Here is a 57,671-nt window from a genome sequence, read left to right as displayed (position 1 = left end):
CGTATATCAAGGGTTGGGTTTGAGGCTATGATATCATACAAATGCCCCCTTCCACAAGGTGATCGGCCCTCCTCGACGGCGCGCGACCGCGCGTCGTACACTTGGCACCATGACCGAACGCATGGACTGCATCGTCGCGGGACTCGGCGCGGCCGGAAGCGCGGCGCTGTTCCATCTGGCCGCGCGCGGCGCACGTGTGGCGGGCTTCGACGCGCACACCCCGCCCCACACGCACGGCTCCTCGCACGGCGAGACGCGCATGATCCGCGAGGCGTACTTCGAGGACCCATGCTACGTCCCGCTGGTGCGCCGCGCGTACGATCTCTGGCACCGGCTTGCCGCCGAGTCCGGCAAGACGCTCATCGAGGAAACGGGTGGTGTCTTTGCGGGCCGCGCCAACGGCGAACTGCTCCCCGGCATGCGCAAGGCGGGTGCTGAACATGGCATCGCCATCCGCGAGTACTCGCCCGCGGAACAGGAGCACGCGTTTCCATGGCTGACGCCCGACGCGGACATGCAGACCGTCACCGAGGCCCGCGCGGGCCTGCTGAACCCGGCGCGCTGCATCCGGGCCCACCTCGACGGGGCGATCGCGCGCGGCGCGGAGGTGAACACGGACCAGCCCGTGGTGTCCTGGAAGGCCAATGGCGATGGCGTGGAGATCGAAACCGCGCGGGGGCGTTTCGCCGTGGGGCGGCTCGTGCTGGCCACCGGCGCGTGGATGACCGAACCACTCGCGCGGGCGGGCGTGACTGCAGCGGTGGCGCGGCAGCCGCTGTTCTGGTTCTGCGCCGCGGATTCCACCGCGGCCCGCGCGATGCCGGTTTGGGCGGTGGAGTTCGAAACCGGCCGCCTGCTCTACGGCTTCCCCGACCGCGGAAGCGGCCTCAAGGTGGCCATCCACGACCCGGGAACACCGGCCACGCCGGAAACCATTGACCGCAGCGTCCACCAGCGCGAGATCGACACCATTCGTGCGCTCACGGACCGCTATCTGCCGGGAGTCTTTGGCGAACTGATCGTAACCGCGACGTGCATGTACACCCACACGCCCGACGGGCACTTCGTGATCGACACCCACCCGCAGCACCCCAACGTGCTGCTGGTGAGCGCGTGCTCGGGGCACGGCTTCAAGTTCGCGAGTGCCGTGGGCGAGGCGGCCGCCCAGTGGACGCTCGACGGCGCACCCGCGCTTGATCTCTCGCCGTTTTCTCTCGCGCGATTCGCGCGCGGCTGACTAGTCCGTGACGCCCGTCCACACCCGCATGCGCCCGCTGGTGAGCAGGCGCGCCGTCTCCGCGACGTCCTCCTTGAACCAGCGCTGCACCGTCCAGCTCACCACCGTGAGCGGCGCGTCACCGCTGGTGATCAGGTCATAGAGCCCGCGGCGCTTCGGATAGTGAACGAAGGCCACTTCCTCGTCGGCGGGGATCCCCGCCTCCTCCTTGGCCACCTCGACGGCGCGCGAGTACCCGCCGACGTCGTCGATCAGGCGGCGTTCCCTGGCCTGGCGTCCCGTCCACACCCGTCCCTCGGTGAGGGGCAGCAGTTCGTCCATGGGAATGCCGCGCGCCTCGCTGATGTTGTTGAGCCAGAACTGGAAGGAGTTGTCGTGATGGCTCTCGATACGCTTCCACTGCTCCGCGTCGAAGTCGGTCACACCCGACCACAGCAGCGCGTTGGGTCCGCGCGTCACCCAGTCAAAGGTGACCCCCATCTTGTTCCACAGCCCGGCCATGTTGATCTTGCCGTAGATGGAACCGATGGAACCGGTGATGGTGAGCGAATCGGCGATGATCTTCGTGCCCCGGAAGGCGATCGCGTAGCCGCCCGAGGCCGCCACGTCACCCATGGACACGATGACCGGCTTGTCCTCCGCGATCTTCCCCACCTCGCGCGAGATCAACTCGCTGGTGAGCGCGTCGCCGCCGCGGCTGTCCACGCGGAAGATGATGGCCGCCACGTTCTTGTCCTCGGCCGCAGCGCGCAGGTCGCGTATCACCGTCTCGTGTCCCATCAACGTACCCAGCGAGGGATCCACCCGGCTCTTGCGCCCGCCGATCATGCCGTAGGCGTGCACCACCGCGATGCGCTGCTTACCCTTGAGTCCGGCCTGCGCACGGGAGACGTCCGCGTAGTCGTCGGAAGAAATGGTCTCCAGCCCGTCCTCGCCGCCCAGGTCCTCTTCCAGTTCGTCCCAGTAGCGCATGCCGTCGATGAAGCCGGCATCCAGCGCCTCCTGCGCGTCAAACAGCGCGTGGTCCATGTGCCCCTGCATCTCGGCCATGGGGATGCCACGATCGCGGGAGATCGCGCCCAGCTCCACGTCCCACACCTCGTCGATCAGCCAGTTGGCCATTTCCCTGGCTTCGGGCGACATGGAGTCGCGCTGCAGCATTTCCGCCGCGGTCTTGTAGTCGCGGATCTTGTGGAGATTCTGGTGCACGTCGAGCTTGTCGAGCGCCCCTTTGGCGAACATGTCCACGTATCCGTAGCCGGTGAAGACCAGGTCGGACACGTCGGGCATGAAGATGGAGTCGCACGCCGATGCCAGGTAGAGCGTGTTGCGGTCGAGGCCGTCGGAGTACGCGATCACCGGCTTGCCCGCCGCGCGCACGCGGCCCACCGCTTCGCGCAGTTCGTCCATGGACGCCAGCCCGAGCGAGTTGGAACTCGACACCTTCATGATCACGCCCTCGATGCGCTTGTCGGCGGCGGCCTTCTCCATGTTGGTAAGCAACCGGGTGAGGGTCTCCTGATCCGTGTCGATGATGGACGACGCAATCGACTCCGGCGGATCGTAGGTGGGAATCTGTCCGTAGATGTCCAGTTCCAGCCACGAGCCATCCGCCACCTTGACACCCTCGTCCGCGGTGAACAGCGCCGTGATCAGCACGAGTCCGAAGAAGAGGGTCACGCCCAGCAGGAGCTGGGCCACGAGCACCGCGATCACTGTCTTGATGAAATTCATATCCGCTTCCTTTCCAGTGAAGCCACCCCGGGTGCGGGGCGCTTCACGCGCTCTCCCTGGACTCCTGGACGAATGCGTTGAAGATGTTCCATGTGGTAACGAACAGGGCGGCCAGCACCGGGCCCAGGATGAAACCCACCGCCCCGAACATCATGAGACCACCCAGCGTTGACAGTAGTACGAGCAGGTCGGGCATCTGGGTTCCCTTGCCCACCAGGCGCGGCCGCAGCAGGTTGTCCACCGACCCCACCACCAGCGCAAAATAGACCGCCAGCCCGATGCTCACACCGGGGCGCCCGGTGGCAAACAGGTAGATGCACACCGGCACCCACACGATGGCGGTTCCCAGCCCGGGGATCATGGAGAGTACCGCCATCAGGGTACCCCAGAACACGGCCCCGGGAACCCCCATGATGCCCAGTGCAATTCCCCCCAACGTGCCCTGGATGACCCCGATGACCACCGTGCTGGTAAGCGCGGCGCGCGTCACCGAAACGAACTGATCCACGATACGCGCGCTTTCGCGGGGCGAAAGTGGCAGCGATCTCGTGATGCCGTCCAGATAGCTCCGGCCATCCATGAGAAAGAAGAACATCGCGTAGAGGAGGATCGCCACGTTGAAGAAGAAGACAATCGTCCCCCGGGTTGCGTCCGAGAGTCGGTCCACCATGAAGGAACCGATGGTCCGCACGGCCTCCGCGAGACGCTGCAGTATCTGGCTCTGGTACGGCACGAGCCTCTCCGCAAAGGGCAGCGCGTGCAGCTTCTGCATGAACTCGTCCGGGCTGTGAAGCTGCTTCTGGATCCACGGCACCGCACTGTTGCTCACCTGCACGGCCTCGGACACCAGGACGCCGGCAAAGAAGGTGAGTGGCACCACCACCAGCAGGAACACGATCAGGATGGTGGTGATGGAGGCGAGCGCCCTGCGCCCGCGAAATGCCCGCTCCAGCCACTTGTACATGGGGTTCACCAGCGCGGCGAAAATGGCCGCGAGCACCAGCGGCACCAGGAAACGCCGCAACATGATGATGAACGCAACGCTCACGACCGTGAGCAGGAGCGACAGGAAGTTTCGTCGATAGATTTCGGCGACGGACATGACGAGCCCCCTCCTCGTGAAGGGCTGGGAAGGTGTCCATTGTTCCATGCGCGCCACTCCCACGAAAGAAAAATCTCTTGCGCCCCGCGAGCGGCACCCACATCCTGTGCCACGGTCGCCCGTTCCGGGCGGCCACCAGGAGGGCATCATGAAGCGTCTTGCACTATTTTTCGTACTCGTCGCGGCCACGGCCACCGTCGTCGCGCCCGCCGCACAGGCGATCGGCGTCTACGCCGCCTACTGGAATCCAAAGGACTCCAGCAAGGACGGCTTCGGGGCCGGCTTGAAGTTCGATTCCTCGTTTACGCCGATCATCAGCATGGACACGCGGGTGAGCTACATAAACTTCAGCGATTCGGACTTCAACATCACGCCCATCGAGGCCACCGCCAAGGTGAAGCTCGGCACGCTGTACGCCGGCCTCGGCCTCGGCTACTACTTCTTCTCGGGCGACGCCGACATAAAGGACGACTGGGGTTGGTACGCGCTGGCGGGGCTCAACGTGCTCCCCGGACCGATCGGCGTATTCGGAGAATTCAAGTGGCAGTTCCTCGAGCCGGACAACGGCGGCAATCTGGAGAGCTACTGCTTTCACGTGGGAGTGACGCTGGGACGCTAGCATCCCCCTCACCCGTCTGGAAAAGCAAAAGGGCCGGTTCACCGAACCGGCCCTTTCTCATTGTGGATTGTCCCGCCAGCGGTGTCAGTCGATCTTGCCGGCGTAGATGTCCATGATGGTGTGCAGGAACTTCACGGCCTCCGCCTTCGGGCGCTGGAATGAGTTGCGTCCGATGATGGAGCCGTTGCCCCCGCCATCGCGGATGGCGCGCGCCTCGTCGAACACGGCACCCTCGCCCTTCTTGCCGCCGCCCGAGAACACCACAATACGCTTGCCCGCAAACGACGCCTGCATGACGTGCTTCACGCGATCGGCCAGCGTTCCAATGGCAACCTTCTCGGCCAGGTACACCTTCTTGGCCGCATCCTGCTCCAGGTGGTCGCTGGGCAGCTTCACCTTGATGACGTGTGCGCCCAGCTGGGCCGCGATCTGGGCCGCATAGGCAACCACGTCGATCCCGGTTTCGCCATCCTTGGACAGCCCCGAGCCGCGCGGGTACGACCACACCACCACGGCGAGCCCGTTGTTCCGCGCTTCCTCGGCCAGCACGCGCAGGTTCTCGTACATGGCCTTCCAGTGGGCCGAACCGGGATAGATGGTAAAGCCGATGGCAGCGCAACCCAGGCGCAGCGCATCGCGAACACTCGCCGTCTGGGCCGGTGCCGGATCGTTTTCGTCGAACAGGACGTCGTGGTTGTTGATCTTCAAAATGAGTGGAATCCTGCCGGCGTACTCGTGCGCGACCTGGCTGATGAAGCCATAGGGCGCCGCGTAGGCATTGCAACCGGCGTCGACCGCGAGCTGCGCGTGGTAGGCGGGATCGTAGCCCGCGGGGTTCACCGCAAAGCTTCGCGCCGGACCGTGCTCGAAGCCCTGATCAACCGGCAGAATGACGAGTTTGCCCGTTCCCGCGAGCCTTCCGGTGGTCAACAGGCGGTAGATGTTCGCCCGGACGCCGGGGTTCTCGGAGCGGTAGTGATCGAGGATCTGATCGACCGCGCCTGACGTGTCGGTCTGAAGAGTCTTCGGCATCGTTCCTCCTGGGGGTATCCATTACTTGAAAGGCCCGGGCACTCCCGGGCGATTGCGGCACGACGATCTTAACACAGGGGACCGCCGGGCGTCAGCGGCCCGGTCGCGCAGCCGCGTCTAGCTGCGGCGCGTGACGACCCCGACCCGCCGTTCCGCCGCGAGCCTGCGCGCCGACGCCTTGCCCCCGTTGGCGCGGGCGGCGTCGATGCGCCGCTGCAGGTAGGGTGAGAAGTAGCCCGCGTAGCGTTCCTGCAGTTCGGGAAGACTCCAGTCCGAGCCGTTCATGCGGCCGCGGCAGGTCCTGGCGCCGCAACGGCACTCGAACTCGTCGTAGGTGGACCCGTCGCTCATGGCATAGTCGAAGGTGATCTCTTCGCCCGCGCGGATGTCCCGCATCGCAACCAGCACCACCTGGCCCTGCATTCCGGCGTTGGGCGCGCACGAGTGGTTGACCCAGTCCGCCGGGCCTTCGTGGGTGGTGAGAAGGTAGAGCCCCTCCTCCACCTGCAGCGCGAGCCGGAATCGATCCACCGACATCGAGCGCAGCGTGTCACCGTCGACCACTTCGCCACCCCACACCACCAGGAGTTCCCCCGCGCGCACCCGTTCGCGCGCAAACACGCCCCGACCACCCTTGCCCGCAATCAGCTTCCCCTCCAGACGCGGAGAAACAAACCCGGTGGGCTGCGCCACGATGATTTTACTGGCCATCGACTACCCTCCCGCGGCCTGGATGCCGCGCCGCTCGAACGTCATGGGCCGATACGCATGCGGCGCGCCAAGTAAGGCGCGCCGTCGACAGCAAGAAGCTGATTTTCGCATACTCATACAACCAGCGAAGCCCGCGTTCAATGGAAAACCGCGACGGTCCACAGAAAACTGCGGCGGCGGGCGGGCGGGGGTGTCAGCGGCGGGACAGGATGGCGGCGGCTCCCAGCGCACCGGGCGCACAGGTCACGCCGCCGCCGGGGTGCGAGCCCGAACCGCACAGGTAGAGGTTCGCAAGCGGCGTGGCGTAGCGCATGGTCTCCATGGTGGGGCGGATGGCCAGTTGATCCAGCGCGTGCTCGGTGTGGTGAATGTGCCCGCCGTCGGCCCCGTACCGCGAGGCGATGTCCACCGGCGTCAGCACCTCGCGCGCCACCACCGTCCCGCCCACCCCGGGCGCAACCCGTTCCAGCGCGGCCACGGCGGCGTCCCCCAGGCGTTCGCGGGCACCGTCGTCCCATCCACCCGCGAGGGCGTGGGGCGCAAAATGAACCAGCAGCGAAACCGAGTCGCGCCCTTCGGGGGCCATTTCCGGATTGGACACCGAGGGAACGCTGATATCGAGCACGGGGTTCTCGGACGCACGGCCGTACTTGACGGCGTCGAAGGCGCGCTCGAGATCGTCCAGCGTCGTCGCGGTCCGGGCGCGCGACACGCGCTCGCCGGGACGGGCGGCGAACTCCAGGCGCCGGTCGAGCGCCAGGTGCACCTTGGCGGTGGTTCCGCGCGCGCGCACCACGCCCACGCGGCGCTCGAAGCGCAACGGCAGCGTCCCCGCGGCCACCAGGCTCAGGAACAGCGTGCGCGGATCGCACGAGGCCGCAACGGCACCCGCTTCCACCGTCTCACCGGAGGCGAGCACCACTCCGGTCGCCGTGGTTCCGGAAACCGCGAGCGACGACACCGCCGTGCCGGTGCGAATCTCCACGCCGTGGTGCCGCGCGGCGCGTTCCAGCGAGAACGCCAGCGCGCCCGCGCCCCCCTTCACCGCCTGTCCGGCCGTGCACGCCTCGAGGAGCAGATTGGCGGCCGTGCCCGGCGACCAGGGACCCGCCCACATGCCGAGGACGGCGCCGTGCGCCATGCCGGCCTTGAGGAGATCGCCCTCGAACCACTCGTTCATCCAGTCGGCCACGCACATGGGCGGGACGCGCAGCAGTTCCGCCATCTCGCGCTTGCCCAGGCGCTGGAAGGACATGGCGCTCTTGAGCAGCGTGCCCAGCGAGCCGCTCTGCAGACTGCCGATGGCGCCGATGTCGGGCGGCGCATCGTTGAGCAGCGGTTCGATGACCCTGCGCGCCCGCACGACGAACGCGCTGAACTCGCGCCAGCGCTCGGCGTCGTGCGCGGAGGCCTTCGCGATGTCCACGGCGGTGGCGTCGGCAGAGGCCTGAATGCTGATGCCGCGCCCGTCAGGACCCGCCAGCAGCATGGCCGGCGGCGGCACCAGATCCAGCCCGTGCTGGTCGAGGCGCAGCGCCTCCACCACACCCGAGCGCACCTGCAGCGTGTCGTGCAGGAGCCCGGGGGTTCGATACCCGGGATGAAATTCCTCGGACGCGCACATGCCGCCGGTGATATCGCGGCGCTCCAGCACGAGCACGCGCCGGCCCGCCCGGGCCAGCAGGCACGCGGTGGTGAGCCCGTTGTGACCCGCACCAATGACAATGACGTCGTAGCGGGCCATGCTCAGACCTCCCTCGATTCCAGCACTGCCTTGGCGCACAGTTCACCCGGCGAACCCATGATGCCGCCCCCGGGGTGCGCGCCGGAACCGCACAGCCACAGGTTCTTGACCGGCGTGCGGTAGCGAGACCAGCCCGCGGCCGGGCGCAGGAACAGCAGCTGCTCGAGCGAAAGTTCTCCCTGGAAGATGTTGCCCTCGGTGAGACCAAGTTCCTGTTCGAGATCCCACGGGGTGAGCACCTGCCGGTAGAGGATGGACTCCTTGAGTCCCGGGCAGTATTCGGCGAGGGTGTCGACCACCGCGTCGCCAAACGCCTCGCGGTGCGCCGGCCACGTTTCTGCACCGCCCTTTCGATTGTAGGGTGCGTACTGCACGAAGCACGACATCACGTGTTTGCCGGGCGGGGCCACGCTGGGATCCACCAGCGACGGAATCACCACGTTGAGATACGGACGCCGCGAGAACTCGCCGTACTTGGCATCGTCGAACGCGCGCTCGAGATACTCGAGCGAGGGCGCGATGGCGATGTCGCCGCGGATGTGCGGTCCGTCGCCGGGCCGGCAGGTGAAATCCGGCAGGCGGTCGAGCGCCAGGTTCACCTTGCCGGAACTGCCGCGGTACTTGTAGCGGCGCAGCTGCGAGAGGAAATCGGTGTCGAAATGCGGTTCGCCCACCATGGAAATGAAGGTGCGCCGCGGGTCCGCGCAGGAGAGAACCACGTCCGCGTTGTACTCGTCGCCATTCTCCAGCACCACACCCTTCGCGCGGCCGTTCTTGACCACGATGCGCGACACCGGCGCGCTCAGCTTGATCTCGGCGCCGAAGGCCTGCGCGGCGCTGGCAATGGCGAGGCTCAGCCCGCCGGTGCCACCCTTGGAGAAACCCCAGGAACGGAAAGCGCCGTCGATCTCGCCCATATAATGGTGGAGCAGCACGTACGCCGTGCCGGGCGAACGCACACCGAGGAAGGTGCCGATGATTCCGCTGCACGACATGGGCGCGAGAAGCGCGTCGGATTCGAACCACATCTGCAGAAAGTCCACCGCGCTCATGGTGAGCAACTGCGCGTGCAGCTCCACCATGTCGGGTCCGAGGTCGCGGAGATGGCCCATGAGCCCCGTGAGTCTGGAGAGTTCGGCGGGATTGAGCGAGCCCACGTCGGGCGGCGGCGAATCGATGATTCTCTTCACGAAGAAGCCCATCTTGGTCATGGCCAGCGAGAACTCGGGGTAGATCTCGGCATCCTTCTGACTGAAGTGCGATACCTCGCGGCGCGTGCGATGCGGGTCGGGCCAGCGCACCAGGCCGGGCCCCTCCAGGTGCGGCGTGAACGAGCACTCCAGCGGAATGAGTTGCATGCCGTGCCGGGTGAGGTTGAGTTCGCGGATGATATGCGGACGGAACAGACTCACCACGTACGAGGCCACCGAGAACTTGAATCCTGGGTAGAGTTCCTCGGTAACCGCCGCACCGCCCACCACGTGGCGCCGCTCCAGCACCAGCACGCGGCGCCCGGCCCTGGCCAGATAGGCGGCGGACACGAGCCCGTTGTGCCCTGCGCCGATGACGATGGCGTCGTAGCGTTTTGCCATGGGATCAGGTCCGCTTCCGTTCCGGGTTGAAGAAAGGCGTCTCAACGACCGTGGCCTTGACCGCGCGCCGTTCGTACTCCACCGTGACCTCGAAACGCACGATGGTACCCGGCGCGGTGAACTCCGACTTCAGCGTGGCCAGGGCGAGGTTCTTCTTGAGCAACGGCGACCACGCGCCGCTGGTCGCCTGACCGATGAACGCGCCGCGCGTGTCATACACGGGTCGCGCATCCCGCCAGCCACCCGGGTGCACTTCCGGCGGGAGGCCGTGGGCGCGGAAGAGCGCCTCGGTCTCGTCCCAGTCCACTTCCAGCCCCACCAGTTTGCGTATCGAACCCGTCTGACTCTCGCGCAGCAGCGCCTCGCGGCCCATGAAACGGTCGCGCTGGAGTTTCACCATCCAGCCCAGTCCGAGTTCGTAGGGTGTCGACTTGCGCGAGGGAATGAGGCAGCGCAGGGACGGGTAGTAGTCCACGCCGTTGAGGATGAATCCCGCCTCCACGCGGGTGACATCCATGGCATCCAACCCCGCCGGCTCCAGTCCGTATGCGCGACCCGCGGCGGTGACGGCGTCATAGACGCGCAGCGCGTCGTCGTTCTTCATCCAGATCTCGTAGCCCAGGTCGCCGGTGTAGCCGGTGCGCGAGACGATCACGTCCGCGCCTTCGATCTTCGTGGTGGTGAGCCGGAAGAACTTCAGCTCACGGATATCCCCGCCGCATGCGGCATCCACCGTATCGCGCGACGTCGGGCCCTGGATGGAAAGCGCCGCGATCTTGTCGCTGACGTCGTTCATGGTGATGCGCATGCCGCGTGCGTTGCGCGCCAGCCAGTGCCAGGCCGGTTCCGACGATGTCACGCGGTAGTGATCGTCGCCCAGCCGCGACACGGTGCCGTCGTCGATCATGTGGCCGTCATCGTCGCACCAGCACACGTACATCACCTGGCGAAGCTTGAGCTTCATGATGTCGCGCACCATCACCCGCGCCAGAAAGCGCGCCGCATCCTCGCCGCGCACGTCGTACTTGTAGAGCGGCGTCACGTCGATGAGACCGCACGCGTGCCGGAAGGCGAAGTACTCGCGGTCGGCTGAGGTGTCGTAGGAGCGGACCGCGTGATACCCCGCCCAGTCCTTGTAGAACAGGCTGGTGCAACGCGCGAGCGTGCGGGGATGAAATGGGGTGGCGATGGGCATGGTGAATAGTGGCCCGAAGGGCCAAGCATACGGGACCGGCGGCTCCCACCGCAACCCGAAACCCGGCCCGCCGGCTCCGATAACATACTTTTCCACAAGACGTTACGGCCCGGGGTGGCGCGCCGTGACTTCGGACTCCGGTGTCTGCTTTGCCTTGACGCCGCCCGTCCGGCAACCTATAGTAGTAGTGGAATTACTGGTCCACTACTCCGGCTGAGGTCGCCATGATCCACTCGCCCACCTGCCAGCACGCACTGCGTGCGCTGATTTACCTCGCGGAGAAGGACGCGCCCGGGCCGGTACTGGTCCGCGAAATAGCGGACGCGGCCGGCGTTCCGCGCCAGTCCCTGGCCAAGATCCTGCACGGACTGCGCAACAAGGGGCTCGTGCGATCCACCAAGGGCCCCGGCGGCGGCTACCAGCTCGCGCGGCCCAGCAGTGAGTTGTACGTGATGGACGTCATCGAGGCCATCGACGGTCGCGTGGAACTGGACAGGGCCTGTATCCTCGGTCTCGACGTGTGCACCGACCACGCGCGTTGCGCCCTGCACGACGTCTGGAAACTGTTCCGCGAGAACTATGTGACAACCATCTCCAGCATGACGCTGCACGACGCCGCCGATGCACTCAAACGCAAGCGGATGGTGCTACCGTTGTGAGGCGAAGTCATGATGAGGGTCAGGCGAATTCTCGTTTACGCGCGCGGTTCCTCCCCTGACGGCCCCGCCATAGCGCGCGCGTCCCGTCTTGCGACCCATTCGGGCGCGGAACTCAAGCTCCTCGACGTATTCAACGAGCTTCCCGAGGAATTCGAACCGCTGCTCTCGTCCCTGACAATCAACGATGCGCGCGAAGAAGCCGAGCGTGAACGCCGCGGTCAGCTCTCGCACATCGCGGAGACGCTGCACGAACGCGGCGTGCGGGTGGGCTTTTCGGTCCGCTGGGGACGCCCGGCCATCGAGATCGTGCAGGAGGCGATCCGCGGCAAACACGACATGCTCGTGATGGAGGACGGGCGGCCACGGGGCGTCTGCGCGCTCACCCAGTCGATCGTACGCCACTGTCCGGTGCCGGTGTGGATCGTGAAGAACGCCCCGCACGCGCCACCCCCCCGCGTGCTCGCCGCCATCGACCCCATCGGCCCGATACCGGGGTCGTTCGACGGCCAGGTGCTCGACGTTGCGGCTGCCGCGGCCAAGGCCCTGCCCGGCGAGTTGTACGTCGTGCACGCGTGGCAGCCGCTTCACGACGAATACGAATGGCTCTCGAGCGGGCTTCGCCACCTCAGCGAGAAGAAGGATGTCATTGCGCAGACGCGCGAACGCCACGCACACGCCGTCGAGATCATGCTAAGATCGATCCTGCCCCATGTGGAGGCGGATCGTATCCGTTTGATAGAAGGGCCTGCCGCCCGCGCAGTTCTCGAAGCGGTCGAGGAAACCGGGGCGGACCTCCTGGTCATCGGCACCGCGCGCAGCGCGACGTACGCGCCGCTGCTGCTCGGCAAGACCGCGGAGACCATTCTCGAGCACGTGCCGGTGTCAGTTCTTGCGGTGAAGCCGAGTGGCTTCGTTTCGCCGATGTCCCACTGACTTCGGCAGGCCCGGACCGCGCGGGCAGAAGAAGAGAGGGAACGCCATGTTGAACTTCAACCTGATCCTGGTGACGACTGATCTGTCGGACTATTCGCTCCGGGCACTTCCATATGCGGTGGGCCTGGCGGAACGGTTCGACGCGGACCTACGGGTGATCTCCGTCAACGAACCCGCGCTGCCGGTTTCGGACGTGGCCTGGGTGTCGCCGATGATCGCCGCGACGGATGACGAGCGGGCCACCGAGATCAAGCAGACGCTCGACAAGCTGATCGCCGACCAGGTGCCCAGGGGCGTGCGCGCCGAAGCGAAGGTGCTGTTCGGCAATCCGGTGGATGCCATCGTGGAGTACGCGCGCGAGACCAACGCCGACCTCATCGTGTCCTGCACGCACGGTCGCGGCGGTTTGTCGCACGTGCTGATGGGAAGCACGGCCGAGGCGCTGGTGCGGCATTCGCCCTGTCCAGTGCTCACGCTCAAGCAGCCCATGACGGTCGCCGCGGTCAGGAAGGGCGCCTGACGGTTGACGCCACGGCGCCGGCCAGAATCGTCCCTGACGGCGGCGCGTCTGGCGGGTGCCTGGCTGTGCCTCGCGCTGCTGGTGCTGTTTGCGCCTCGCGCCGGCGGAGCGTCGCAGGCGGACTCCACGGGGGCGGATTCCATGCGGGCGGTTTCGCCGCCCGCCACATCACCGCAACAGCGTCTGGCGGATCGCACCTCGGTGGTGGGTAGCGTCGGTCACGCGCGCGCCGTTCCCGGTTCGGCCCACTTCCTCGGCCCGAACATTCTTCCCTACCCGGATCAATCCTTCGACGACATCCACCGGTTGATGCTGCGCATCCCCGGCGTCTACGCCATCGGCGAGGACGGCTACGGGCTGCGCCCCAACCTGGGCATGCGCGGCGCCGCCCCCTACCGCAGCGCCGGCCTCACCGTGCTGGAAGACGGCGTGCTGGTCTCGCCCGCACCGTACGCCGCGCCGGGGCTGCCGGTGTTTGCGGGCATGGGACGCATGGAAGCCGTCGAAACGCTCAAGGGACCCGCCGGGATCCGTTACGGACCGGGCACGACCGGCGGCGTGGTGAACTTCAAGACACTCGGCATCCCCGACGACCTGGTGGCGCAGGCGCGCCTGTCGCTCGGTTCGTACGGCGCGCACACCTTGAATCTGGACTACGGCGACGCGTGGCAGGGCATCTCGTGGATGCTGGGCACGCACCAGACCCGCACCTACGGGTACAAGGCGCTCGACACCGGCGCCGACACGGGTTTCGAACAGGACGATTACCTGGTCAAGCTGGGACTCAAATCCGAATCGAGCGCCGACCACTACCAGGACGTGATGTTCAAGTTCGGGTACTTCAAGACCGATGCGGACGATTCCTACCTGGGCCTCACCGACGGCGACTTCGCCGCCACACCCTTCCGGCGCTACGCGGCATCACAGAAGGACAACATGAGTCACGAGGCAACGCAGCTCCTGCTGCGTCATTTCATCGTCGTCAGTGATGCGATCGACGTGACCACCAGCCTGTATCGCAACGACCTCGAACTCGACTGGTACCTGCTGGACGGCGTCAACAACCAGGCGTTGTCCGCGGTACTGGACGACCCGGGCGCTTTCCCCGACGAGTACGGCATCCTCGCCGGCGACTCCACCAGCGCCGACGACGCGTTATCGGTGAAGGCCAACAACCGTTCGTATTTCTCCACCGGTATTCAGTCCGAACTGGGGGCCGCGTTTGCGACCGGCGGCGCGCGGCACGAACTGGAAGCGGGGCTGCGCTACCACGAGGACGAAGAGGACCGCCTGAACCACATCGACGGCTACCGCATGGTGAGCGGGGGTGCCATGGTGCTCACCTCCAGCGGCACGGACGGTGGCAACGGCGGCAGCGACAACCGCATCAACAATGCACACGCGCTGGCGGGTTTCGTGCGCGACCGCATCAGCGTTGGAAAGTGGAGCATCATTCCCGGGCTGCGCGTCGAGTGGGTGGAAACAAAGCGGTCGTCCTACGCCGCCGGCAACGGTAGCCGTTCCTCGGCTCCCACGGTGGTGGAAAACTCGACCACGGCGCTGCTCCCCGGCATCGGTGCCGCCTATCGGCCCGCAAAGGGATTCCTGCTGCTGGGCGGCATCCACACCGGCTTCGAGGCCCCGCCGGCAGGGGTGGAAAACAAGGGCTACCAGGCGGTGCACGCCGAGGCGGGCGGACGCATGAAGCGCGGCCGGTGGGAGGCGGCGCTGGTCGGCTTTCTGTCCGACCACGCCTTCGCCGGCAACGACATGACGCGCCGGGCATCGGGGCTCGAGGCTTCGGCGGACTATTCGATCGTGGACCCGGTGTACGGCGTCGACCTGTCGGCCGCGTATACCTTCACCAGCAGCGAGTACCTGGCGGGAGGCAGCATGGTCGACGCGTCCGGGATTTCCTACGACAGCGCGATCGGCGACGAGATCCCGTATATTCCGGAGCATTCGTTGAGCGCATCGGCGGCGCTCACCACGAAGAAGTCGTTCCTGGGTGTGTTCGCCAACTACACCAGTGAGATGCGCACCCAGCCCGGCAGCGGCGCGCTCATCGACTCGGCAAGCGCGGACAGCCGCTTCCTGCTGGACATCGTCACCGAGTACGAATTGATCCGCCACGTGCGCATCTTTGCCTCGGTCTACAATACGCTGGACGAGATCTACGTGGCGTCCCGCTTCCCCTACGGCGCGCACCCCGGCGCGCCGCGCACCTTCACCGCGGGGCTCAAGCTGGCATTGTAGTCTTCGGCAATCCGGGGGCTCAATAAGGCGGGGCGTCGGGATCGCGCTTGACGGTGCGCAAGTCGTGCTGGCGGTGGGTGACACCGCCGAACCCCTCGATGACGTCGGGGGCCACCCCGTACTTCTCCAGCACCACCGAGAAGATCTTGATGGATGCCTCCACCTCTTCCGAAACGATGTCGTTGGCGCCCAGCGCGTACAGGCGCGCCATGTCGCGCACGTAGCGCGTGCGGGTGACGATCTCGACCGCAGGATTGAGGCGCCGCGCCAGCGCCACCACCCGCCGCGTGCCGTTGGGGTCGGGAATCGCCACCACCACCACGCGCGCCTCGCGCACGTTGGCCTTGAGCAACGACGCTTCCTGGGTGGCGTCGCCGTAAAAAATAGGCACGCCGCGCACGCTCTGTTCGCGCACCATGTCGTAGTTGAGTTCGATGGCCTCGTAGGGGATGTTGCACAGCCGTGCCGAGTGCCCCACCATGGCGCCGATCACACCGTAGCCGACGATGACGATGTGATCGCGCAGCCGCTCGTCGGCATCGGCCGCCACGAAGTAGCGTCCCTCGCGAAAGCGCACCGGCATGGGCGAACGCACCGCCAGGTCCGTGATGCTGTGCGCGCCGGCCACCAGAAACGGCGCCGCCACCATGGAGAACAGGCACGCCGCCAGCACGAACTGGTACTGCCCGTCGTTGAGAAGTCCCGCCGCCAACCCCGTGCTGAGCAGGATCAACGAAAACTCACCGGTCTGCGCGAGTCCGATACCGGCCTGCAGGGAGACGCGGTACGGGAGACCAAGCCACTGCATCACGCCGGTGCTCACCACCGCCTTGATCAAGATGACCGCGCCCGTTGCGAGCAGGAGCGCGGGGGCGTGATCCGCCACATAGCGCGCATCCAGCAGCATGCCCATGGAGACGAAGAAGAAGCTCGAAAACACGTCGCGAAAGGGGAGGATATTCTCGAGCGTGCGGTGACTGTGCTCCGAATCCGAAAGGATCAGCCCGGCCAGAAACGCGCCCAGCGCCAGCGAAAGCCCCATCAGCGAGGTCAGCCAGGCAACCGCGAAGCACATCACGCCGGTGGTCAGCAGGAACAGTTCGTTGCTCTGAGTGCGCGCGATGTGCGTCATCAGGCGCGGCACCAGCCGCGGCGCCGCAAACGCCACCACCAGCCAGATGGCCAGCACCTTGACCACCAGTCCGCCGATCTCCGCCCACATGTTGTCGCTGCCCTGCCCGGCCAGAAAGGGAATCAACAGCATCATGGGCACGAACACGATGTCCTGGAAGATGAGGATGGCCATGGTGCCCTTGCCGTGCGCGCTGGTGAGCTCGGCGCGGTCCTGCAGGAGCTTGAGAATGATGGCGGTGCTGCTGAGCGAGGCGGTCAGCCCGATGAGAACCGCGAGGGGAATCTCCGCGCCGCTGGCCCAGGCCAGCAGGAACACGATGCCGGCGGTGATGAACACCTGCAGCGGGCCGCCCACAAAGAAGAGCCGTTTCACCAGACGGATGGAATCGATGGAGAACTCGAGGCCGATGGTGAAGAGCAGGAATATCACGCCGATCTCGGCCAGCTGCGCCACCGCCTCCGCCTCGGTGGTGAGCCGCAGTCCGTGCGGTCCCGCGATGACGCCGGTAATGATGAGACCCACCACCGGCGGAATCTTGAAGCGGTGACAGACCAGCGCCACCCCGACCGCGAGGCCGAAGATGACGAATATATCCTTGAGCAGCGGAAGTTCCACGCGGGGATTCTAGCCGTTCCGGGCGGGTTGCGCGATAAGAGATCGTGCGGCGGCGGACGTCAGGCGCCGGGCTTGTAGTCGATGAGCCGCCCGGGCGCCACCGCGACGCGCAGCGCGTTGACCACCGCGAAGACGTCGATGATCTCCTGGGTAATCGCGCCGGCCACCGGTGGCAGGTAACCCGCCGCCGCCACCAGCATGGCGAGCACGCTCAATGCCATTCCGCCCACCGCACTCTGCAGCGCGATGCTGCGCATGCGGCGACCGATGTGCATCAGTTCGTCCACGCGCTGCAACGAGCTGTCCAGGATGACCGCGCCGGCAGCTTCGGTGGCGATGTCACCCTCGCCAAAGGCAATGCCCACCGTGGCCGCCGTGAGCGCGGGCGCGTCGTTGATGCCATCGCCCAGAAACACCGTGGGTGCCAGGCGCGTCTCCGCGCGCACCAGTTCCAGCTTCTGCTCCGGGCTCTGGTTGGCGTGGATCTCGTGGATGCCCACCTTCTCCGCCAGGTAACGGACTTCCGACTCGCGGTCGCCTGACACGAGCATGACCTTGTCGAACCGGTGCCGGCCCTTGAGGTGGCTGATGAAGGGAACACCGTCCGCGCGCGGCTCGTCGCGGAAGCGGAACGTGGCCGCATAGCGGCCATCGATCAGCACGACGCACTCCATGCCACCGGTGTGCTCCGGCAGAAGGGACACCACCTCGGGCCGTTCCACGGCCACCTTGGCGCGGCTGGTCACCCGGATGGCGTGTCCGCGCACCATGCCGCGCAGCCCCTCGCCCGGCCGCTCGCTCACCTCGCCCGCCTCCGAGAGCGCGAGCCCGCCCCGGCGTGCGTCCTCCACGATGGCCGACGCCAGGGGATGTCGCGAGTAGCGCTCGACACTCGCCACCAGCCCCAGCACGTCGCCGCGTTCGAAGGGCTCTCCGGTGACCACCTCGGTCAGACGTGGCTGGCCGTAGGTGAGGGTGCCGGTCTTGTCGAACATGGCGGTGCGGCAGGTCTCGATTCTCTCCAGCACCGCGGGATCCTTGATGATGATGCCCCGGCGCGCGGCCAGCGAGACCGATCCGATCACCGCCACCGGGATGGCGATGAGCAACGGGCACGGTGTCGCCACCACCAGCACACTCAGGAAGCGCACCGCCTCCCCACTCACCAGCCAGGCGATGATGGCAATGACAACCGCGACGGGTGTATACACGGCGCCGATCTGATCGCCGAGACGGCGCAGTTTCGGGCGGCGCTGCTCGGATTCGCGCATGACCTCCATGATCTTGGCGTAGCGCGAGTCGACGGCCTTCTGCTCGGCGCGGATGGTGAGCGCGGTTTCACCGTTTACCGCGCCGGAAAGCACCGCGGTGCCGGGTGCCTTGGACATGATGTAGGGCTCCCCGGTGAGGTACGACTCGTCCATGGCGCCGTGTCCGTCGACGACGGTTCCGTCCACGGGGCAGACCTCGTGCGGAAAGACCACCAGCAGGTCTCCCACCACGACATCGTCCAGTGAAACATCGGTCATGGTGCCGTCGGACTTGCGATGCGCGGCGGACGGCATGCGCCGCGCGAGCGCCTGCAACACCGACGACGCGCTGCGCACCGCGTATGTTTCCAGTGCCTGCCCACCCGACAGCATCAACACCACCAGTGTCCCCGCCAGGTACTCCTGCAGGATGATGGCGGTGACGATGGAGATGCCGGCCAGCAGGTCGGAACTGAACTGCCCGCGCACCAGTCCGCGCGCAAGGGCTATCACCAGGGGAATGCCGCCAAACGCGAGCGCAACGATCAACGGCACATTGTAGACCGCGGCGCCGAACACCGAAGCCGTCGCGTGCGTGGCATAGCGGAGGACGAGATGAAGCGCGATGGCGGCAATCGCGAGAAGGGCGATGAACCCCTCGGTGGTAGCGAGGACCGAAATGAGACCCCGGGAGCGGGTGGCTGCCTTCACGCGGCAAGCATATCCGAGCCCGGGCCCGACCGCGAGCACGGAGATGGGGCGCATTGCGGAAGGCGCCGCCATGCGATATCGTCATGCCCATATGAGGCTGCTCTTCGTGTGTGTGGAGAACTCGTGCCGGAGCCAGATGGCGCAGGCCTTCGCGCGCATGCAGGGCGGCGCGGAGGTGGAGGCGTTCAGCGCCGGTTCGCGCCCGTCGGGAACCGTCAACGCGAAGGCCATCGTGTCCATGGCGGAGCTGGGTTACGACCTCTCGGCGCACGCGTCGACAGGATTGAACGCGATTCCCGCGGGCGAGTTCGACGCGGTGGTCACTATGGGGTGCGGTGACGCGTGCCCGTGGGTGCCGGCGAAGAAGCACATCGAGTGGGAGATCCCGGATCCGAAGGACATGGACCCGGACGCGTTCCGCGCGGTGCGCGACCAGATCGAGAAGCAGGTGCGCGAACTGCTCGCCGCCGGCTAACGCGCCTTGCGATACACCAGCAGCACGTTCATCCCCAGGGTTGTGATCTCTCGCGCGCGCCGCTCCAGCACGCCCTTCGTCACGTACGTATCCCGCAGGTGATCTTCCATGGTGCGGTAGTCGAAACCCAGGTGGGGGCCGTAGCCGCCGCGCCCGGACTTGCGAAACCCGTCGATACGCCGGTTGAGCAGCAGCCGCGACACGTAGCGCGCGCGTCCGCCGTCCGCGAAGAAGTCATCGTATGGATTCCTGCGCACGGCCGCGCGTCCGGCCAGCTTCACCAGGCCGGGCAGACCGGTTTCGTTGGGAACCGAGAGCAGCAGCAGACCGCCGGCCTCGACACGGTCGACGAGGTTGGCGATGGCGTTCTCGATGTTGCCCACGTGCTCCAGCGTTTCCAGGCAGGTGACAAGAGCGAAGCGTTCGGTTGCGGGTTGCACCGTGTTGAGATCGAACACCGCGAAGGCCGCGTTGGGTATTCCCTTGGCGCGGGCACGCTCGATCAGTCCGGGTGTGTTGTCGAAGCCCGCGATGCGCTGGAACTGCGCCAGCCTGTGCGCCACCATCGCTTCCACGATGAAGCCGTTGGAGCAGCCGGCGTCCAGCCACGAAGTCACGGATTGCGTGAGATAGCGGTCGAAGGCGGCCGCGACCGCGCGCAGGCGGTTGCGGTGCACCCAGCCCACCGGGTTGCGCTTGCGGTACGTGGTCTCGTGGACGAGCGTTTCGGGTGATGTCGGCATGCTCGGATCGTTCCGCATCGTCTCACAGCCCTGCGCGCGGTGTCACGCCTTGATGAACGTCCCCTCTCGCAGCTCGGCGTAGGCCTGGCGCAGTTCCTCGGGCGTGTTCATGACGATGGGCCCCTGCCACGCCACCGGCTCCTCCAGCGGCTTCCCCGACACCAGCAGAAAACGGACCCCTTCCGGTCCGGCCTGCACGGTCACCTCGTCGCCGCGGTCGAACAGCACCAGCGAGCGGTTGCCGGTGAGGTCGCGGATCTCAGCGCCGTCGGGCTGCACGCGGTCGGTTTGCACCACCTGCGGCGCGGACGCATCACGAAACGACCCCGCGCCTTCGAACACGTATGCAAACGCGTGCCGGTTGATCTCCACCTTGAGCGTCTTGCGCCGCCCGGCGGGGACGAACACGTCGAGGTAGCGCGGGTCCGCGGCGATGCCCTCCACAGGACCGCGCCGTCCGGCGTAGTCACCCACCACCACGCGCACGCGGGTGCCGTTGTCATCGACGACCTCGGGGATCTCACCCGACTTCACATCCTGGTAGCGCGGCGTCGTCATCTTGAGCGAGCGTGGCAGGTTCGCCCACAGTTGAAAGCCGTGCATGCGGCCGCGCGGATCGCCGGTGGGCATCTCCTGGTGGAGAATGCCGCTGCCCGCCGTCATCCACTGCACGTCGCCCGCGCCCAGCGTACCGCTGTTGCCGAGGCTGTCGCCGTGGCTCACCTCGCCCGCGAGCACGTAGGTGATGGTCTCGATGCCACGGTGCGGGTGCCACGGAAACCCCGCGATGTAGTCTTCGGGGCGCTCGCCGCGAAAGTCATCGAACAACAGGAACGGATCGAACACGTCGGTCTTTCCAAAACCGAACGCGCGGCGCAGCTTCACGCCCGCGCCCTCGAGGGTGGGCTGGGACGGGGTGATTTCCTTTACGGCCCTGATCGACATGATTTCCTCCCGTGGGGTAAATAAACGGCCCGCCTGCCGACGGGCGGTACCCGGGTAAGCTAACGAATGAAGACGCGCGGCGCCAGAGGCGGGCGCGGTCTACGCGGGCCGCAGAGCCAACAGCTTCTGGAATCGGGGGTTGGCGCGCAGGGAGTCCAGATCCGGGTCGTTGGTGGCCCATTCCGCCACCGCCCCCAGCTTGAAGGCGATTTCGAGGCAGTCGAGGGCTTCGTCAACGCGGCCCAGCCTGACGTATACGCACGCCGCGTTGTACACGATGATCGGCTCGTCGGGGTCCACCGACATGGCGTTGGCGAGCCAGCGGGCCGCCGTGTCGGGCTCGCCCATCTCCGCCAGCACCGCGGCCCCCATGGTCCATGCGCGCGTGTCCTCGGGGTGCGCGCGCAGGTGGCGCTTGGCGGCCTCGATACACTCGAGGTCCGCGCTGCGCCCGCGCGCGTCCTCGCCCAGGCGCCGGTAGCACATGCCGAGCAGGTACCAGGCGTCGTACGCCTCCGGCACGATGGCGCACGCCTCACGGAAGTGCTCCATGGCTTCTTTCATCCGTCCCTGCGTGAAACACAGGCGTCCCGAGATGTAGTGCGGGTCGTACAGGTGCGGATCCAGCTCGATGGCGCGCTGCAGGTGAACCTCCGCTTCTTCGAACTTGTTCTGCAGAAACAGCGCGAATCCGCGCGACGCGTGTGCGTCGGAGAGTTCCGGCTCCAGTGCGAGCGCTTTGCGGCTGGCGTCGTCGGCGGCCGCCACGGATTCCTCTCCCCGGCCCGAGTACAGGCGCAGGAAGGAGTGGCAATCGGCGATGCCGGCATACGCGCGCCCGAAATCGGGATTGATATCGATGGCGCGGGCGAAGAGCTGCAGGGCGATCTCCATGGTCTTGCGGCGGTGCTGGTGGATGAACTGGCGTCCCTGCAGATACAGTTCGTAGGCATCCGAGTACGGGGTGTCGCGCCGCGTCCGGCCGCGCCCCTTCTCCGTGTCCAGATTGATCTCGAGGGCGGCCGCGATCTGCTCCGCGATCTCGTCCTCGATGGCAAAGATATCCCGGATCTCGCGGTCGAAACGCTCGTACCACAGGCGGTAGCCATCCCGCACGTTGATCAACTGCGCCGAGATGCGAACGCGGTCGGCGACGCGCCGCACGCTTCCTTCCAGAACAGCGTCGACACCCAGCTGCGCCCCGATCTCACGGATGTCCGCCGAACGATTCTTGAACTGGAACGCCGAAGTTCGCGAAGCAACGTGAAGGTCCGGAATGTGGCTCAGGGCGCGCAGGATCTCTTCCGCGATGCCGTCGCACAGGAACTCCTGGTCCTTCGCTTCCGACATGTCCTCGAACGGCAGCACCGCCAGCGAGGTACGCGCCGATGCCACCGGGAAACTGCGCGTGATGGCTCCCGGATCCAGCGCCGCCTGCGCGTCGGCCATGTCCTGCACCATCTCCACCATGCGCTCGTAGCGGCGGCGAGTATCGCGCTCCAGCGCCCGCTCGATGATCTTCTCCACCGTCTGCGGCACCGCCGGGTTCACCCGCGACGCGCGCACCGGTTCTTCGTTGAGCACGGCGGTGATCACCTGCGCAATACTCTCTCCCGGAAACGGCGACTTCCCCGTGACCATCTCGTAGAGCACCGCACCCAGCGACCAGATGTCGCCACGCTGGTCCGCGGGGCGTCCACTCAGTTGTTCCGGAGACATGTACGCGGGCGTCCCGATGACCGAGCCGGGATCGGTGATGCGCGCGTCCTTCATGAGCTTGGCCAGGCCGAAGTCGAGGATCTTGATGGTGTCGTCGCGCACGAGCATCAGGTTGGCGGGCTTGATGTCGCGGTGCACGATGAGTTCCTCGTGCGCCGCCGCCAGGCCGCGGCCGGACTGGAGCGCGAGTGCGAGCGCGCGGCCCGCGGGGAGCGGGCCACGGGACAGAACGCGGTCCAGCGTTTCGCCGTCGTAGTAGGCCATGGCGATGAAGATCTCGCCGGCTTCGGTCTCGTCGACTTCGAAGATGGTGCAGATGTTGGGGTGGTCGAGCCGGGACGCTGCCTGTGCTTCCTGCATGAGGCGCTGGCGCAGCGAGGGGTCCGCGAGGGGACGTACGAACTTGAGCGCGATGCGGCGCCCGAGTTTGGTGTCGGTGCCGCGGTACACCTCGCCCATCCCCCCGGAGCCGAGGAGGTCTTCGACCTGGTAGTGGGAGATGATCTGGCCGGTTCGCGTGGTGACTGCCATGGTGCCCCGCTCGTGCAGGTTGCGGGCGGCGGGCCGAACCTGCATTCATAATAATGTACTACGCCGTGCTCCCGATCAAGGTTCCTGCCACCCGCCCGCTCACTCGGCCAGTTGTTGCGGGATGGGATTGTCCGCGTTCGGGAGGTCGTTCACGATGGACGCGATCCACCAGCGGCCGTCCTTCTGGATCAGGTTGACGATGTCGACGCCCACCGTCGGGGGCCGTTCCGAGTCCGTGATGGCGGCCTCGTAAAGCACGTAGATACTGGCGATATCCCGAAATACGGTGGTGTCCATGCGCACGATCTTCTCCGTGAAGCCGCGCTCCGACACGCGCGCCTTCTCGTTGAACGCGACGAAATCGTCAATCCAGCCCTCGAGCGTGAACGTGTCGCTGGCATCCCTGGAAACGCGCAGCACGATCACCGCCTGCGGAATGAACAACGCGCGCACCTGGTCCCAGTCGGTGGTCTGGCCGGGCTCGACGCATACCAGCCGGTACAACTCGCGCACCACCCCTTCGGCCGAGGTGAGGTCCGGCGAAGCGGGCTGCGCGTGGATGGGGGCGGCGATGGACAGGGCAAGGGCAATGGTGGCCAGGGTGGTTTTCATGGCGTAACTATAGCACGCGCAGGCGGGTACCTCCTCCGATCGCCCCTCCGAAATTGGGGTCTTGACGTTACCAATTAGTCACGTTATCATTTAGTCACGTTATCGTGAGACCAACCAACCAACCGACCATGGAGGTCACCGTCATGAATCAGGCCGCAGCAAACGATCTGCACGTCAACATCGAGCAAACCGTCGAGATCAAGGCCGCCCCGGGCGACGTGTTCGAGGGGCTCATCCAGCACATGTGCCGGCTGGAGGGCGAGGAAGGCAACCCGCCGGTGATCCTCAAGCTGGAACGCTGGCCGGGGGGCCGCTGGTTCCGTGACCTCGACGCCGGCAGCGGGCACCTGTGGGGCTTCGTGCAGGCCATCAAGCCGCCCACCCTGCTGGAGATCTTCGGCCCGATGTTCATGTCGAGCCCGGTGGCGGGGCACATCATCGTGCGCCTCTCCCCCATCGCCGGCGGGACGAAGCTCGTGTTCAAGAACGACGTGTTCGGCATGATCCCGTCGGAGTTGAAGGAGGGCCTCAGCGAAGGCTGGGGCGACATGCTCACCCGAATCAAGCGCGATGCCGAGAAGTAGTTCGCAATTATCGGTGCGCCGCTGCGCGGGGCCGGGGTCGTGAGCAACGACCTCGACCCCGTGTGGAAGGCGCTGTCGGACCCGACGCGCCGCGCGATCCTCGACCTGCTGCGCAAGGGGCCGTGCACCACCACCGAAATCGTGGCGCAGTTCCCCGCGTTGTCGCGCTTCGGTGTGATGAAGCACGTGGGCGTGCTGCGCGACGCGGGGCTGGTGCAGACGCGCCAGGAGGGCCGTCGCACGCTCAACAGCCTCAACGCGGTGCCGATCCGCATGATCTACGAACGCTGGGTGAGTGGTTACCAGGACCTGTGGGCGAGCACGCTCACGTCGCTCAAGAAGTCTCTGGAAGGCGATCCCGGCGAGAAACCCTGATCAGCCGGTTCCCTTTTCGCGCGCCGGGTTCTTGTTGTAGTCGGCGGTCTCGCCGGGAGGAATGCTCAGGAACTCCCATTCCGGACCGCGCAACGCGCGCGCGATGAACACGATCTGCCCCACGTGGTAGGCCACGTGCGCGAGCGAACGGTGCAGCGCCTCGGTCACCGGGAGCGGGCTGTCGCGGATGACCACGGAACGGGCGAGGTCGCCGTCGTCCATGCCGGCCAGGGTGGCAAACAGCACCTGCCAGCCTTCCTCCCATTCATCCAGCAACTCGGCGTGGCTCGCATTGCGCGGCAGAAACTCGGCCTCGCGGTTGCGCCACGGCTTTTCGCCGTCGCTGGCGAGAAAATCGGTGAAGCGCGACTTGAGGTTGCCGGAGACGTGCCAGGCCAGGGTGGCCACGGAGTTGACGGTCGCGTTGCCGGGCTGGGCGAGCTGCTCCTCGCTCAGCTGGTGGAACGAGGCCTCCGCCAGGAGCTTGTAGCGGCGGTACTCGGATTCTATCGAGGCGATGACGGGGCGCATGGCACCTCCTGGATGGGGGACGCCTCAATGGTAGCGCGCTGGGGGCGCCGAAACAAGGAGAGAGCATCCCTTGACGCGCCTTCCCCGCCCGTCTATCCTCTGCCCAACATACCAACCGCCGTGCGCCGCGCCTTCGCTTTCGACGCGGCTCAAGGGAAGAGGGTGCAAATCCCTCGCGGTCCCGCCACTGTGATTGGCGAGCCATCCGCCCAGACCACTGGGAGAACCCGGGAAGGGGGCGGAACGGCGTCCGAGCCATCAGCCAGGATACCTGCCGGGGTTGTCACCACCGAACTCCTCTTCGAGGGTTGAGAGGAACGGGATGACACCATCAATCCCACACATCGTTCGCGCGCGCGACCGCTGATACGCGGTCTGGCTGCGTTCATACTTCTCGCTGCCGCGGGGGGCGTTCCTGTTGTCGCCGCCGCGGACGGCGGCGTTCCCGACACCACCTACGTGGTGGCGCCGATTCTCATAGAGGCCGACCGCTCCGACCCGCGCATGCTCACCGACCGCTCGGGGTTCGTGACCACGGTGGATCTCACCGCGCGCCGCGGGCGCGTGGAGGATCTTTCTTCGCTGCTCTCGCAACTGGTGGGCGTGCGCGTGACGCAGTACGGCGGGCTGGGCAGCTTCGCCACCGTTTCCATCCGCGGCTCGTCGGCCATCCAGGTGCGTACGTTCCTGGACGGCATGCCCATGGACGACCCCTACCTCGGCATCACCAACTTCGGCGACCTGCCGCTGGGCGGGGTGGGACGCGTGGAGGTGTACCGCGGCTTCTCGCCGCCGCAGCTGGGCGGCTCGGCCATCGGCGGCGCGGTGCACTTGATTACGCGCGAGGACGGCACGCGCCCGGGGTTCGTCTCCGCCCTGGAGGCCAATCTCTCCGGCGGTTCTTTCGACACGCAGCGCGAGAACGGTTCGCTGTGGCTGAAGCGCGGCGTGTGGCGTTTCTTTGCGCACGCCGCGCACGAGCAGTCCACCGGCGACTACACGTTCTACGACGACAACGACACCCCCTTCAACGCCGACGACAACGAAGAAGCCGTGCGCGTGAACAACGACTTCGACGCGTGGAACGGCATGGCGCGCGTGTCGGCGCAGGTGCCGCGGGTGGCGGAGGTCTCGCTGGCCTACCACGACGCGTCGCGCGAGAACGGCGTGCCGGGGCGGGGCGCGTACCAGTCGACGACTGCGCGTTCGGAGCGACGCCGGCGCATCGGGCAACTGCGCGTGGCCGGTGAACCGGTGGCGGGAAAACAGCTGCACTGGTGGGCCGACGGGTTCTACCAGCAGACCAACGACCAGTTCACCGACCGCGACAGCGACCTGTCGTTGATTGCGACCGACGTCGACAACACGCTGGCGCTATACGGCGGCAGCGCGCGCGCCCGCTGGTACGCGCCGTGGCTGCCGGTGGCGCTGGAGGCGACGTTCAACGGCACCAAGGAGCAGTACCATCCGGTCAACAACCTTCCGCAACCCAGCGAAGGACCCGACCGCTGGCGGCAGTCCACCATTGGTTCGCTGGGTGCGGACGTGTACCTGCTGCAACAGAAGCTGGTTCTCACCGGCGTGTACCGTGCCGAGCGCTATGAGAACGAGTTCTACGACCCGCCGCGCTTTCCCTGGCTGCCGCCCACGCCCCAGGGCCGCGTGTCCTACGACGCCGAGGCGCCCAGCGTGGGGCTGCGCTGGCAGGCGCTGCCATGGTTCGCCATCAAGGGCAACGCGGGACGCTACTATCGCGTGCCCACCTTTCTGGAGCTGTTCGGCACCACCGGCAGTGTCACCGGCAACGCCACGCTGGAACCCGAGCAGGGCGACAACCTCGACGCGGGGGTGGTGATCAGCGCCGGGCGCCTGGGTGCGCTGCGCTCGCTGCTCTTCGAGGCGAGCGTCTTCGACAACACGGCGGAGAACCTCATCCTGTTCTTCCCCAACTCGCAGTACACCAGCAAGCCCGAGAACATCGGTGCGGCGCACATTCAAGGCTTCGAGCTGAGTGCGGCGGCCATGCTTGCGGAACGCGTGGAGGTGTCGGGCTCATACACGCACATGGACACGCGCGACACCGGCAACATCCCCGCCTACCACGGCAAGGAGCTTCCCTCGCGCCCCAACGACGAGGTGACCGCGTCCATTTCCGGCATCCTGGGCACGGCGCGGCTGACCTACGAGTTGCACTACATCGCGTCCAACTGGCTTAACCGCTACAACACGCTGGAGACGCCGGCGCGCACGATACACGGTGCGCTCGCCTCGCTGCGCACGCCGGTGAGCGGGCTGGTCCTCTCGTTGGAGGGGCGCAACCTCACCAACAATCAGATTGTCGACGTGGCGGGCTATCCCCTGCCGGGTCGCTGTTTCTATTCCACCCTGAGCTATCGCTTCGAATAAGGGAGCCATCACCATGCTGAAATATGTCCTCGTCGCACTCGTTTTCGCACCGCTCGCCCTGCACGGTGGCGCCGCGCGGGCCTGCGACTACCTGCTCGTCTCGACCAGCGACTTCTCCACCGGCTCGACATCGTCGCTCAACGTGAACACCAAGGCGGCCACGCTGGACGTGGAGCCGATTCATTCCGATGCGGTGCTGCGCGCCAGCGGCGTCGATGGATTGATCTACGCGGTCAACCGCTCCGGCGGCGACAACATCCAGGTCCTGGACCCATGCAACGCCTTCAACACGCTGCACCAGTACTCCACCGGCAACGGCAGCAACCCGCACGACATCGTGTTCGTTTCGACGACCAAGGCGTACGTCTCGCGCTACGACATGACCAGCGTGCTCATCATGAACCCGCAGACGGGTGCGACACTGGGCACCATCAACCTGGCCACGTTCGCCGACGCCGACGGGCTGCCGGAGATGGACCAGATGTTTCTGGCTGGCAGCTATCTGTGCGTGCTCTTGCAGCGCCTGGACCGCACCAACTTCTACACCCCGGTGGGAACCAGCTACATGGCGGTGATCGACACCGGCACCGACACGGTGGTGGACATGAACCCCGGCATGAACGGCGTGCAGCCGGTGACGCTGCTGCACCCCAACAACTACTCCGAGGTGAATACCCGCACCGTGGGCGCCACCAGCCAGGCGTACTTTTCGTGCGTGGGGTTCTTCGGCGTGCTGGACGGTGCGGTAATCGGCGTGGACATGGCGGATGTGACCTCGCAGTCGGTCATTCTTACCGAGGCGGCGGCGGGCGGCGATATCCTGGACGTGGAGATCATCAACGCCACGCGCGGCTACGCCATCGTCGCCACGCCGTCCTTCACCACCGTGCTGATTGCGTTCAACCCTGCCACGGGCACCAAGACTGGCAACACGCTGTACGCGCCGGGCGGCTACGACCTCAACGACTGCGAACCGGACGACCTGCTCGGCGTGCTGCTGCTGACCGACCGCAAGGTCACCGCGCCGGGAATCCGCTGCTACGACCTCGCCACGGGTGTCGCGCAGGGCGGGTTGATCAACGTGGGCCTGCCGCCCTTCGACATCCTGGTGAGCCACGGGCTTCCGGTTGCGGTGGGTGACTCGCCCGCGCTCACCGCGCTGGGTGCGAACTACCCCAACCCGTTCAACCCGTCCACCACGGTTCCCTTCACGCTGGCGCGCGCGGGGAACGTGACGCTGCGTGTGTACGACGTGTCCGGCCGTGTGGTGGCAACGCTGGTGGACGGTGTGATGCCCGCGGGCGCGCACACCCGCGTGTGGAATGGCCGCAACGACGCGGGCGCCCCGGTGTCGAGCGGGGTGTACTTCTACGAGCTGGTGGCAGGCGACTTCCGGCAGACACGAAAAATGGTTTTGCTGAAGTAGGAACTTTCAGAGTTGCGCATATTTCTGTTGACGAGTTTTGAAAGCAACAATTGCGCGCGCCGTGTCGCGCGACAAACGCGCCGCCACACTCACTCTCGCGCGCGCTGACGCGATGCAATAACAACTGCATCGCTTTTGGTGGCGTGACGCGCGTTCGTGCGGCTGTTCGTGCGTGAGGCCGTCGCAAACACGTCCATTATATTCAGCACAACAGTAACTTCCTCCCGTCATTGACCCGAGCCACATGGAGGTTCTGCTGTGCATACCATTACGGATCATGACCCCGCCGTTCGGCTTCGCACCCTGAGCGACCGCGACCTCAACTCACAGACTATTGCTCTTGCGCGCGACGAGCGTGAGGTCACGGTTCAGTTGCTGCATCACCTGGGCGAGATCGCGCGCCGCAAACTCTACCTCGAACTCGGCTTCAGCTCGCTGCACGACTACTGCACCCGCGGGCTGGAGTACTCGAGCCCGGCTGCCTGCCGGCGCATCCGCGCCGCGCGCTGCATCAAGGAGTTTCCGTCGGTGCTGCCGTTGCTGGAGCGCGGGGAGCTGGATCTGGGCACCATCGCCCTCATCGAGCCGGTGCTGACCGAGGACAACCACGGCGCCGTGGTGGCGCGCGTGCGCGGACGGACCTACCGCCAGGTAAGGCGCGTCGTGGCGGAATACGGGGCGCCGCTGTCGATCCCCGAGGAGCGCATCGAACCGGTGCGGGCGCTGGTGACGCCCTCGGACGTCGACAGGATGCTGTTCGACCGTGAGGTCGATCGCGCCATGCCGCATCCGTCCGGCCGCGCCCATGGCAGCTGGGTCGTATCCGAGCAGAAGATGTTCGTGCAGTTCCTGGCCAGAGAAGAACTCATCGCGAAGTACGAAGAGGCGAAGGCACTGCTCTCGCAAAGCCGCCCCAATGCGTCGTTCGCCGAGGTGCTGGCGGTGTTGCTCGACGAATACATCGAGCGCCGCAGCCCGGCCGCGCGTCAGCGCCGCCGCGAGAAGAAACGTGCCGCGGCCGCAGGTGGCAAATCTTCGACCGTCGGCGCCGACGGTGGACATGAGCGCAGCGACACAACACGCCACATTCCGGTGTGTACCCGCGACGAGATTTTCACGCGCGACGAAGGGCAGTGCACGGCGGGACCAGCGATCCTGCGAACCTGAGACTGCTGTGCGCCGCGCACAACCGGCTCGCCGCCGAGCACACACTCGGCCGGCACGTCATGGCGCGTTACTGGCGACAGGAGTAATTCTCGGGGATCGCGGCGGACCGGCCGCTACTTGCCGCCCAGCGCGAACACCACGCCCACTTCCGGGGCCCAGTCGGTGGCCTTGGAGGTGACGCCGAAGCCGCTGTTGAGCTTTACGATGATGCGGTCGGTGCGGATGTGCCACTGCGCTTCGGGAATGAACGACAACTCGTCCTGGCTTCCCTCGACGCCCAGGTAGATGCGCCACTTCGGCGACAAGCGCTTGAGGTACTCCAGCGCGTACTCGCCCAGGTCCGCCTTGTCCTCTTCCAACGAGTACTCGCCCGCGATACGCAACGTCATCGTCCCGAACGAGAACCCGCGGATCACACCCACACCCAGCTTGAGCTCCCAGTCCGCAGTGCCGATGAGCACCTTGTCCTCCTGCTGCGGCGACACCGCCTCGAAGTAGGCGAACAGCTCGGGGCGGCTCTCCGTCTCGCGCATCAGCCGCGCGCGCAACTGCCCCTCCACGTCGCCGGTGCCGCTCTCCTCGGTCCTTGCGGGTGCGCCGCTGGAATCGTCGGGCGAGGTTTCGAGCGAGGCGTCGATGTACAACGCCGCCTCGAACTCCACCATCAGCCAGTCGCTGATGCCGTAGCCGAAGTAGAGCAGGAACTCGTTGGCGCGGTACTTCCCGCGGAAATCCTCGTCGAGCGGGTACCCGAGTTCGGTGGGTTTGTACTCGAGATCGTCGTCGAGGTAGTACTCGTAGAACGGATAGATCAGCAACTGGTGCTTCGTGATGTAAGTACCGAACATCGACGTCGGCATTCCCGTGCCGCGGTCCTTGAGGTACGCGGGCAGTTCCTCCGCGGGCGCGGCAACCGGCACCATCAATGAGGGGCAAAGAACCAGGATGGAAAGAAAACCAGCAGCTCGGGACATCGCGACACTCCTCCTGAGAAGGACGGTCCGCGGGACGGCGCGTCTCGATGGAGTCATTACGCCCGGCGGCGGGTGTGCGTCAATGAGATTCCTACTGCTCCAGCATGTAGATCTGCCAGAGGTCGCGCGTGCTCTGGTGGAGGAACGGTGCCAGCGCCAGCCGTCCGGTGGGGCCGATGGACTTCTCCAGGTGGCGCAGTTCAGCGAACTGCTCGCGCGTACCCGACGGCGGCGAGGCCTTGAAGCCCGCCTCGCGCATCATCAACAGTCCCTTGGCGCTGATGGCCAGCTCCACATGGATGCGCAGGTAGCACAGCATGTCCACCAGCACCTCCGGTGAGAACTGCTCCTTGATGATCTCCACGTAGTGACCGATGCGGCTCTCGGAGATGCTCCCCGAGGTGATGATCTCCAGCAGTTCCGCATCCACGTCCATCTGCGTGCCCAACCAGCGCTTGGTGGCGCGCTCGCTGCGCCAGAACGCAAACAGCAGGATGGCCGGCAGCGTGGCATACAGCACGATGGTGGTCATCACCGGCGGCAGGATGAAGTGGTTGTACAGCGAGTGCAGCGCGGCCGCCACCAGCAGGCCGGGGATGAACGCGGTCCACTTTCCGCTTACGTCGTACAGGTTCTTGGAGATGATGCCGAAGAGCGCGGTTACGCCACCATGCATGACAGCGGTGCCGAGACCGCGGATAATCCACACGAAGACGCTGCTCGCGTGCAGCGTCTTGATGTAGTAGGTGTTCTCGATGAGCGCGAAGCCCGTCCCCACCGCGAAGGCAACGATGGCCGCGTCCACCAGGAAACCGACGCGCTTGCGCGCTATGAGCCACGCCACCCACACCGCCTTGAGCAGCTCCTCGACGGGCGGCGCCACGTAGCGCGACACCACCGCGCGGTCCAGACCCAGGTGCGAAATCACGGAATCGTTGAGCACCAGGCCCAGCAGCGCGGTGGCGCAACCGATCAGGATGGCCATCATCAGGTTGCGCACGTGCACCAGCTTGTAGCTGTCCAGATAGACCAGGGCGATCAGAAAGAGAACCACCGGCAGGAGGCTCACGAGGAATCGGGTGAGGAGATCGATGATCTGCACGGTTGTGGGCGCGGCCGCGTCTACATGATCTTGAGCGAAATCATGAACTCGGTGTCCATCGCGTGGCCTTCCTCCTTGAAGGCCGCGTAGCCGACGGACAGCGTGGACTCCAGAGCGGAGAAGATGACCAGCCGGAAATCGACCTGTCCGCCCACGTTGCCGGCCTCGCGGCGGAAACCGGTGTCGTCCAGGTTGGTGAGCAGGCCGGTGGCGAACAGGGCCGCGCGCGCGTAGGTGCAGTAAAGCTGGGGAAAGCCCACGCGACGGAAGCGCAGCGGCGGCAGCGTCCACTCGGTCATGAGGCGCGTGAAATTGGTGCCTGCCACCTCGTCGAGCTCCGCGCCCGGGAAGCGCTCGAAATTGCGGTAGCGCTTCACCTCGCGGTGATCGACGTAGTTGTTGCCGAACCCGCCAAAGTAGAAGCTGGCGAAGCTGTCGTCGCGGTCGCCGCGCGAATAGCCCGCCGCACCCCGCAGCCAGATGGACGAGTGGTCGATGGGGGTGAGGAAGCCCACGTCGAGCTCACCGGTGCCCTTGGTGTAGAAGTCGGTGTTCACATAGTTCAAGTCCAGCGCCAGTGACCACTTGATGCCCTTCTCCGCGTCCACCGCGCCAATCGAACTCTGCGTGCGCGAGTAATCGAGGCTGGCGGTGGCGGCGGTGTAGCTGTCGAAGGTGGCCAGCACGTTCTGGTTGTACGGCAGCCGCTCCAGCCCGCCGTAGTACGCCAGGTCGATAGTATAGGAGAGCGACCGCGGCCGGTCGGAAATCAGGTAGTCGTTGCGCTGCACCATGAAGGCGTAGCCCTTGCGGCTGGTCTTGGTGGGACCGAAGTAATCGTAGAAGTCCGCCGGGTTGTACACGGCGCGAAACGTGTGCGGGAAGTGCCGGTACATCAACTCGGCGTGCACGCGCTCGTCATCCGGGCAGTCCAGCGACGGCGACACACCCAGCTTGACGTCGCCCCCGTGCAGTCCCAACGGGTCCATGAGATTCCAGCGCAGGCCCACCGACGGGTACACTTTGTACTGCTCGGTGATGGGATACAGCGACGACGTGGTAACGCTCTTGAACTTGTGGTACGTGCCGCGGTAGGTGGTCACCGAATCCAGGTCCACCTCGCGCGGCGAGCCCAGCTTCCACTCCATGACCACCGGGTGCTCGACGGCCACCTCGTTACCCAGGTAGCGGATGGCGTTCACGTCCTCCAGGGTGGTGTCCGCCACCATCACCGGGCGGAACCCATTGGCGCTGTAGGAGAACACCACCAGCGAGTCACCGTTGGGGATGGGACGGAAGTAGCCCACTTCGGCGTTGGTCACACACTCCATCTTCTCGTTGGCGAAGTCCCAGCGGAACACGTTGGACACACCGGTCTGGTACGACGTGCCGTACAGGTGCCGGCCGTCCGGCGCGAACACGAAGTTGGCGGGGCCGGTCTTGTCGAACTCGTAGAGCACGCTGTAGCCCGCGTTGCCCTTGAGCAGGTCTTCGGTTTCATAGCGCACCAGCTTGACCGACCCGTTGATCTCCAGCATCCCGGAGGTCAGCGTCTTGCCGTCGGGCGAGACATCCACGTCGAAGATGTCGGTGCCGTAGCGGAAGTCCATGATGGGAAGAATGCACTGCCACGCGTTGTACGGCGACGCGATGCGCACCAGGGTGGAGATGCCGTTGTGGTGCTGCACCCCCCACAGGATGCTGTCGGCCGGGCTGTAGGCAAGATCGCCGATGCGGCAGTCCGTCACCAGGCGCGTGGACACCTTCGTGTCCACGTCCAGCGCATTCAAGTCGCGCCAGTGCTTGCCGTTGTTGGTGGTATAGAAGAGCCTGCGCGAGGCCTCGTCGAAGGCCAGCGAGGTCACGTAGTACAGCGCAGGCGTCTGCACGTTGTGGATCTTCTCGATCTCTCCGGTGGCGAGGTCGATGCCGGCCACGTGCGCAAACTCGCCCGGATAGTTGACGGCCACCAGCAGGCGGTTCTTCTGGTGGTCGATGAACCCACGCGACACCGATCCCAGCGCCTGCTCGAACACGGCGCGCTCCTGCGTGATCGGATACTCACGGATGACGCCCAGGTTGTGGTTCTGCCAGTCGTGTTCGAACGCGATCCATGCCTTCCATTCGTCGTCGAGCCCCACGCCGAACACCTTCTTGAACTGGCTGGCGTAGTACGCCTTGGAGTCGTCGGTGCGGTTGACCCACGCGATGACCTTCTCGGGGCCGTACTTGAGGGCCAGGTGCGACATGAAGCGCGTGCCGTACAGGTACGAGTTCTGGCCGATCTGGAAGTCGCTCGAGGTTCCCTCGGACTCCAGGCCGACCACGTCATAGAAGTAGGCGTCGTCGCGCACCATGGCGCGGAAGGTCATTTCGTCGTATCCGGCCAGCGAGCGCCCGATGCCGCCGGCCAGCCACGTCTCGATGAACACCGCGATGCCCTCGTGGTACCAGCGCGGCGCAAAGCGGCGCGGGCTGGTGAGGTACGCGTAGATCATCGATTCGGGATTGTCCGATTCCGCGAGAACCTTGCCCTGGAAGATCCCGCGCCACACCCGGTCGAGGTGCGACGCCTTCTCGGACGCCACCACGTGGAACAGCTCGTGGTTGATCACCCAGTTGAAGCGCTCGTTGGTGGGACAGGTCTCATACACGTATTCAAACGGCTCGATGCCGAGGGTGAGGTAGTTGTTGGGAATGGTGGACGTGCCCGCGTAGCCGTAGTCGTCGAAGTCCTGCAGCAGGATGGTGACGTGCTCGTAGGGCTGGTAGCCCACGAAGCCGTGGTAGAACGCCATCGAGTTCTCGAAGCAGCGCACCAGGTGCGGGATGATGTAGGCGTGCTCGGGGTCGTAGTAGATGACCCGCATGTGCCGGGTCTCGACGGATTGGAAGTCGAGCTGCGCGCGGGAGCGCAACGGCAGGACCACGACGAGCAGCGCGGCCAGGAGGATGCTCAGGGTTCGGGGGCGCATCGGGTGTTGGGGCGCCCGGGCTCCCCGCGCCGGCCGCCGGAGGAGTGTACCGCAAAAGCATTCGGGGCGCCACGGTTCATCGCCGCGGCGCCCCGGTTGTCTCACTGCACGACCAAGGAGCAAGTGAACGGTGATGCTACTTCTTGGATGCCTCCACGTTCGTACGCTCCATGGCATCCGACTTCTCCATCGAGAAGCTCGTCCGCTCCGCGACCAGCGCACGCTCGAACACCTGCGCGCGCTCCATCTCGGGCGCACGGCCCAGGAGGTCGGCCTTCTGCTGCGGGGTGGCACGGCCCAGGATGGCGGTGCGCTCGTTGACGTCGCAGCGGCCCAGCAGGGCCACGCGCTCGGCCGGGGTCGACCGCTGGTACACGGCCGCCAGACCGCCGGTGAGACGATCCAGAGCCTCGGCGCGCTGCTGCACGTTCATGCGCTCGAAGTCGGCCTGCGTGATGTTGGCCCGCGCGAGGATCGACGAACGCTCCGCCGGATCCAGGCGACCAAACATCGCGACGCGCTCTTCGGGGGTCGAACGGCCCAGCATGGCCGCGCGCTCGGCGGGCGTGGCACGCTGGTAGATGGCCGCCAGACCGCCGGTGAGACGATCCAGAGCCTCGGCGCGCTGCTGCACGTTCATGCGCTCGAAGTCGGCCTGGGTGACGTTGGCCTTCGCCAGAATCGAGGAACGCTCCTCAGGCGTGCAACGTCCGAACATGGCGACACGCTCTTCCGGCGTGGCGCGGCCCAGCAGGGCAACCTGATCGACCGCGTTGGCGCGCTCGAGGATGGCCTGACGCTCGGCAACGGAGGCACGCTCGAAGATGGCGGCCTTGTCGGCCGGGCTCACGCGATCCAGCATGGCCGCGCGGCCTTCGATGGACATCCTGCCGAACACGGACGCACGCTCGGCGGGCGTCGCACGCTCAAACAGGCTCACACGCTCGGCCGGAGTCGAGCGGCCGATGACCTCGGCACGCTGCGCGACGGTGGCGCGATCGTAGAACTTCACGCGCTCGGTGGCGTCGAAGCGGCCCATCATGTTGACGCGCTCGGCGGGCGTGGAACGCTCGAAGAGGCCGGCCTTCTGCTCGACGGACATACGATCGAGCAGGTTGGACCTCTCCTGAACACTCGCGCGCTCATACGAAGCCGCATCGATGCCGGCACGCTCGAACGCCTTGGTCCGCTCGGCCGCATCCATGCGACCGACCATCGCGACGCGCTCTTCCGGCGTGGCGCGGCCCATAATGCTGGCACGCTCGGCCGGGGTGCACCTCTCGAGAATCGCGGACTTCTGCTCGGGCGTGGCACGCTCAAAGTAGCGCAGGCGCTCCTGGGCGGAGCAACGGCCGAACACGTTGGCCAGCTCGTCGAGGGTTGCTTCCTCGTTGAGCCAGGTTGCGAATGCGTCATCCGGCGCCGACGTGGTGCCGTCAATGACGACGTCCTGCGGCGTGATCTGCTCGGAGCGGTACTTCTCGACCGTTCCGATGGCACCGGTTAGATCGTCGTTGGTCGGGGTACCCGTCCTGTTGGACGAGAAGAATGCGACCGCGGCAATGATGACCACGCTCGCGGTAATCAAAAGGGTCGTGGACTTCCTTGACATGGCACTTACCTCCTTGGCAGTGGGGACAAACAGCTCTTTGCTATCTCTGCTCGGAATACAAAAGGCCGGGCGAGGAAGTTGGTGCGACGGGGAGCGATCGTCGCCCGGGTGAACGGACTCTACTGACGGACCGGCGAGGCGGTCCGTTCGACCAGCACCCCACCATCTCTAACTACCTTTAAGACAACGGACTCCACCGGTTCGGCACGCCCCGAAAGGACGATTCGGTAGGTCCCCGCGCCGGTCTGCCGGCCGTGGACCTCGCCCTCGCGGGCGCCGAACACCGCGGCGCCACCCGGCGCCTCGATACGGCTGACCGCCAGGTCGCCACCGAATCCCAGGGTCCAGTCGACCGGATGGGGGGCGTCGAGGCGGGCATCTATAACCGTAACTCCATGTTCTGTATATAGGTTAATAGATCCATCCAGCCCGTCCGCCGCGGCGTCGAGGACGATGGCGGCGTCGGGCGGGGGCGTGGGGCTGGACATGGTGCCGGAGAGCGCCGCCGGGTCGATTCCCCGGGACGCCTCCCAGCTGCCCGAGCGGCCGAACTGGACCGCGGCCAGCAGGAAAACGCCCGTGGCCAGGCCCATGGCAAACGTGCCCAGGACGCGCCGGCGGCGCGGCGCAAACAGCCCCTGCATCCATCCGGCCAGGCCGGCTTCCGGCGCGGGCGAACGAACCGCCCCGTCGACCGCGGCCATGATGCGCGGGTGCAGCTGCGGCGGCGGCTCCACCAGGGGCCGGGCCTCGAGGCTCCTCACCACGCGGCCGAGTTCTTCGAAGTGCGATGCGGCGACCGGGCTGGCGGCCAGGTGGCGGCGCAGTTCCTCTCGCTGCGCGTCCGTCGCCGTGCCGTCCAGCTCCAGATTCATCAGCTCGATGGTTCTTGGCTCGATCATCGCGTTACCCCCCGTGCGGTGAGAACATCCTTGAGCTGCTGGCGAGCCGTAAAGAGACGGGATTTGACCGTCTTCTCGGGGATATCGAGGATCTCGGCGATCTCCTGGTAGGAGAAGTCGTGGAAGTGCCGGAGCACGATGACCATTCTGTAATCCAGTGTCAGCACTTCAATTGCCCTCTCGATTTCCTCGCTCAGTATCTCCGCGTTGCGCTGTTCTTCCTGGGTCGGCGGCAGCGCGGCGGTCACGCCACTCTCGTACTCGTCCTGGCGCCGCGTCTTCTTGGACGCGTTGATCGACTCGTTGATGGCGATGCGATAGATCCAACTGAAGAACTCCCGTTTTTCATCGAACGATTCGAGCTTCTCGTACGCCTTGACGAACACCGTCTGCGAAATGTCCATCGCGTCGTCTGGATCCTTGAGAATGCGAAGCGCCACGTTATAGATGGGCTTCTCATACTTCCGGACCAGCGTCTCGAAGGCCCGCTGGTTACCGGAGAGGCATTCCCGCACCAGTTCCGCGTCGGTATGCGCCTTCAACGAGGACATACAACCGTCACCGGGTGGAAGTTGGAGGAATTCTGGGGGGTTCGGGAATTCAAGGGGGCGGCCCTTCCGATTGCTACTCTATAAGAAACACGTTGTCGAAGCCGGCAATGCGGAAGATCTCGCGGATGTGCCGGTTGAGATTGACCAGTTTCAGCGAGTGCCCGGCGTCCGAGAGCCGTTTCTGCACGCCCAGCAGCACACCCATCCCCGCGCTGGAGATATAGTCGAGGCCGGAAAAGTCCACCACGCACGACGCCTGCACGGACTTCATCTCCTCGCGGACCCGGTCCACCTGCGCGGCGTCCAGCCGTCCCGAAAAGAGAAACTCGCCGCCCGGCCCCCGCTGCATGTCGAACATCAACGCCCTCCCAGGTGTTTGGTGAGCCGCAGGTGCGCGGCTCCGTCACGGTGCTCGTAGGTCACGCTGTCCATGACCTTGCGCACCAGGTGCAGGCCGATTCCGCCCGGAACGCGCTCTGCCAGGGGCAGATCCGGGTCCACGTCGGCCGCTTCCGTGGGATCGAACTCGTCCGCCCCGGCGTGGTCCAGCAGGATCACCAGGTCGCTGCCGCACACCGAGAGGTCGATGAAGACCTCATCCGCGCCCCCGCCGTACTTCACCATGTTGGTGAACAGTTCCTCCACGGCAAGGTTGACGGCGAACACGGCGTCCTCGGCCAGGCGCTCGCGGCCCGCGAAGTCACCAATGAACTCGAAGAGGGACTCCAGCGAGCCCAGGTTGCGCTTGAACGATCGCTGCATGGATTGGTCGAAACAGGACGCCAACAAGATTACCACATCGGGCGGGGGCGTGCATTCGCGCGTCACTCGTCGCCGCGGACCTTGCCCCGTAGACGTTTGGTGCCGGAGCGGCGGCGCTTGACCTCCACCCGGCGCTCCCTGGAGGCCCGGGTGGGCTTGGTCTTGCGGCGCGGGCGCGGCGGGGTGGCCGCGGCGCGGATCATCTCCACCAGCCGTTCGATGGCGTCGGCGCGGTTGCGTTCCTGGGTGCGGTGACGGCGCGCCTCGATGACGAGGATGCCGTCGCGGGTGAGGCGGTTGCCGGCCTTCGCCGCCAACCGGGCGCGGACGTCGTCGGGCAGCGACGGCGAGCGGGCCACGTCGAAACGCAGCTGCACCGCCGTCGCCACCTTGTTCACGTTCTGCCCGCCGGGCCCGGACGCGCGCACAAAGGAAAGCTCGATCTCGCTCTCGTCGATCTCGATGCGCGGGGTGATCCGGATCATGCCGGGAGTTTACTTCAAAAGCACCATCTTGCGCGTCTGCGTCGTCGTGCCCGCATCGAGGCGGTAGAAGTACACGCCGCTCGCCATCGGACGGCCGGCGTCGTCGCGGCCGTCGAAGGTGACGTCGTGCGCGCCCGCGCCCTGGCTGGTTTCAACCAGGGTGCGCACCAGCCGGCCCGCCGCGTCGAACACGCGCAGGCGCACGTCGCCCGCCGCCGCCAACTCGTAACGAATGGTGGTCGACGGGTTGAACGGGTTGGGATGGTTGGTGTGCAGGGTGGTTGCGAGGTTCGGGCCATCCCCCACCGCGGTCTGGATGGGCATCAGTTGCACGTTGGTATTGCAGGTCTCGGTGCCGTAGGTGAGGTTGACTTCCAGCGTGTCCGGCTGATAGCCGTCCGCCTCGAACACGATGGTCGCCATCTCCGACGGTCCCGAGCCCGCGTCTTCCATGTAGCGGAAGAAGTAGCGCCCGCCGTCCGGCACCTCCTGCAGGAACCCGCGCTCCAGCGACCGCGCGCTGAAGGCGGGGATGACCTGGTCGGTGAGCAGGTCGTAGACGTGGCCGCACAGACCCGCCACGTCAAATGATTGGGTGATGCTGGTGTTGCACGAGAGCCGCCCGTCGCACGACACCTCGAAGTAGTCCTCCCAGGTGGCGCGGAAGTTGGCCACCTGGTCGAGCTGCGTCTGCGTGGGCGCGGTTCCCGCCTGCAGCAGCAGGATGAAGCCCTGGCGCAGGTCGTGCTGCTCGTTGGCTACGGTGGGGGTGCGCGCGCCTTCATAGGCGATGATGTCCTCAACGGTAACGGGTACGTAGGAGCCGGTGGCATTCGCACCCATCACCGGCGTTCCCACCGAACGCGCGGTCGGGGTGTTGTTGGACGGGCTCGAAATATAATAGAAGTCCTTCACCTCTTCGGCCGTGCGCAGGCCGAAGGTGTACTCGTCGAGCTGCGAGAAGTAGTCGATGGTGGTCGGGCAGGTGTAGGTGCTGCCGGACACCAGCTGCCAGTTGCCGCCCTCGAGCGAGCTGTGGTCGACGTCCACGTAGTAGCTCCAGTGCGCATCGCTGCGGCCCAGGATGAGGTTGCTGCCGCCGCCACCGGAATCAAAGTACGTGAACGCGCCCCAGCGGTGACCCGCCTCCTGCGCCATGATGGTGAGGAAGTTGTTCCCCTTGCCGAAAAAGCGGTTGAAGGGGTCCAGCGGCCACGCCGCCAGCCGGTTCATGTTACAGCGGCTCTCGAGCACGCTGTTGCTCCCGTACTGGTTGCTGGTGTCGAAGATGCCCAGGCCGATGCCGGTGACATCGTTGGAGATGTTCAGCTCGTTGGCGAACCCGGACATGCTCTGGGAGAAGTTGGTGAAGAACACCAGCTGGAAGAAGTCGTCCGGGAACTGCTGGTAGAAGCGCTGGAATAGCGCCACCTCGTTCACCGCCGGCGTCGCGAAGTTGTAGTACTCCTCGTAGGCGCCCGAGCCGGGCGCGGTCACATGCGGCAGCCCCGCGGAGAACGAAATGGGGTCGAGCGATGCGCTGCCACCCGGGTGGAAACCCAATGCGATAGGCGTGCCGCCGTTCTGCAGCGTCGAGGTGATGGTCCCGTAGGTATAGCGGAAGGCGCCGCTGGGGTAGATCACCAGCTGGAACGTGTTGACCTTGGTGGTGCCGTACTCGGGCACGTTGCTCCACGTCACCGTGTACTTGGACACCTCGCTCTTCACGTACACCCCGCCGCTCGCGGCCGGGTTGAGGTCCATGTGGTACGGCGCCAGCTTGGCGGTCTCGCTGAAGAAGTCCGCGTTGTCGAAGAACCCGGACGGATTGAGCGGGCCGCCGAAGGCCACGCCGCCGTTGCCGCCCACGTACATCTGGTTCCAGTTGCTGCCCCCGTACGGAAAGCTGAAGAGCAGGTTGACGATGACCGCGCCGTCATCGCCGGTGGCCACGGTGCTCCCCAGCACGGCATCGTACTGGGAGGCCTGCTGGGTGATGGTGTAGCCGCCGCCGGTGGGCGTGAAATCGAAGGTCTGGGTTGGCGTGTCGAAGGCGTTCAGACCGCTGTAGGTCAGGGTGCCGTCGTCCTCGACGATCCACACATCGTTGTACACATAGTCGAGCGCCAGTTGCACGGGGCGCTTGCCGGTGCGCACCTCGTTCTGGACGCGGTCGTTGAGCGCCTTGCGCCATGCGTGCTCGGCCTGGTTTCCTTTATAGGTGCCACAGTCGAACAGGGTCTCCCCGATGATGCTGACACCACTGGGCGAGCCGTCGCCCAGCGGGAGCCGCCCATCGCGGAGTGCGGCGGACGCGGAAACCGCGCCGCACGCGACAAGCCCAACGACCAGCAATGCAACTCGGGACGGGATGCAGAAACGCGGGATCACTCGAAGCACGGCGGCCTCCTGACGGTTTCGAGGGTGGACCCAGACAAACAAGGTGGGGGACGATTCGGAGACTATTTTCTCACAGGTCGCACCGGCAGCGCAACCCGCGGCGTCAGGGGTTCTGCTGCTTGCGCGGCCCCGCGAAGAGGTCGAAACGGAGAAGACGACCATCGAGTCCGCCATTGGCCAGCGGCTTCTTCCACGCGGGGCGCAGGCCCACCGACTTGACGAGCTCGCGGTTGCCGAAGTACACGAACGCCGCCGAACCCGCGCAGCGCCGCTTGAGGAAGTCACCGAAGGCGCCGATGAACTCGGGCATGGCGTCGCGGCGTCCGATGCGCAGCCCGTAGGGCGGGTTGCACACGATGGTCTCCCCCTCGATGCGCTCGATGTCCTCGAAGCGCCGCCGCTCCACCCGTACCCCCCGCCCGCCCGGCAGGCGCGAGAGGTTGGCGCGCGCCGCGCGCACCGCGGCGGGGTCGGCGTCGCCGCCGCGGATGAGCCCCTCGGGAAGCCCGCGCACCGCCGCGTCGATTTCCCCGCGCATCTTTCTCCACAGTGCGGCGTCGTGGTCGGGCAGGAATTCAAACCCCATGCGTTCGCGCAGGAACCCGGCGGGAACGCGGCAGTGTCTCATTAAAGCCTCGCACAAGAGCGTCCCCGAACCGCACATGGGGTCCACCAGCGGTGTCTCGCCGTCCCAACCCGTCATGGCGATCAGGATGGCGGCCACGGTTTCCTGCATGGGCGCCTCCACTTTGTCCACACGGTATCCTCTGCGGTGCATGCTGCCGCCGGAAACGTCGAGGCCTATCACCGCGCGGTTTGCGTGCAGGTAGAGGTTGATCCACACGTCGGGCCGGGTGGGGTCGATGCTGGGGCGCGCGCCGGTCTTGTCGCGGAACTGGTCGACCACGGCGTCCTTCACGGTGAGTGCCGCGTACTGCGAATGACGGATGGCGCTGTTGGAGATGGTTGCGAAAACGGCGAAGGTGTTGTGGTTGGCGATGAATTGCGACCAGTCGATGGACTGCGCGCGCTTGTAGAGATACTCGGTTGTATGGCAGCTGAAGTGCGACAGGGGAGCGAGCACGCGGTTGACGGTGAGTGCGGAGTAGGTGATGCGATACAACGCCTCGCGCTGCGCGGCAAAGTAGATGCCACGGTAGCCGGGTGTTACCTCGTCGGCGCCCAGCGCCAGCAGCTCCGCGGAGGCGACTTCTTCGCCGCCGTCGGGCACCTGCGCAAAGTAGCGCGCGTCCTGCTGGTAGTCGTACATCTGGCGCCGCGCGTCTACCAGCGGCCCGCGTAGTCGAGCGTGGCGGGTGCGGTCTTCACGGCGAGGCGTGCATAGCGAACCGCCACAATCTGACGGACGTGCAGCAGGTCGTGCGCGGCCCAGTTGTGCAGCAGCCCCCACGCCGACAGCACGCCCGCGGTGGGGTGGGTGCACGCCTGGTCCCAGTTGGCGCTGCCCTGCGTCACCAGCCACGCCACCGAACGCTGGCGCTCGGCGAGGAACTCGCCGGTCAAATCGGACAGCGCGCGCGCGTTGAAGTTCTTCTCGCGAACCCAGCCCTCGGGGTCGATGGGCGGCCACGGCCGCGTGGGATCCTCCAGCAGAATCTGCACGCGCTGACGGAAGTCGTGGCGCTCCTCGTCAATCAGGTGCCCGAAGATGTCGTTGATGGACCACTTCTCCGGCGTGAGCTTCCAGCGCGACTCATCGCCGTCCACGTCTTCCACCAGCGCCGTCAGCGCATCCGCGCTCGCCACCAGCCGCCGCGCAACCGCCGCCACATCCGGCGCACTCATGGCTTCCTGCTCCGGTGCACGCCCAGTTCGATGTAGGGCTTGAAGCGCTCGATCAGGAAATGCCGCCACACCTTCTCCACCACCGCGGCCCAGCCCGGTTCCACGTGGCCCGCCGCCTGCACCTGCAGCGTGAGTTGGGTGGAGTCCGCGCCCACCGGTTCGAAGTTGTACGTGTACACGCCCATGAAGGCGTTGCCGGCGAGCCCCAGCGGCCCCTCCATGCGCAGGATCTTGGGACGGTCCACGTACGTCACCACCGCGTGGCGCACGCCGTTGCCCTTGTCGTCGAAGTACTCGTAGAAGCCGCCGCCCACGATGGGCTCCACGTAGAACTTGGCGGGGTTGCCCGAAAACGAATGGTCCCACCAGCCGCTGATGTCGCCGGTGATGGCGCCGAAGATCTCGTCCGGTGTTCCCGGCAGCGACAGGGTGACGTCGAACGCAAACGCACCGTAGGGCAGCTCGCGCGGTTCCGCGCGCGCCACACTGGCGAACGACAGCACGATAACGACGGATATGAACAGACTCGCCTTCACGTGACCGCCTCCTTTTTCTAGTACTTCGCGAGGATGGGAAGCACTTCGCTCTGCGGACCACCGGTCACGTGGACCTCTCCGTCCCCGTCCACGAACACGTCCACTTCCAGTCGCACCCCGAACTCCGGCAGGTAGATGCCCGGCTCCACCGAGAAGCAGGTGCGTTTCATGATAAGGCGCTCGTCGTGCGTCTCCAGGTTGTCCATGTTGGCGCCGTTGCCGTGCGTCTCCTGGCCGATGCTGTGCCCGGTGCGGTGCACGAAGTACTCGCCGTAGCCCGCCTTCTGGATGACATTGCGCGACGCGTCGTCCACTTCCCAGCCGTGCAGCGGGCGCTTCTCCTTGAACGCGCGTTTCACACAGTCCACCGCCGCATCGCGCGCGTCGCGGACGATGTTGAAGACTTTCGTGTACTCGTCGGGCACGGTCTTGCCCATGAAGCCCATGCGGGTGATGTCGCTGTAGACCCCGCGCGGGCGGTCCATCTTGGCCCACAGGTCCACCAGCACCAGGTCGCCCTCGCGGATCTGGCTGTCCTTCATGGGAACCGGTTCGTAGTGGGGATCGCCGGCGTGCGGCCCCACGCCCACGATGGGCGGGTGATAGGTGGTCATGCCGTGGCGCTTGAAGTGCTCCATGATGGCCGCCTGCACGCCCACCTCGCTGACGGGTTTGCCGGCGCGCACACCGTCGGCCATCATCTTCCACGCCAGCTCGAAGGCGGCGTCGTTGTGCGCGTCGGCCTCGAGGTGCATCTTCCACTGCTCCTCGTCCCAGGTGGCCTCGAACAACTGGATGAGGTCGCCGGAGGATTCCAGCGAGACGCGGGTGCTCTTCACCAGTTCGATGGTGCCGCCGTCCACCTGCGACACGTAGGGGATGGCGTTCTTCGGCGAGTACTCCATGGCCACGCGTTTGAACGGTGCTACCAGTTCCTTCACGCCCGCCTCCAGTTCCTGCCACAGCAAATAGACCTTCTTCTCACCGGGCAGGTGATCGAGTGTGCCGGACTCGATGCGGTGCACGAGTTTCTTCGGCGTTCCCTTTGCCGGCACCAGGTAGAAGAAGCGGCGCGACGCCATTCCCTTTCCGTCCAGGTCGAGGATGCGCAGCGCCAGCGTGTTGTTGCCGCGGAAGTCGTAGAAGAGCCATGCGTCCAGGCCCAGTTCAGTGAGCGCGCTTTGAATGGCTTTCAGGTCGAACATGTTGTTGTCTCCTTTATGGACTTTCCGCGCCCGCCCTAGCGGGCGCCGATGAGCTCGATGAGGTTTTGCACCGCCATGGCGGTGCCGACCAGGAGCAGAAACACCCCGAACGCGGGCCGCAACCGGTGCGACGGGAGCGGCTTGCCCAGCCGCTCGCCGATGAATGCGCCCGCCGCGGTAAACGCGGCCACGGTTGCGGTCAGCCCGGCGGGAAACGATTCGTGGGCCGCGAACCCGATGAAGCCGCCCAGCGAATTGATGGTGATCACCAGCAGCGAGGTGCCGATGGCGAGCTTCACGTCCACACCGCACACCAGCACCAGCGCGGGCACCAGCAGGAAGCCACCGCCCACACCGATGAGCCCGGTGAAGAACCCCAGCGTGAACGCCACCACGATGACTCTGGGAAGATCGATGTGCGTCACCGGCACGCGGGCCGCCTCGGGCGAACGCCGTTTTATCATGGCCACCGACGCCGTCACCACCACGATGGCAAAAATGGTGAGCAGCACGGTCTCGGGTACCAGTTCCGCCACCCGCCCGCCGAGGTACGATCCCACGATGCCGACCGCCGCCCAGCGCAGGCCGATCTTCCAGCTCACGTTGCGCGAGCGCGCGTGCGCCAGTGTGGCCGTGCCGCCGGTGAGTACCAGAATGAGCAGGGACATCCCCAGCGCCATCTTCACCGGGAGGCCCAGAAAGTAGACGAGAATGGGGACGAGGAGGATGGAGCCGCCCGCTCCGAACACGCCGAAGAAGATTCCGGCGGCGAAGACGAGTCCGCCCGCTGCGAGGATGTGCATCCCGGCAGTATAGCGCAGGCGACGCGCGGTAGAAACCGCGGCTTACGGGGTGGCGTGACTTTCGTCGTAGAGGCGGCAGCCCTCCATGAGGACGCCTTCGGTGGACTCCTGCACGTTGACGGGCGGGAACTCGGAGACCACCTCCACCGCGAAGGCGCCTTCGTCCCCCCACGCGATCACGCGGTAGACCGCCTCCACCCCCTCCAGCCCGTCGGAGCGCGCGTGGCACAGGCGGCCGTCCTCCATGAAGAGGGTGGCCTTCTCGTCTTCACCCCGCCACACGTCCAGGCGCACCGACTTGCGGCTCTGCGAGAGGCTCTGCACCAGGTCCACGAACGACAGCGCCGAGAACGTGCCGCGGAAACCGGGCGCGCTGCCGGAGCGCCCGCGTTCGCGCGCGCGTACCGCCCGCACCACGCGAGCCGCCACCACACCGAAGTCGTGCGGCGGCACCAGCACGTCGTCGAAACCGGCGTCGATCAGGTCGAGCGTGAAAGACGCCTCGCCGGAGTCCACCAGCGCGTAGACCAGCAGATCCGGCACCAGGCGCAGGATGACGCTGGAACGGGCCGCGTCCACGCCCAGGGTGGCGAAGTCCACGATGACCGCCACCGGCGGCGAGGTTTCGCACGCCGCGGCGGCCTCCGCCAGCGCCTTCATGTGGGTGACGTGGATGCCCAGGCCGCCAAAGCGTGTGCCGATTTCGCGCGCGCGATCGCGCGACGCCGTCACCACGATCACGTCCAACCGCTCCATGGCGTCGATGGCGGCGGTGCCGCCCTCGATGAGGCGGATGTACGCCTCCACGATGTCGAGCGACGCCAGCCGTCCGCTCACCGCGCGCAGGGCGCCCTTGACGTCGCGCGGTTGCTCCATGGGGTCGGCGCCCGCCGACAGCATGTGGCGTTGCCACGCCAGCGCGAGTATCTGCGCGGCCAGGTCCAGTTCCGAACGCGCGGCCTCCGTCTTGCCCGGCTTCTCGTCGCCCAGGTGCAACAGCGCCGCCTTGTTGACCAGCGCATCCAGGGGCCAGGGGAAGTTGAGCTGCCGCGCCAGCGACAGCGCGCGCGCAAAGTCCGGCGCGGCGGCCTCGCCCTCGCGGGGGGCGAGCAGCCAGGCCGCAATCTGGGTTCCGTCGGAGGCCAGGCGGCGCAGGCCCACCGAGCGCGCCAGTTCGCGCACGTCGCGCGCGATCAACGCGTGCGGCGCCATCACCTCGGCGGCGGTGGCCTCGCCGGCAATCATCTGCACCGCGGAAAACACCGAGCGCACCATGCTGCCGTACGGCACCGGGTTGTCGAGCAGACTCGACATGACCGAGTTGAGCACGCTGATTTCCGCCCCGTAGGTCGTGAGCCCGCCGCCCGACGCCCAGGTGGAGAACTCTTCCAGCATCTCCTGCGCCACCAGAATGTGGTCCACCGGTTCGCCGGCCAGCGCGTGCTCAAGTTCTTCGCGACAGCTCACCACAATGGAGCGGCAGCCCTCGCGGCGCAGAATGGGCGTGAGGTAGTTGCGCAGCGCCGCCGAACCGGACACGATGAGCGCGAGGCGCTCGCGGGGCGCATCGGACGCGTCGGGCGTGTCGCCGCGATCCGCCACCTCGTCGGCGGCAAACAGCTCCGGCAGTTCGATGCGGGGTCGGGCTTCGTCGGAGGGCTTGCTGGTGCGTCGCGTCATACCATCTCGGCGTCCACCGTGACCAGCTTGGCCTGCTTGGGCGCGCCGGCCAGCATGCCCGCCGGATCGGCGGCGAACCGCGCCGCCTCTTCGGCGGTGACGATCTTCTGCGTGACCAGTTCGCGCAGGTGCTGGTCCAGCATCTGCATGCCTTCCTTCCTGGCGGTCATGATGACGTTGGGCACCAGGTGGCTCTTGCCCTCGCGGATCAGGTTGCGCACCGCGTGGGTGCCCACCATGATCTCGAAGGCCGCAATGCGGCCGTTGCCGTCGGCGCGGCGCAGCAACTGCTGCGAGCAGATGCCCACCAGCACCTCGGAGAGTGTCAGCCGCATGGCGGGCTGCTGGTCCACCGGGAACGCATCGGCAACGCGGCTGATGGTCTGCGCGGCGGACTTGGTGTGCAAGGTGCCCATCACCAGCAGGCCCAGTTCGGCCGCGGTGAGCGCGAGTGAAATGGTTTCCAGGTCGCGCATCTCTCCCACCAGGATCACGTTGGGATCTTCGCGCAAGGCACCGCGCAACGCGGCCGCGAACGACTGGCTGTGCTCGCCGATCTGGCGCTGGTTGATGAGCGAGTTCTTGTTTTCGTGGATGAACTCCAGGGGATCTTCCAGCGTGATCATGTGGTAGTTCATGTAGTCGTTGAGATAATCCACCATGGCGGCCAGCGTGGTGGACTTGCCCGAGTTGGTGGGCCCGGTCACCAGAATCAGGCCGCTGCGCGACTTGAGCATCTTCTTGATGACGTCTGGAAATCCCAGCGACTCAAGCGTGGGAATGTTGTGCGGGATGATCCGGAACGTGGCCGCAACACCGGGGTGCTTGCGAAACACGTTGATACGGAACCGCGCCACGTTGGGCAGCGTGTAGGCGCAGTCGAGCTCGCCGTTCTTCTCCAGCAGCTCCACCTGGGCGTCGGACAGCAGTTCGTACACGAGCACCTTGGTCTCGTCCTCGGTCAGCGCGCGGTGGTTGGTCTTCTCCAGCACCCCGTTGATGCGCAGCATCGGCTCGAAACCGGTGCCGATGTGCAGATCGGAGGCGCAGTGCTCCTGCATGATGCGAAGAAAGGCGTCTATCTTGGCCATGGATGAAACCGTCCCCGGGTTGTCTCACCGACGCGCGGAAATGCGCGGGCCGCTCCCCGCGCGGCGGGCTGCAAGGAACGTGCCCCCGCTTGCGCCCGCCGGGCGCTGCAAGCTATTGGTTCTTAATGCGATAAGGATGTGTCCGCGCGACCGCGCCGCCCGCGGACGCGAATCGTTTCAATTTGCACGGCAGGGGATGCTCTAGTCTTCCACGGGGGTGACGTCGAGGTCGTGGCGGTGGCCGCCGTTGCGGAGCACGGTGAGCACGAGTGGTGTGCCCGGCGTCGCCCGGGAGAGGATGCGCTGCAGGTCGTCGACGGTGCTCATGCCGGCGCCGTCGATGGCGACGATGAGATCGTCTGCGCGGACGCCCGCGCGTTCGGCGGGCCCGCGCGCGCGCACCGAGGACACGCGCACCGCGGTGGGCCGGTCGAGATCGAAGCTGCGCTGCACGCGCCGGTTCACCGGACGCGTTTCCGCCACGACGCCCAGCACCGCGCGCCGCACGCGCCCCTTCGTCATGAGTTCGCCCACCACCCAGGTCATTGTCGTGGAGGGAATGGCGAAGCACAGTCCCTGCGCCATGCGGATCATCGCCGTGTTGACACCCACCACCGATCCGCGGCTGTCGACCAGCGGGCCGCCCGAGTTGCCGGGGTTCAAGGCCACGTCGGTCTGGATCACGTTCTCGATGAGCCGTCCGGTACGGCCGCGCAGGTTGCGCCCGAGCGCGGAAACGACACCGGTGGAAACGGTGCTCTGAAAGCCGAGCGGGTTGCCGATGGCGATGACCAGTTGTCCCACGCGCAACTGCTCGGACGAACCGATGCGAACCGGTGAGAGCCCGCCCTCGAGCACGCGCAAGAGGGCCAGGTCGGTGGATGGATCGCTCCCCTCCACGCGCGCCGCCGCTTCGTGCCCGTCGGTGAACACGACGGTGACGTCATTCGCGCCGTCCACCACGTGGTGGTTGGTTACCACGAACCCGTCGGGTGCGACCACGAAGCCGGACCCGGCGGCCTCGCCCGACGCCCCGCGGCGCCCGGCGGCGACCACGCGGATGCTCACCACCGACGGTCCCACCCGCTCCACCACATCCACCACGGCGCTGGAGTAGGCGTCGAGGAGCTCGGAGTCGTCGGTGGGCGCGCCCGCCGGCGCGGGCGAAAAGTCACCGAGACTGTTGTCAGACAACCACTTGAGTGCGCGATCGGGCTTCATGGCTGCCTCCAATATATGGGACGGACCGCGTGCGGGCCAGCGGCGGGGCGACTAGTAGTTGTGGCGGAGGATTTCGCCTTCGACCATGAACACCACGTCTTCGGAGATGTTGGTGGCGAGGTCGGCGATGCGTTCGAGGTGGCGCGTGGCGGAGATGGTATTGATGGCCGGCTCGAGCAGGTTCACGTCCTTGCGAATGACCGCCTGCATCTCGGCGTACATCAGGCGGTGGATGCGGTCCACCTCGTCGTCCATAGCGCACACCGAACGCGCCAGTTTGGCGTCGCGCTCGACGAGCGCATTGAGGCTGTCGTGCACCATCTGCTGCACCACCGTGACCAGCTTCTGGAAGTCGTCGGGCACCGGCACCGGGTCCAGTCCCGCCAGCACGTCGGTGCGCTCGCCGATGGAGACCGCGTGGTCGCCGATACGCTCCAGGTCGTTGTTCACCTTGAGCGCGGTAATAATGAAGCGCAGGTCGGCCGCGACCGGCTGGTGCAGTGCGAGGATCTTGAGGGCGTTCTCTTCGACCAGGTTCTCCTGGTCGTTGATGGCCGGGTCACCCTGGGTGACCTCCCGGGCCAGCGCGCGATTGCGCCGTGCCAGGGCGGTGATCGCCTTGTTGGTGGCTTCCTCCACCATGGCCCCCATGGTGAGGAGGTCCCGGGCGAGGTTGTCCAGATCGCGTTGCAGGTGACGGGCCATTCCAATTCTCGGTGGTTGCGAACGATTCATGGTATCTTTAAATGACGATTCGTTGCCCGTCAACAAAAAGACTCACACCCCGGCCTCGCCGCCGCCGTTCTCGCGCGCCAGCGGTATCTGCACCCGGAACGTGCTGCCCCGCCCCGGGGAACTCTTGAGTGATATGTTGCCCCCGTGGGCCAGCGCCACGTGCTTGACGATGGACAACCCCAGACCGGTTCCGCCCAGCTGGCGGGAGCGCGCCTTGTCCACCCGGTAGAAGCGTTCGAAGATGCGGCCCTGGTCCTCGGGGGCGATGCCGATGCCGGTGTCCTCCACGCTCAGCACAGCGTTGGACCCCTCCGTCGCCAGGCGCAGCCCCACCCGTCCACCCTCCGGGGTGTACTTGATGGCGTTGCTGAGCAGGTTGTCCACCAGTTCGCGCAGCGCCTCGCCATCGCCTTCGATGAGCACCGGCTTGTCGGAGACACTCGCGTCCAGCTCCACGCGCTTGGTCTCCGCCACGTGCACCTGCGCGCGGAACGACTCGGCCACCGACTCGCGCATATCCATGCGCTCGAACTGTCTGCCGCCCTGATCGGCCTCGAGGCGCGACAGCGTCAGCAGGTCCGACACCAGGTTGCTCAGGCGCATCGACTGGTCGCGGATCTTCTCCACGAAGCGATCGTGCGTCCCCTTGTCCATCGCGCGGTCGTCGATCAGCGTTTCCACCAGGCCGCGGATGGCCGCGAGCGGCGTCTTGAGCTCGTGGGAGATGTTGGCCACGAAGTCCCGCCGGACGGACTCGAGCTGTCGCAGGTCGCTAACGTCGTGCAGCACCACGATGGCGCCGACCAGCGTGTCGTTGGCGTCGCGCAGCGGCGCGCCAATGAGCTGGACCACCTGGTCCTTCTGCGGGCTCGAGATGCGCGCCTCGGAAACCCGCACCCGGTTCTCCTTCATGGCATCCGACAGCGCCTCGCTCACCTCGATGACGCGCGTGAGTTCCCAGATGCGGCGGCCCCTCGCGTTGCTCGCATCCACGCCCAGAATGGTTTCCGCCGCGCTGTTGATGTGCACCACGTACTCACCGCGGTCCACCGCCACCACGCCCTCCGCCATCGACGCCAGGATGGCGAGCGTCATGTTGCGGTCCGCGGTGATGGTGTCGATCTGCGACTTGAGGCGGTCGGTCATGGCATTCAACGCCGCTGCCAGGTACCCGATCTCGTCGTTGCGGTCGATGCGCACCGGCCGGCTGAAATCACCCTGCGCCACCGCGCGCGCCGACGCGGTCATGGCCAGCAGGGGCTGCGTGATGCTCCTCGCCAGCAGCAACCCGATGAGCAGCGCCGCGAACACCGCCCCCACCGTCCCCAGCACCACCAGGCCGCGGACGGCACCGCGCCGTTCCCGTGCCAGCAGCGGCTTGGACACGCGCACGAACCCCGCCACGTTGCCGTTCTTCATGACCGGGATGGCCAGGTACATCGCGCTGCGATCGCCGCTGCTGGGCGACAGCGTGGCCACCCCGACCCCGTCGGCCAGCGCCTGGCGGATTTCCGGTCGCGTGCGCTGGTTGTCCATGGCCGCGGGTTCTTCGCGCGAGTCCGCCAGCACGCGCCCGTCGGCGGCGATCACGGTGAGGCGGGTTTCGGCCCGCGCGCCCAGCGCCCACACCCGCATTTGAAAGGCGGAGTCCGGGGGTACGTCCACGAAGGGCAGGGCGATGTCGTGCAGCAGGAGCGCCTCGCTGTGCAGCGAGTCCTCGATCTGGCGGGTCAGGTCGCGTTCGAAGCCGCGGATGGCAAGCACGCCCACCAGGACCGCGGTGATGAGGATTACGACCGCGTAGCCCGCATACAGCTTCCAGAGGAAACGCGAGCCGAGCATGGGTCAGTCTTTGTCTTTGAACCGGTAACCGACGCCGCGAATCGTCTCAATCAACTCGCGGTGCGCCCCGAGCTTCTTGCGAATCGCGCGAACGTGCACATCGATGTTGCGGTCGATGACAATGGCGTCCTCGCCAATGACACGTGTGAGCAGGTGATCGCGTGTAAACACGCGGCCGGGATGCGTGGCAAGGAAGTGCAACAGCCGGAACTCGGTCGCCGTCAGCAAGACCGGTTCTCCGTCCACCTGGACGTCGTGGCGTTGCGGGTCGATCACCACGCCACCGCGGGCGATGCGCTCGCGGCTGTCGCCCTCGGGACGCGCGCGCGAACGGCGCAGCACCGCCTTCACCCGCGCCACCAGCTCCCGGGGGCTGAAGGGCTTGGTGACGTAGTCGTCGGCGCCGACACCCAGGCCCAGCACCACGTCGCTCTCCTCGCCCTTCGCCGTCACCATGATGACGGGAATGGACCTGGTGAGGGGGTCGGACTTGAGTTTGCGGCACAGTTCCAGGCCGTCGATCTCGGGGAGCATGAGGTCCAGCACCACCAGCTGCGGGGATGACTTCTCGATCTTTTCGAGGCCGTCCTCGCCGCTGGTGCTGGTGATCACCTCGTAGCCCTCGCGCTTGAGGTTGTACGCGATGACTTCGAGGATATCATCCTCGTCCTCGATGACGACGATCTTCTCGGTCTTGAGCAAGGTCTGTCTTTTCTCCAGGATCATGATGGGACTAAAGATAGCGCCTCCACAAAAAGATGCGGTAAACGGCGCGTAAATCGTCCCGGTCGGTTAAACCGCACTTTACCGGCTTCGCCAGACCCACACACGACGTTTATCCGAACCGCCCCGTCACGTAGTCCGAGGTTTCCGACAGTTTCGGGTTGGTGAAGATGTCGGCCGTCGGCCCGTACTCGATGAGCCGTCCCAGGTACATGAACGCCGTGTAATCGCTCACCCGCGCCGCCTGCTGCATGTTGTGGGTCACGATGACGATGGAGTAGGACCCCTTGAGCTCCTGCATGAGATCCTCGATCTTGCCGGTGGCGATGGGGTCCAGCGCCGAGCAGGGCTCGTCCATCAGCAGCACCTCGGGCTCGCCGGCGATGGCGCGCGCGATGCACAGCCGCTGCTGCTGCCCGCCCGAGAGCCCCAGCGCGCTCTCGTGGAGCCGGTCCTTGACCTCGTCCCACAGCGCCGCGCCCTCCAGGCTGCGCTCGCACACCTCGTCGAGCACGTGCCGGTCGCGCACCCCGTCCACCCGCAACGAGTAGACCACGTTCTCGTAGATGCTCATCGGAAACGGGTTCGACTTCTGGAACACCATTCCCATGCGCTTGCGCAGCTCGATGACATCCACCGAACGCCCGTAGATGGAATCGCCGTTGAGCAGGATGTCGCCCTCGATGCGCACCTCGTCGAGCAGGTCGTTGAGGCGGTTGATGGAGCGGAGCAGCGTGGACTTGCCGCAACCCGACGGACCGACGATGGCGGTGATCTTGCCCTCGGGCATGGCCATGCCGATGGAGTACAGCGCCTGCTTGGCGCCGTACCACAGCTTGAACGCCTTCACCTCGGCCACCGCTTTTTCACTTGCTACCGCGTCGTGAATGGTGGCGGCCACTTCCTCGCCGCGCGCGATGGCGCGCAGACGGTCCGCGCCGGAGGTCGCGCCCTCGCCCCTGGGAGTAAGAATGGGATCGCTCATGGATGGGTTTCCTGCACGGGCTAGAACGTACCACCGACGAAGCGGCGCCGCAACCGCGTGCGTATCCACACGGCAAAGATGTTCAAAGATGCGATGATGGAAATGAGCAGCAGCGTGGTGGTGAACACCATCGGCTTGGCCGCCTCGCTGTTCTGGCTCTGGAACCCCAGGTCGAAAATGTGAAAGCCCAGGTGCATGAAGCTGCGGTCGGGGTGCAGGTAGGGCGCCACGCCGTCGAGCGGCAGGTCGGGCGCCAGTTTGACCGCGCCCACCAGCATCAGCGGCGCCACCTCGCCCGCGCCCCGCGCCATGGCGAGGATGAACCCGGTCATGATGCCGGGCATGGCGCGCGGCAGCACGATGCGCCGGATCGTCTGCCACTTGCTGGCGCCGCAGGCGTAGGAGCCCTCGCGCATGGAGCGCGGCACCGCCGCCAGCGCCTCCTCGGTGGCCACCACCACCACCGGCAGGGTCAGCAGCGCCAGCGTGAGCGAGGCCCACAGCACGCCGCCCTTGCCGTAGGTCGGGTTGGGCAGCTTCTCCGCAAAGAACACCTGGTCGATGGAGCCGCCGAAGATGTAACAGAAGAAGCCCAGGCCGAACACGCCGAACACAATGCTGGGCACGCCCGCCATGTTGTTGATGGCGATGCGCACCGCGCTCACCATCACGCCTTCTTTGGCGTATTCGCGCAGGTAGAGTGCGGCCAGCACCCCAAACGGAACCACCGCCACCGACATGAGTAGCGTCATGATCACCGTGCCGACGATGGCGGGCCACACGCCGCCCTCGCTGTTGGCCTCGCGCGGATCCGCGGTGAGAAACTCCTTCCACCGCGATGCGTACACACCGAGTTTCGCCACCGGGCCCAGCCGGTTGGCGGGATAACCGCGCACGATGTTCGCGGCCGGAATGACTACGGTGTCACCGGCGACCGTGGCCATGACGAGCGCGTAGCGGCTGTTCTCTTCGTCGAGCAGCCGGATCTCCTCTTCCAGCGTCTGGCCGCGCGCCTCGATGGCGGACAACTCGCCCTCCTGGATGGCCCGCGCGCTCTCGTACTCCTCCGACGATTCTCCGTACTCCATCTCGACCTCGCGCAACTTGAGCCGCGCGCGTTCCGCCTGCGCGTGCAGCTTGCCGAAGTCGCGCTTCTGCAGGCGATAGCGCCGGTCGAAACGGGCCGACACCTCGCCGTGGACCGCGTCGAACGCGCGCCACGCCTCCGCGGGGTCCCGCGCCACCAGCTCGCCGTCCACCCGGAAACCAACCGGGGTGCCGTAGAACCGCCCCCACTCGCGCCGCTCGAGCAGCACCGCCCACTCCGGGCGTTCGCTGCTGGTGAGCGCAAAGTCGTCCACCCATTCGAAGTGCGAGCCACTGACGTCGAAGTTGCCCGTGCGCAGCATCCGTCGCGTGGCGTGCTTCGCGAGCTCGGAGTCATGCTCGAACTGGCTGCGCGTCTGCTCCGACCACCCCGCCATCGCCTCCGGCGTGGGCGTGAAGCGTTCGCGCCGCGTCTCTTCACCCATGAACTTCCTGCCGCCGTCCAGCGTGACCGCGACGATCGGGTCCGGCCAGAACGTGGTGGCGCCCTGGTAGACCACCAACCCCAGCAGTCCCACAATCATGACCAGGCAGATGGCGAGCGCGCCGCCCATCAGCCACAGCATGTTCTCGCCGTGCGCCAGCAACGACGTGCCGCCGCGCGCTCTGGTGCGTTTTCCCCACCCCTGAACACCGCTCATATCTGCGCCGACCTCCGGCGGAAGCGGAGCCGCACGATCTCGGCCACCGTGTTGACGATGAATGTCATCAGGAACAGCAGCAGTGCGGCCAGGAACAGCGTGCGGTAGTGCGTGCTGTCGCGAACCGCCTCCGGCAGTTCGGTGGCGATGTTGGCCGACAGCGTGCGGAAGCCGTTGAAGATGTTCATCTCCATGATGGGGGTGTTGCCGGCCGCCATCAGCACAATCATGGTTTCGCCCACCGCGCGGCCCAGCCCGATCATGATGGCGGAGAAGAGCCCGCTCATCGCCGTCGGCAGCACGATGCGGATGGCCGTCTGCCAGGGCGTGGCACCCGCGCCCAGCGACGCCGCGCGCAGGTGGTCCGGCACCGCGGAGAGCGCGTCTTCCGCGATGGTATAGATGATGGGGATCACCGCGAAGCCCATCACGAAACCCACCACCAGCGCGTTGCGCTGCACGTAGGTGTCGATCATGCCCCCGCGCGCATCCATTCCCAGCGAGGTGAGCACCGCGGCACCCACCACGGCAAACATGACCGTTGCCAGCGTCCCCACCAGGAAGCGCGTCATGTCCAGCGACGCCATGCGCGAGCGCGTGGAACGCGCCGCGATATTGCGCATCAACTCCCCGGTCATGCGGCCGACGAGGAGAATCACCGCGACCGCGCTCAGCGGGAGCAGCAGCAGGAACCAGCCGCCGAAGGCACTTCCCGACCTTCCCGCCAGCCACGCCATGATGTCCCCGCCGAAGAACCAGGACTCCATCCAGGGGCCCAGCACCCGCGCGGCCAGCAGCGCCAGCGGAAGAATGGCGAGCAGCAACAACAGGCGGAAGCGCGCCAGCCGCCGCGCCGTCTCCTGCGGGAGCAGCTGCCACGCGTAGCCCGCGGCCAGCAGCATGCCCGGAATGGTGGCGAACGAGACCAGCACCGCCGGCACCGCACCCTGCACGAACGGCGCGATCACGATGGC

50 protein-coding genes and 1 riboswitch (1 of these 51 only partly in view) are annotated in these 57,671 nt (G+C 66.2%); of the genes, 12 read left to right on the top strand and 38 right to left on the bottom strand.

Annotated elements, in window-relative coordinates; translation table 11 throughout:
* Positions 1 to 109 precede the first annotated feature (109 nt).
* Positions 110 to 1,237 (top strand): N-methyl-L-tryptophan oxidase, encoded by a 1,128-nt coding sequence (solA, locus tag OEX18_01150; protein MDH4335872.1) that lies wholly within the window; start codon positions 110 to 112, stop codon positions 1,235 to 1,237.
* Here the strand turns inward: solA and OEX18_01145 are convergent, their stop codons facing one another.
* Together OEX18_01145 and OEX18_01140 are read right to left on the bottom strand one after the other, a co-directional pair.
* Positions 1,238 to 2,971, bottom strand: a complete 1,734-nt coding sequence (locus OEX18_01145) for a S49 family peptidase (GenBank protein MDH4335871.1) — start codon at positions 2,969 to 2,971, stop codon at positions 1,238 to 1,240.
* Between the two features lie 43 nt (positions 2,972 to 3,014).
* On the bottom strand, positions 3,015 to 4,073 hold the full coding sequence (locus OEX18_01140; GenBank protein MDH4335870.1) for an AI-2E family transporter: 1,059 nt from the start codon (positions 4,071 to 4,073) through the stop codon (positions 3,015 to 3,017).
* Between the two features lie 148 nt (positions 4,074 to 4,221).
* Here OEX18_01140 and OEX18_01135 point away from each other — a divergent pair, with 148 nt between their 5' ends.
* The gene (locus OEX18_01135) at positions 4,222 to 4,692 is read left to right on the top strand and encodes a hypothetical protein (protein ID MDH4335869.1); all 471 of its coding nucleotides are present in this window, start codon (positions 4,222 to 4,224) and stop codon (positions 4,690 to 4,692) included.
* Positions 4,693 to 4,776: 84 nt separating this feature from the next.
* On the opposite strand, the gene OEX18_01130 is transcribed toward OEX18_01135, so the two are convergent.
* From OEX18_01130 to OEX18_01110, 5 genes are all read right to left on the bottom strand, one after another.
* Positions 4,777 to 5,724 (bottom strand): class I fructose-bisphosphate aldolase, encoded by a 948-nt coding sequence (locus OEX18_01130; protein ID MDH4335868.1) that lies wholly within the window; start codon positions 5,722 to 5,724, stop codon positions 4,777 to 4,779.
* Between the two features lie 117 nt (positions 5,725 to 5,841).
* The gene (locus tag OEX18_01125; GenBank protein ID MDH4335867.1) at positions 5,842 to 6,435 is read right to left on the bottom strand and encodes an SET domain-containing protein-lysine N-methyltransferase; all 594 of its coding nucleotides are present in this window, start codon (positions 6,433 to 6,435) and stop codon (positions 5,842 to 5,844) included.
* Positions 6,436 to 6,628: 193 nt separating this feature from the next.
* On the bottom strand, positions 6,629 to 8,179 hold the full coding sequence (locus OEX18_01120) for an NAD(P)/FAD-dependent oxidoreductase (GenBank protein ID MDH4335866.1): 1,551 nt from the start codon (positions 8,177 to 8,179) through the stop codon (positions 6,629 to 6,631).
* Positions 8,180 to 8,181: 2 nt separating this feature from the next.
* Positions 8,182 to 9,771, bottom strand: a complete 1,590-nt coding sequence (locus OEX18_01115) for an NAD(P)/FAD-dependent oxidoreductase (GenBank protein ID MDH4335865.1) — start codon at positions 9,769 to 9,771, stop codon at positions 8,182 to 8,184.
* 4 nt (positions 9,772 to 9,775) lie between these two features.
* The gene (locus tag OEX18_01110; protein MDH4335864.1) at positions 9,776 to 10,966 is read right to left on the bottom strand and encodes an aminomethyltransferase family protein; all 1,191 of its coding nucleotides are present in this window, start codon (positions 10,964 to 10,966) and stop codon (positions 9,776 to 9,778) included.
* Between the two features lie 224 nt (positions 10,967 to 11,190).
* On the opposite strand from OEX18_01110, the gene OEX18_01105 reads away from it, so the two are divergent.
* From OEX18_01105 to OEX18_01090, 4 genes are read left to right on the top strand one after another with little or no spacing between them, the layout of a single operon-like run.
* Positions 11,191 to 11,625: an Rrf2 family transcriptional regulator gene (locus tag OEX18_01105; protein ID MDH4335863.1), complete on the top strand. Its 435-nt coding sequence runs from the start codon at positions 11,191 to 11,193 to the stop codon at positions 11,623 to 11,625.
* Positions 11,626 to 11,634: 9 nt separating this feature from the next.
* A complete protein-coding gene (locus tag OEX18_01100) occupies positions 11,635 to 12,558 on the top strand; it encodes a universal stress protein (GenBank protein ID MDH4335862.1) in 924 nt (307 codons plus the stop codon).
* 46 nt (positions 12,559 to 12,604) lie between these two features.
* A complete protein-coding gene (locus OEX18_01095) occupies positions 12,605 to 13,078 on the top strand; it encodes a universal stress protein (GenBank protein ID MDH4335861.1) in 474 nt (157 codons plus the stop codon).
* Positions 13,079 to 13,081: 3 nt separating this feature from the next.
* Positions 13,082 to 15,334 (top strand): TonB-dependent receptor, encoded by a 2,253-nt coding sequence (locus tag OEX18_01090; protein MDH4335860.1) that lies wholly within the window; start codon positions 13,082 to 13,084, stop codon positions 15,332 to 15,334.
* Between the two features lie 19 nt (positions 15,335 to 15,353).
* On the opposite strand, the gene OEX18_01085 is transcribed toward OEX18_01090, so the two are convergent.
* Both OEX18_01085 and OEX18_01080 read right to left on the bottom strand, forming a co-directional pair.
* Positions 15,354 to 17,084, bottom strand: a complete 1,731-nt coding sequence (locus tag OEX18_01085) for a cation:proton antiporter (protein MDH4335859.1) — start codon at positions 17,082 to 17,084, stop codon at positions 15,354 to 15,356.
* A gap of 59 nt (positions 17,085 to 17,143) precedes the next feature.
* The gene (locus OEX18_01080) at positions 17,144 to 19,045 is read right to left on the bottom strand and encodes a heavy metal translocating P-type ATPase (GenBank protein ID MDH4335858.1); all 1,902 of its coding nucleotides are present in this window, start codon (positions 19,043 to 19,045) and stop codon (positions 17,144 to 17,146) included.
* Between the two features lie 70 nt (positions 19,046 to 19,115).
* Here OEX18_01080 and OEX18_01075 point away from each other — a divergent pair, with 70 nt between their 5' ends.
* Entirely contained in the window at positions 19,116 to 19,520 is a 405-nt protein-coding gene (locus tag OEX18_01075) for an arsenate reductase ArsC (protein MDH4335857.1), read from the top strand.
* Here the strand turns inward: OEX18_01075 and OEX18_01070 are convergent.
* The 4 genes from OEX18_01070 to OEX18_01055 all read right to left on the bottom strand — a co-directional run bounded on the left by OEX18_01070 (position 19,517) and on the right by OEX18_01055 (position 24,070).
* Positions 19,517 to 20,263 (bottom strand): methyltransferase domain-containing protein, encoded by a 747-nt coding sequence (locus OEX18_01070; GenBank protein ID MDH4335856.1) that lies wholly within the window; start codon positions 20,261 to 20,263, stop codon positions 19,517 to 19,519. The genes OEX18_01075 and OEX18_01070 overlap by 4 nt on opposite strands.
* 42 nt (positions 20,264 to 20,305) lie before the next feature.
* Complete coding sequence (locus tag OEX18_01065; protein MDH4335855.1) at positions 20,306 to 21,208, bottom strand: pirin family protein; 903 nt, start codon at positions 21,206 to 21,208, stop codon at positions 20,306 to 20,308.
* Positions 21,209 to 21,307: 99 nt separating this feature from the next.
* Complete coding sequence (locus OEX18_01060; protein ID MDH4335854.1) at positions 21,308 to 23,503, bottom strand: protein kinase; 2,196 nt, start codon at positions 23,501 to 23,503, stop codon at positions 21,308 to 21,310.
* A gap of 54 nt (positions 23,504 to 23,557) precedes the next feature.
* Entirely contained in the window at positions 23,558 to 24,070 is a 513-nt protein-coding gene (locus OEX18_01055; GenBank protein ID MDH4335853.1) for a hypothetical protein, read from the bottom strand.
* Between the two features lie 143 nt (positions 24,071 to 24,213).
* Here OEX18_01055 and OEX18_01050 point away from each other — a divergent pair, with 143 nt between their 5' ends.
* Positions 24,214 to 24,654 (top strand): SRPBCC domain-containing protein, encoded by a 441-nt coding sequence (locus OEX18_01050; GenBank protein ID MDH4335852.1) that lies wholly within the window; start codon positions 24,214 to 24,216, stop codon positions 24,652 to 24,654.
* A 39-nt stretch (positions 24,655 to 24,693) separates the two neighbouring features.
* Entirely contained in the window at positions 24,694 to 25,029 is a 336-nt protein-coding gene (locus tag OEX18_01045) for a metalloregulator ArsR/SmtB family transcription factor (GenBank protein ID MDH4335851.1), read from the top strand.
* On the opposite strand, the gene OEX18_01040 is transcribed toward OEX18_01045, so the two are convergent.
* Positions 25,030 to 25,560 carry a DUF1572 domain-containing protein gene (locus OEX18_01040; GenBank protein ID MDH4335850.1) on the bottom strand — a complete coding sequence of 177 codons (531 nt, stop codon included), beginning with the start codon at positions 25,558 to 25,560 and terminating at the stop codon, positions 25,030 to 25,032.
* A gap of 108 nt (positions 25,561 to 25,668) precedes the next feature.
* A riboswitch (cobalamin riboswitch) is annotated at positions 25,669 to 25,854 on the top strand.
* 165 nt (positions 25,855 to 26,019) lie between these two features.
* Here OEX18_01040 and OEX18_01035 point away from each other — a divergent pair.
* From OEX18_01035 to OEX18_01025, 3 genes are all read left to right on the top strand, one after another.
* Complete coding sequence (locus OEX18_01035; protein ID MDH4335849.1) at positions 26,020 to 27,966, top strand: TonB-dependent receptor; 1,947 nt, start codon at positions 26,020 to 26,022, stop codon at positions 27,964 to 27,966.
* 13 nt (positions 27,967 to 27,979) lie between these two features.
* Positions 27,980 to 29,392, top strand: a complete 1,413-nt coding sequence (locus OEX18_01030; GenBank protein ID MDH4335848.1) for a T9SS type A sorting domain-containing protein — start codon at positions 27,980 to 27,982, stop codon at positions 29,390 to 29,392.
* A 258-nt stretch (positions 29,393 to 29,650) separates the two neighbouring features.
* Entirely contained in the window at positions 29,651 to 30,559 is a 909-nt protein-coding gene (locus OEX18_01025) for a hypothetical protein (GenBank protein ID MDH4335847.1), read from the top strand.
* 113 nt (positions 30,560 to 30,672) lie between these two features.
* On the opposite strand, the gene OEX18_01020 is transcribed toward OEX18_01025, so the two are convergent.
* The 24 genes from OEX18_01020 to OEX18_00905 all read right to left on the bottom strand — a co-directional run.
* Positions 30,673 to 31,533: a hypothetical protein gene (locus OEX18_01020; protein MDH4335846.1), complete on the bottom strand. Its 861-nt coding sequence runs from the start codon at positions 31,531 to 31,533 to the stop codon at positions 30,673 to 30,675.
* Positions 31,534 to 31,624: 91 nt separating this feature from the next.
* Positions 31,625 to 32,635, bottom strand: a complete 1,011-nt coding sequence (locus tag OEX18_01015) for a PrsW family intramembrane metalloprotease (GenBank protein MDH4335845.1) — start codon at positions 32,633 to 32,635, stop codon at positions 31,625 to 31,627.
* A gap of 20 nt (positions 32,636 to 32,655) precedes the next feature.
* Positions 32,656 to 35,610: a hypothetical protein gene (locus tag OEX18_01010; GenBank protein ID MDH4335844.1), complete on the bottom strand. Its 2,955-nt coding sequence runs from the start codon at positions 35,608 to 35,610 to the stop codon at positions 32,656 to 32,658.
* A 136-nt stretch (positions 35,611 to 35,746) separates the two neighbouring features.
* Entirely contained in the window at positions 35,747 to 37,222 is a 1,476-nt protein-coding gene (locus OEX18_01005) for a hypothetical protein (GenBank protein ID MDH4335843.1), read from the bottom strand.
* Between the two features lie 119 nt (positions 37,223 to 37,341).
* Positions 37,342 to 38,124 (bottom strand): hypothetical protein, encoded by a 783-nt coding sequence (locus OEX18_01000; GenBank protein MDH4335842.1) that lies wholly within the window; start codon positions 38,122 to 38,124, stop codon positions 37,342 to 37,344.
* Entirely contained in the window at positions 38,121 to 38,675 is a 555-nt protein-coding gene (locus OEX18_00995; GenBank protein MDH4335841.1) for a sigma-70 family RNA polymerase sigma factor, read from the bottom strand. Before OEX18_00995 ends, OEX18_01000 begins: the two co-directional genes overlap by 4 nt.
* A gap of 73 nt (positions 38,676 to 38,748) precedes the next feature.
* Positions 38,749 to 39,033: an STAS domain-containing protein gene (locus OEX18_00990; protein ID MDH4335840.1), complete on the bottom strand. Its 285-nt coding sequence runs from the start codon at positions 39,031 to 39,033 to the stop codon at positions 38,749 to 38,751.
* Positions 39,033 to 39,437, bottom strand: coding sequence for an ATP-binding protein (locus OEX18_00985; GenBank protein MDH4335839.1), 405 nt, complete (start codon positions 39,435 to 39,437; stop codon positions 39,033 to 39,035). Before OEX18_00985 ends, OEX18_00990 begins: the two co-directional genes overlap by 1 nt.
* Before the next feature lie 62 nt (positions 39,438 to 39,499).
* Complete coding sequence (gene arfB, locus OEX18_00980; protein ID MDH4335838.1) at positions 39,500 to 39,922, bottom strand: alternative ribosome rescue aminoacyl-tRNA hydrolase ArfB; 423 nt, start codon at positions 39,920 to 39,922, stop codon at positions 39,500 to 39,502.
* A 9-nt stretch (positions 39,923 to 39,931) separates the two neighbouring features.
* On the bottom strand, positions 39,932 to 42,322 hold the full coding sequence (locus OEX18_00975; protein MDH4335837.1) for a T9SS type A sorting domain-containing protein: 2,391 nt from the start codon (positions 42,320 to 42,322) through the stop codon (positions 39,932 to 39,934).
* A gap of 103 nt (positions 42,323 to 42,425) precedes the next feature.
* A complete protein-coding gene (locus tag OEX18_00970; protein ID MDH4335836.1) occupies positions 42,426 to 43,592 on the bottom strand; it encodes a THUMP domain-containing protein in 1,167 nt (388 codons plus the stop codon).
* A 14-nt stretch (positions 43,593 to 43,606) separates the two neighbouring features.
* Complete coding sequence (locus OEX18_00965; protein ID MDH4335835.1) at positions 43,607 to 44,128, bottom strand: DinB family protein; 522 nt, start codon at positions 44,126 to 44,128, stop codon at positions 43,607 to 43,609.
* Entirely contained in the window at positions 44,125 to 44,664 is a 540-nt protein-coding gene (locus OEX18_00960) for an SRPBCC domain-containing protein (protein MDH4335834.1), read from the bottom strand. Before OEX18_00960 ends, OEX18_00965 begins: the two co-directional genes overlap by 4 nt.
* Positions 44,665 to 44,681: 17 nt before the next feature.
* Positions 44,682 to 45,869, bottom strand: a complete 1,188-nt coding sequence (locus OEX18_00955; GenBank protein MDH4335833.1) for a M24 family metallopeptidase — start codon at positions 45,867 to 45,869, stop codon at positions 44,682 to 44,684.
* 35 nt (positions 45,870 to 45,904) lie between these two features.
* Positions 45,905 to 46,672, bottom strand: coding sequence for a sulfite exporter TauE/SafE family protein (locus OEX18_00950; GenBank protein MDH4335832.1), 768 nt, complete (start codon positions 46,670 to 46,672; stop codon positions 45,905 to 45,907).
* Between the two features lie 42 nt (positions 46,673 to 46,714).
* Positions 46,715 to 48,352: a DUF4388 domain-containing protein gene (locus OEX18_00945; GenBank protein MDH4335831.1), complete on the bottom strand. Its 1,638-nt coding sequence runs from the start codon at positions 48,350 to 48,352 to the stop codon at positions 46,715 to 46,717.
* A complete protein-coding gene (locus tag OEX18_00940; GenBank protein MDH4335830.1) occupies positions 48,349 to 49,443 on the bottom strand; it encodes a type IV pilus twitching motility protein PilT in 1,095 nt (364 codons plus the stop codon). The genes OEX18_00945 and OEX18_00940 overlap by 4 nt, the downstream gene beginning before the upstream one ends.
* A gap of 201 nt (positions 49,444 to 49,644) precedes the next feature.
* On the bottom strand, positions 49,645 to 50,664 hold the full coding sequence (locus OEX18_00935; GenBank protein ID MDH4335829.1) for a trypsin-like peptidase domain-containing protein: 1,020 nt from the start codon (positions 50,662 to 50,664) through the stop codon (positions 49,645 to 49,647).
* A gap of 51 nt (positions 50,665 to 50,715) precedes the next feature.
* The gene (gene phoU / locus OEX18_00930; GenBank protein MDH4335828.1) at positions 50,716 to 51,369 is read right to left on the bottom strand and encodes a phosphate signaling complex protein PhoU; all 654 of its coding nucleotides are present in this window, start codon (positions 51,367 to 51,369) and stop codon (positions 50,716 to 50,718) included.
* 72 nt (positions 51,370 to 51,441) lie between these two features.
* The gene (locus OEX18_00925; protein ID MDH4335827.1) at positions 51,442 to 53,241 is read right to left on the bottom strand and encodes a cell wall metabolism sensor histidine kinase WalK; all 1,800 of its coding nucleotides are present in this window, start codon (positions 53,239 to 53,241) and stop codon (positions 51,442 to 51,444) included.
* A 3-nt stretch (positions 53,242 to 53,244) separates the two neighbouring features.
* Positions 53,245 to 53,967: a response regulator gene (locus OEX18_00920; protein MDH4335826.1), complete on the bottom strand. Its 723-nt coding sequence runs from the start codon at positions 53,965 to 53,967 to the stop codon at positions 53,245 to 53,247.
* Positions 53,968 to 54,076: 109 nt separating this feature from the next.
* Entirely contained in the window at positions 54,077 to 54,949 is an 873-nt protein-coding gene (pstB, locus tag OEX18_00915) for a phosphate ABC transporter ATP-binding protein PstB (GenBank protein MDH4335825.1), read from the bottom strand.
* 20 nt (positions 54,950 to 54,969) lie between these two features.
* Complete coding sequence (gene pstA / locus OEX18_00910; GenBank protein ID MDH4335824.1) at positions 54,970 to 56,697, bottom strand: phosphate ABC transporter permease PstA; 1,728 nt, start codon at positions 56,695 to 56,697, stop codon at positions 54,970 to 54,972.
* Positions 56,694 to 57,671, bottom strand: the end of a protein-coding gene (locus OEX18_00905; GenBank protein MDH4335823.1) for an ABC transporter permease subunit. The gene runs 1,587 nt beyond the window's last position; only the last 978 of its 2,565 coding nucleotides appear in the window; its start codon lies off the right edge, out of view — the gene reads right to left on this strand; it ends in the stop codon at positions 56,694 to 56,696. The genes pstA and OEX18_00905 overlap by 4 nt, the downstream gene beginning before the upstream one ends.

Source organism: Candidatus Krumholzibacteriia bacterium (assembly GCA_029865265.1).
Lineage (GTDB): Bacteria > Krumholzibacteriota > Krumholzibacteriia > WVZY01 > JAKEHA01 > JAKEHA01.
Note: the sequence above shows the minus strand (reverse complement) of the source record. Positions and strands in the feature narration are given on the sequence as shown.

Excerpts from the sequence above, each read along its gene's own strand:
- solA (MDH4335872.1), top strand. The coding sequence starts at position 110 with ATGACCGAACGCATGGACTGCATCGTCGCGGGACTCGGCGCGGCCGGA.
- OEX18_01145 (MDH4335871.1), bottom strand. The coding sequence starts at position 2,971 with ATGAATTTCATCAAGACAGTGATCGCGGTGCTCGTGGCCCAGCTCCTG.
- OEX18_01140 (MDH4335870.1), bottom strand. The coding sequence starts at position 4,073 with ATGTCCGTCGCCGAAATCTATCGACGAAACTTCCTGTCGCTCCTGCTC.
- OEX18_01135 (MDH4335869.1), top strand. The coding sequence starts at position 4,222 with ATGAAGCGTCTTGCACTATTTTTCGTACTCGTCGCGGCCACGGCCACC.
- OEX18_01130 (MDH4335868.1), bottom strand. The coding sequence starts at position 5,724 with ATGCCGAAGACTCTTCAGACCGACACGTCAGGCGCGGTCGATCAGATC.
- OEX18_01125 (MDH4335867.1), bottom strand. The coding sequence starts at position 6,435 with ATGGCCAGTAAAATCATCGTGGCGCAGCCCACCGGGTTTGTTTCTCCG.
- OEX18_01120 (MDH4335866.1), bottom strand. The coding sequence starts at position 8,179 with ATGGCCCGCTACGACGTCATTGTCATTGGTGCGGGTCACAACGGGCTC.
- OEX18_01115 (MDH4335865.1), bottom strand. The coding sequence starts at position 9,771 with ATGGCAAAACGCTACGACGCCATCGTCATCGGCGCAGGGCACAACGGG.
- OEX18_01110 (MDH4335864.1), bottom strand. The coding sequence starts at position 10,966 with ATGCCCATCGCCACCCCATTTCATCCCCGCACGCTCGCGCGTTGCACC.
- OEX18_01105 (MDH4335863.1), top strand. The coding sequence starts at position 11,191 with ATGATCCACTCGCCCACCTGCCAGCACGCACTGCGTGCGCTGATTTAC.
- OEX18_01100 (MDH4335862.1), top strand. The coding sequence starts at position 11,635 with ATGATGAGGGTCAGGCGAATTCTCGTTTACGCGCGCGGTTCCTCCCCT.
- OEX18_01095 (MDH4335861.1), top strand. The coding sequence starts at position 12,605 with ATGTTGAACTTCAACCTGATCCTGGTGACGACTGATCTGTCGGACTAT.
- OEX18_01075 (MDH4335857.1), top strand. The coding sequence starts at position 19,116 with ATGCGATATCGTCATGCCCATATGAGGCTGCTCTTCGTGTGTGTGGAG.
- OEX18_01070 (MDH4335856.1), bottom strand. The coding sequence starts at position 20,263 with ATGCCGACATCACCCGAAACGCTCGTCCACGAGACCACGTACCGCAAG.
- OEX18_01065 (MDH4335855.1), bottom strand. The coding sequence starts at position 21,208 with ATGTCGATCAGGGCCGTAAAGGAAATCACCCCGTCCCAGCCCACCCTC.
- OEX18_01060 (MDH4335854.1), bottom strand. The coding sequence starts at position 23,503 with ATGCAGGTTCGGCCCGCCGCCCGCAACCTGCACGAGCGGGGCACCATG.
- OEX18_01055 (MDH4335853.1), bottom strand. The coding sequence starts at position 24,070 with ATGAAAACCACCCTGGCCACCATTGCCCTTGCCCTGTCCATCGCCGCC.
- OEX18_01050 (MDH4335852.1), top strand. The coding sequence starts at position 24,214 with ATGAATCAGGCCGCAGCAAACGATCTGCACGTCAACATCGAGCAAACC.
- OEX18_01040 (MDH4335850.1), bottom strand. The coding sequence starts at position 25,560 with ATGCGCCCCGTCATCGCCTCGATAGAATCCGAGTACCGCCGCTACAAG.
- OEX18_01030 (MDH4335848.1), top strand. The coding sequence starts at position 27,980 with ATGCTGAAATATGTCCTCGTCGCACTCGTTTTCGCACCGCTCGCCCTG.
- OEX18_01020 (MDH4335846.1), bottom strand. The coding sequence starts at position 31,533 with ATGTCCCGAGCTGCTGGTTTTCTTTCCATCCTGGTTCTTTGCCCCTCA.
- OEX18_01010 (MDH4335844.1), bottom strand. The coding sequence starts at position 35,610 with ATGCGCCCCCGAACCCTGAGCATCCTCCTGGCCGCGCTGCTCGTCGTG.
- OEX18_01005 (MDH4335843.1), bottom strand. The coding sequence starts at position 37,222 with ATGTCAAGGAAGTCCACGACCCTTTTGATTACCGCGAGCGTGGTCATC.
- OEX18_01000 (MDH4335842.1), bottom strand. The coding sequence starts at position 38,124 with ATGATCGAGCCAAGAACCATCGAGCTGATGAATCTGGAGCTGGACGGC.
- OEX18_00995 (MDH4335841.1), bottom strand. The coding sequence starts at position 38,675 with ATGTCCTCGTTGAAGGCGCATACCGACGCGGAACTGGTGCGGGAATGC.
- OEX18_00990 (MDH4335840.1), bottom strand. The coding sequence starts at position 39,033 with ATGTTCGACATGCAGCGGGGGCCGGGCGGCGAGTTTCTCTTTTCGGGA.
- OEX18_00985 (MDH4335839.1), bottom strand. The coding sequence starts at position 39,437 with ATGCAGCGATCGTTCAAGCGCAACCTGGGCTCGCTGGAGTCCCTCTTC.
- arfB (MDH4335838.1), bottom strand. The coding sequence starts at position 39,922 with ATGATCCGGATCACCCCGCGCATCGAGATCGACGAGAGCGAGATCGAG.
- OEX18_00970 (MDH4335836.1), bottom strand. The coding sequence starts at position 43,592 with ATGTACGACTACCAGCAGGACGCGCGCTACTTTGCGCAGGTGCCCGAC.
- OEX18_00965 (MDH4335835.1), bottom strand. The coding sequence starts at position 44,128 with ATGAGTGCGCCGGATGTGGCGGCGGTTGCGCGGCGGCTGGTGGCGAGC.
- OEX18_00955 (MDH4335833.1), bottom strand. The coding sequence starts at position 45,869 with ATGTTCGACCTGAAAGCCATTCAAAGCGCGCTCACTGAACTGGGCCTG.
- OEX18_00950 (MDH4335832.1), bottom strand. The coding sequence starts at position 46,672 with ATGCACATCCTCGCAGCGGGCGGACTCGTCTTCGCCGCCGGAATCTTC.
- OEX18_00945 (MDH4335831.1), bottom strand. The coding sequence starts at position 48,352 with ATGACGCGACGCACCAGCAAGCCCTCCGACGAAGCCCGACCCCGCATC.
- OEX18_00940 (MDH4335830.1), bottom strand. The coding sequence starts at position 49,443 with ATGGCCAAGATAGACGCCTTTCTTCGCATCATGCAGGAGCACTGCGCC.
- OEX18_00935 (MDH4335829.1), bottom strand. The coding sequence starts at position 50,664 with ATGAAGCCCGATCGCGCACTCAAGTGGTTGTCTGACAACAGTCTCGGT.
- phoU (MDH4335828.1), bottom strand. The coding sequence starts at position 51,369 with ATGGCCCGTCACCTGCAACGCGATCTGGACAACCTCGCCCGGGACCTC.
- OEX18_00925 (MDH4335827.1), bottom strand. The coding sequence starts at position 53,241 with ATGCTCGGCTCGCGTTTCCTCTGGAAGCTGTATGCGGGCTACGCGGTC.
- OEX18_00920 (MDH4335826.1), bottom strand. The coding sequence starts at position 53,967 with ATGATCCTGGAGAAAAGACAGACCTTGCTCAAGACCGAGAAGATCGTC.
- pstB (MDH4335825.1), bottom strand. The coding sequence starts at position 54,949 with ATGAGCGATCCCATTCTTACTCCCAGGGGCGAGGGCGCGACCTCCGGC.
- pstA (MDH4335824.1), bottom strand. The coding sequence starts at position 56,697 with ATGAGCGGTGTTCAGGGGTGGGGAAAACGCACCAGAGCGCGCGGCGGC.